We start from the raw sequence: 56,169 nt of genomic DNA on the forward strand, positions 1-56,169 counted from the left end.
AAGGGCACGCTCTACTCGGGCATTCCGGCATTTCTGGTTCTGTGGGCGCAGATGCCCAAGTATCGCTGGCTGGGCCGCATCGTGGGTCTGCCGGGCATCAGACAGATCGCCGCGCTGCTCTATGACTACATTCTCGCGCCGCTGATCTATCGCTGGCATCTTCACCGATTGCGCAAATCGCGGGCCGTTGGGGAGCGCTGAAATATGCTCGATTTCCAGCCGAGGCGCGCCATTTGAAGCTTGGGGCGGGAACGGAGTGCAAGTGTGCCAAGAAACGACGACGATAGCGGTGCTGCGGTGCCGAGGGGCCGGGCGCGGCGGCTGTTTCAATTCGGCAGCATCGCCTCGGGCATCGCGGGCGGTGTCGCGGTGGGCGGCATGCGCGCGTTGGCGACGGGCAGGCGGCCGGATATGTCGCAACTGTTGCTGACACCGGCCAATACGGCACGGCTGACCGGCGGGCTGTCGCATCTGCGCGGCGCCGCGCTGAAACTCGGGCAGATGCTTTCGATGGACACCGGGCTGGTTCTGCCAGATGAGCTGACGGAAATCCTGAGCCGGATGCGCGACGATGCCCGCCACATGCCTCCGAAACAGCTTCAGACCACGCTGAACGGTGAGTGGGGCGAGGGGTGGTATGGCCGCTTTGCCCGGTTTGATGTGCGCCCCTTTGCGGCGGCCTCGATCGGCCAGGTCCACCGCGCGACCACAAAAGACGGGCGTGATCTGGCGATCAAGGTGCAATATCCCGGCGTGCGCGCCAGTATCGACAGCGATGTGGACAATATGGCCACGCTCTTGCGCGTGCCGGGGATATTGCCGCGCGGCATGGATGTGGCGCCCCTGATGGCCGAGGCCAAGCGCCAGTTGCACGCCGAGGCCGATTACCTTGCCGAGGCGCAGCATCTTGCGCGGTTTGGTCGCCTGCTTGCCGGATCCGAAATCTTCGTTCTGCCCGAACTGCACGAGGCGCTTTGCACGCCTCAGGTTCTGGCGATGACCTATGTGCCGGGCGCGCCGCTGGAGAGCCTCGTCGATGCGCCGCAGTCCGTGCGCGACAAGGTGGCCGCCGCATTGATCGACCTCGTGCTGCGCGAGCTTTTCGTTTTTGGCGCAATGCAGACGGACCCCAATCTGGCGAACTACCGCTATGGCGCCGAAACGGGGCGCATCGTGCTGCTGGATTTTGGTGCGGTGCAGCCAATCGCCCCGGAATTGGCCAGCGATTTCCGGGCTCTCGCACGGGTCGCCCTGACAGGCGGCCCGGACGAAACGCGCGCGGCCATGCTACGCATCGGCTATTTCGGCCCCGATACCGCGCCGCATCACCGCGACCTGATCCAGTCGATGTTCGAGGCGGCGATGGCGCCACTGCGGCAGGATACGCCGTTTGATTTCGGCACCAGCGATCTCTTGGAACAGCTGCGAAAAATGGGCCTCGCCATTGGCGATGATCGCGAGCTGAGCCATGTGCCGCCCGCCGCAACGCTCTTTTTGCATCGCAAGATCGGGGGCATGTATCTGATGGCGGCCAAACTGCGCGCACGCGTCGCGCTGCGCCCAATGATCGAGGCATATTGCACCACGGACGCAGCCTGAGAATAACCTTGAGATTACCTGCGAAATTTTGACATAGGACATTGTGCCAGACCTTTCTGCATGGCCATATTGCGCCATGGATATTCTGAGCATGGATGCACGCGCCCAATCTGCGGCGCTTGAGCGGGGGGATCTGTCGGCGCTTGAGCTGATGGATGCCACCTTGGAGCGGATCGATGCGGTCAATCCGCAGGTGAATGCGATTGTCAGCTTGCGCGATGCAGGCCGCTTGCGGGAGGAGGCGCGCGCTGCCGATGCGGCGCCGCGCAGCGGTTGGCTGCATGGCATGCCCATTGCGATCAAGGATCTGGCGAATGCGGCGGGTCTGCCCACCTCGATGGGATCACCGCTTTTTGCGGGGCAGATCGCACAGGCCGACGACATCATGGTCGCGCGCCTGCGCGCGGCGGGCGCGATCATCATTGGCAAGACCAACACGCCCGAGTTCGGTCTGGGGTCGCACACGTTCAACCCGGTGCATGGGGCAACGCGCAACCCCTACGATCTGGAGCGCTCGGCCGGAGGATCGTCTGGCGGTGCGGCGGCGGCGCTGGCAACGGGGATGCTGACGGTCGCGGATGGCTCGGACATGATGGGCAGCCTGCGCAACCCGGCCGGGTGGAACAATGTCTTTGGCATGCGTCCCACCTGGGGGACCGTGCCGGGTGAACCAGCGGGCGACATGTTCCTGCATCAGCTGTCCACGGCGGGCCCGATGGCGCGCAGCCCTGCGGATATGGCGGCGCTTCTCGATACGATGACGGGCCGGGATCCGCGCCAACCGCTCAGCATCGAAGGGGCCAAGACACTGGTCGGGATCGACGAGGCGCCGGACGGGCTGCGAATCGGCTGGCTGGGCGATTGGGGTGGTGCGCTGCCTTACGAGGACGGGATCACCGAGATCTCCGAGGCGGCACTGGCCCAGATGGCAGATCTGGGCCACCGGATCGAGACGCTGCCCGCACCGTTCGATGCCGAAATGATCTGGCGCTCATGGTGCGATCTGCGCTCGTTCGCGGTCGTGGGAAATCTGGGCCCCATCTACCTTCAGGAGGACAAGCGCCCCTATCTGAAGCCCGCGGCCCTTTGGGAAATCGAGCGCGGTCTGGTCATGCAGGCCTGTGATGTGCAGCGCGCGAGCGAGGAGCGCTCGCAATGGTTCCGCCGCGCGAGCGCGCTCTTCGAGAGCTTCGATGTGCTGGTGCTGCCCTCAGCGCAGCTTTGGCCCTTCGACGTTAGCTGGACCTATCCGGAGAAGGTCGCCGGGCGCGATATGGACACCTATCACCGCTGGATGCAGGTGGTCGTTCCCGCGGGGCTGATCGGTCTGCCGGTGGTCAACGTGCCGATCGGCTTTGGCGCGCAGGGGCTGCCTGCGGGCCTTCAGTTGATCGGGCCGCGTGGCAGCGATGCGGCGCTCTTGCGGCTGGCGCAGCAATGGCATGGCGCGACGGGCTGGTCACATCGCCGCCCGCCGCCCATCGCGGAGGGCTGAGATTTGGCGACCGCGATCGAGCGCGCGCACGGGGTGCCGCCCTTGCGCAGCCCGTCGCCGGCGCTGCTGCGCGCCGCGCTGGCCGCTGGCTGGCAGGATTTTCGCGCCGCGCCTGCCTTTGGCCTGATCGTCTCGGCTTTGTGCCTTGCGGCAGGGTGGGGGATGACCGCCCTCACGGTCTGGGCGGGGCATACGTTCTGGCTGGTGCTGGGGGTGTTCGGCTTTCCGCTTGTGGCACCTTTCGCGGCCTTGGGTACCTATGAGGTATCGCGCCTCCTCGGTCTGGGTGAGAGGCCATCGGTGGGCCGCGTCCTTCATGCCCTCTGGCATGAGCGCGGACGCCACCTGCCGATGCTCTGCGCGCTGATGATGGTGATGCTGCTCTTCTGGTTCTTTCTGGGTCACATGATTTTTGCGCTTTTCCTCGGCCTCAAGCCGATGACGAACATCATGACTTCGGGTGAGGTTTTCCTGAGCGTGGACGGCCTGATGATGCTGGCCTTCGGTTCGGCCATCGGGGCGGGGTTTGCGCTGTTTCTTTACTCCATCTGCGTGCTCGGCCTGCCTTTGCTGCTGGACCGCGAGGTGGATTGCATCACCGCAACGGCGCGCAGCACCCAGATGGTTCTGGCCCATCCTTGGGTCATGCTGGGCTGGGCCGCGTTCATCGCAATCGTGCTGGTGCTTGCGATGATCCCTGCGTTTTTCGGACTTCTGGTGGCGCTGCCGTGGCTGGGCCACGCGTCCTGGCACATCTATGCGGGATTGAAGGCAGACTGAGCAGACCGAGCGCCGCGCGCGCAGATCTGCGCGCGCGGCAATGGCCAGAAAAATCCGGGCCTCAAAGGTCGAGCGCCTCCATGACTTTCGGCTCGATGACGCGGGTGCCGGGCAGGGCGGCGATCAGCGTCTCGGCCGACTGCTCCAGCGCGTCGAACGTGCGGTAGTGGCAGGGAATCACCGTCTTGAAATCAAAGAACGTCTTGGCCGCATAGGCGGCGCGGCGCATGTCCATGGTGAAATGGCCGCCCGCGCAGAGGATGCCGATCTCGGGCGCGTGCAGATCCTGAAACACCTTCATGTCAGCCATCACGTCGGTATCACCGCTGACGTAGATGGTGCGCCCCTCGGCCTCGATCATGAAGCCGCATTCGCTGCCCGGCACATGGGGGCCATCCTTGCCGGCAAAGCTGCTGGAATGGGTCGCATGGACCATGGTGACGCGCACGCCCCCCAGATCGACGGTGCCGCCCTTGTTGAAGCCGATGGTTGCAATGCCTTAATGCTCTTCCCAATAGCCCATCAGGTCAAACTGGCCGACGACGGGCACGTCCAGCTTGCGCGCCAGATCGAGCGTGTCGCTCGCGTGGTCGAAATGGGCATGGGTCAGCAGGATATGGGTTGCGCCTTCGGTCGCGGCCTTGTGATGCTCTTCGGGCAGCATCGGATTGCCGTTCAGCCATGGGTCGATCAGCAGGACCTGCCCGGCCCATTCGATCCGAAAAGAACTGTGTCCGAGCCAGATGATTTTCATGTCTATTCTCCTAAGTTACCCAGCATCAGTGTAGCTGCGCAGTGCGCGGAGGAAAGCAGGAAAGGGAGGCAACCGGGGTGGACTGGACGCGCCAGATCGACGGCTATTGCGAGCGGATGGGCACGGGCCTCTGGGCCGAGCCGGTGAATGCGGCGACGAACCTTGCTTTTCTGCTGGCGGCGGTGGTGATGGCGCGCCGTCTGCATGTTGCGGGGCGCGAGGGCGCGGATCTGCGGCTGGCGTGGCTGCTTGTGCTGTGTTTGGCCATGATCGGTATCGGCAGCCTGCTGTTCCATACGGCGGCGCAGGTTTGGGCCGCACTGCTGGATGTCGTGCCCATCGGTGCCTTTACGCTGGTGTATCTCTATGCAGCGCATCGCGCATTTTTCGGCTGGGGCCGGGCGGTGTCGCTTCTTGGGGCACTTGCGTTCATCCCCTTCGCGATGGCCGTCTCGGCGCTTTTCGCGCCGCTGATCGGCGGATCGGCTGCTTATGCTGCGCTGCCGCTGGCGATCTTTGGCTATGGGGCCGCCCTGAGCGCCCGCGCACCGCGCACGGCGTCGGGGCTGGTGGCGGGGGGCGTGCTACTGAGTCTGTCGATCACGGCGCGCGCGCTCGACGCGCCGCTCTGTGGGGTGTGGCCGCTTGGCACCCATTTCCTGTGGCACCTGCTCAATGCGCTGATGCTCGCGTGGATGATCGAGGTTTACACCCGCCACATGCTTGCACGCGAGGGCGCCGGGCGCTAAACGCAAAGCCAAGAAACGAGCGGAGTTTGCGCCATGTCCATCGACCTTGAAACCGCCGCCCGCGTGGCCAAGCTGGCGCGCATCCGCGTCGAAGAGGACGCGCTGCCTGCCTTGGCGGATGAGTTCAACACCATCCTCGGCTTTATCGAGCAACTGGGCGAGGTCGACGTGGACGGCGTCGAGCCGATGGTCTCGGTCACGCCCATGCGCCTGCCGCGCCGTGCCGATGAGGTCACGGACGGCAACCAGCAAGCCAAGGTTCTGTCGAATGCGCCCGATGCGCGCGAGGGCTTCTTTGCCGTGCCGAAGGTGGTGGAATGATGACCGATCTCAATGCTCTGACGATTGCCGATGCCCGTGACGCCCTGCGCAGGGGTGATGTGACCAGCGCCGAGCTGACCGAGGCATGCCTGACCGCGATTGAGGGCGCGGGCGCACTCAATGCGTTCGTGCATGACACGCCCCAGCAGGCGCGGGATATGGCCGCCGCCGCCGATACGCGCCTCAAGGCGGGTGATGCCCCCGCGATGTGCGGCATCCCGCTGGGTATCAAGGATCTTTTCTGCACGCGCGGGGTGCCCAGCCAGGCGGGCAGTGGCATCCTCAAGGGGTTCACGCCCGAATACGAATCGACCGTCACGCAGAACCTTTGGGATGCGGGTGCGGTCATGCTGGGCAAGCTGAACATGGATGAATTCGCCATGGGCTCGTCCAATGAGACAAGCGTCTATGGCGGGGCCGTGAACCCGTGGCGCCGCGGGAATGAGGACACACCGTTGACGCCCGGCGGCTCCTCCGGCGGATCGGCAGCGGCCGTGGCCGCCGATCTGTGCCTTGGCGCGACGGGCACCGACACGGGCGGCTCGATCCGCCAGCCTGCGGCATTTACCGGCATCACCGGCATCAAGCCCACCTATGGGCGGTGCTCGCGCTGGGGCGTCGTCGCCTTCGCCTCAAGCCTTGATCAGGCGGGGCCGATGACCAAGACGGTGCGAGACTCGGCCATCATGCTGAGCGCGATGTGCAGCCATGACCCCAAGGACAGCACCAGCGCCGACTTGCCGGTGCCCGATTTCGAGGCGATGCTGACCGGTAACATCAAGGGCAAGGTGATCGGCATTCCGCGCGAATACCGCATGGAGGGCATGCCCGCCGAGATTGAAACCCTCTGGGCGGAGGGCCGTGCCATGCTCGAGGATGCGGGCGCCGAGCTGCGCGACATCTCGTTGCCGCATACCAAATACGCGCTGCCCGCCTATTACGTCATTGCGCCCGCTGAGGCGTCGTCGAACCTCGCGCGCTATGACGGGGTGCGCTATGGCCACCGGGCCAAGCTGGCCCCCGGCGACGGCATCACCGAGATGTATGAGAAAACCCGCGCCGAAGGCTTTGGTGCCGAGGTGCAGCGCCGCGTGATGGTCGGCACCTACGTGCTGAGCGCGGGCTTTTATGACGCCTATTACAACCGCGCCCGCAAGGTGCGCACGCTGATCAAGCGCGATTTTGAGCAGGTGTTCGAGGCTGGTGTCGATGCGATTCTGACCCCGGCCACACCCAGCGCCGCGTTTGGTCTGGGCGAGATGGCCAATGCCGACCCGGTGCAGATGTATCTCAACGATGTTTTTACCGTAACGGTGAACCTTGCGGGCCTTCCGGGCGTTTCCGTACCAGCCGGGCAGGATGCAAACGGCCTGCCGCTGGGCCTGCAACTGATCGGGCGCCCGTGGGAGGAAGGCGATCTGCTGAATTGCGCCTACGCGCTCGAACGGTCTGCCGGATTTGTGGCAAAGCCCGGCAAATGGTGGTAACCCCCGGCTGGCGGCTGTCCGCCGCCCAATAACGAGGCGAATGTGAACATGCGACTTCCCTTTATCATGGCGGCCCTTACGGCGCTTGCCGCATGCGGCACATCCATCCCCGAAAGCGGGCCTGACAACGGTGCTGGCGTCGGTTTTGGGGATTATTCGGAATATCAGGCGCGCCGCGATGCCGAACTTGCGGGAGGTGCATTGACGGCACCCGACCCGGTTTCGGCCAGTCCGCTTGATGGCACCGGCGGCGCCATGAGCGCCGACAGTGATGACAGCGACGATATTGCCGCGCAGACGCGCGCCGCGCTGGGTACGGGGCCGAGCGATCTTTCGGCCAATTCGGGCAGCACCGGCGATCTGGCGACGCCGGGCAACCCTTCCGCGCCGATCACCAATAGCGCCGGTATTTCCGTCGAGAACAACTTCGACGAAGTCAGCTCACGGCGCACGATCGAGGATGACGCCGCACGTGTGGCCGCGCAGAGCCAGCAATATCAGCTCGCGACGGTCCAGGCCTTGCCCAGCCGTACAGGCAGCGAGGGCCCTAACATCGTTGCCTATGCGATCAGCACCACTCATGCGCCTGGAAAACAGCTCTATCGCCGGGTCGGGTTGAACAAGCAGTCCAAGTTCGAGCGTAATTGCGCGGTTTATTCCGGCCCGGATCTGGCGCAGATTGATTTTCTGGCGCGTGGCGGCCCCGAGCGGGATCGCCTTGGCCTTGACCCCGACGGCGATGGTTTTGCCTGCGCATGGGATCCGCGCCCCTTCCGGCGTGCAGCCGGCGGCTGATCCTGCCGGTGACGGGGGGTGTCGCGCGGACCGTGACGGGCGAGGGCGGGGCCGAGTGGCACCCATCTCCGAACTTCGGGGACCGGCGCGGCGGATTGCGCCCCGAGATCCTGCTGATCCATTTTACAAAGATGCGCAGCGCTGAGGAGGCGCTGGAGCGGCTGTGCGACGCCTCAGCCGAGGTGTCGTGCCACTACCTCATCGCCGAGGATGGGCGCCTGTGGCAGATGGTGGATGAGGTTGCGCGTGCCTGGCATGCAGGGCGAGGCAGTTGGCGCGGCAAGGCCGACGTCAATTCACGCTCGATCGGGATTGAACTGGCCAGCCGTGGCACACACCCCTTTGCCGAGCCGCAGATGCGCGCGCTCGAAGGGCTGATGGGCGGCATCATGGGCCGCTGGGAGATCTTGCCCGAAAATGTCATCGGGCATTCGGACATCGCGCCTGACCGCAAGGATGATCCCGGTCCGCACTTCGACTGGCGACGATTGGCCTTGCAGGGCTTGGCCGTCTGGCCGGATGCTGAGCCTGAGCCGGATGGAGCCGCATCGTCTGAGGTATTTCGCAGACTGGCCTCAAAGGTGGGCTATGGCGCCGAGTTTTCAGATGCCGATGTGCTGGCGGCCTTGCGCCTGCGCTGGCGTCCGTGGGCGCGCGGGCCGCTGTCGGCGCGCGATATATCCGTGCTGGCCGACATCGCTGCGCGCTTTGGCGTTGACCGGGGGGACGCGGACGCTTAGGTGCAGCACTGCGCGGAGGGCCGGATGGCCGCTTTGGCAGGTGCGAGCCTGCCGGGGAGGAAAGTCCGGACTCCACAAGACAACGGTGCCGGGTAACGCCCGGCCGGGGTAACCCGAGGGAAAGCGCCACAGAAAACAGACCGCGTTCGACACGTCGGGCGTAAGGGTGAAACGGTGGGGTAAGAGCCCACCGCGGGGCTGGCAACAGCGCCGGCACGGCAAGCCCCACCGGGAGCAATGCCAAATAGGGACCGCGCGCGGGGCAGGTCGGCCATGCCGATACCGCCCGCAGGCACGTCTTGGCCCGGCGGTCCGGGTTGGCAGCCAAAGGGGCGGTGGCGACACCGTCTTTAGATGAATGGTCATCCAGGGGTGGGCTTAGGCCCGCTCTGGACAGAATCCGGCTTACAGGCCCTCCGCGCAATTTGGCCTCGGACTTGGCGACATGAATGGCGCATTCGGGGCTGGTTTTCGGTCCCGTCCGATGGTCCGGGTCGCGCTGGACAGGATTTGGGGGTTTGCCCAAGAAAAAACCGGGGCAGCGCCCTGCCTATCTGCCCTTATGCGGTTGACTCGGCGGCCCGGGAGGGTAAAAGGCAGGAAATTGAATTACCGGCAGCCGGGCTGCCCGGCGCAGGAGATGACAAATGGCGAAGCCGACCACAATCAAGATCCGCCTGAATTCGACCGCGGGCACGGGCCACTTCTATGTGACCAAGAAAAACGCCCGCACGATGACGGAAAAGATGGCGATCAAGAAGTATGATCCCGTCGTGCGCAAGCACGTCGAGTACAAGGAAGGCAAGATCAAGTAAGATCTGCCCCACCTTTTGAAGTTGTAGAAACCGCGCTGGCCTCAGCGCGGTTTTTTCGTTGTGGCGTGGATGCTTTGGTTGAGTTGCGATCTGGCCGGGCGCACAGCATCTGTGCGCAGGGATACAATTGTTTGGCAGGTGGCCGGTGCTTAGCTTGTCAAAGCGGGGCAGACCGGCCTCGCGCAATCAGGAGAGTTACCATGTCCGGGGTTCATCAAGGCATAAAGGGCGCGCATGTCGGGCACGCACATCTCAAGGTGTCCGATTTGGAGCGATCTGTCGCGTTCTACCGCGATATCATCGGCATGCATGTGACCGCGCGCTTCGGCGACAAGGCTGCGTTCATGTCTTTTGATGGATATCACCATCACCTGGGGCTGAATGTCTGGCATAGCGCAGGTGCCACACCACCGCCGCATGGGCACACAGGGCTTTTCCACGTGGCCTTCGTGCTGCCGGATCGCAAGGCGTTGGGGCAGGCGATAGCGCGCGTCAGGGCGGCGGGCCATGTCTTGAGCGGCGCAGCCGATCATGGGGTCAGTGAGGCGGTTTATCTTGATGACCCTGATGGCAACGGCATCGAGCTTTATCGGGACCGGCCAGAGACGGAATGGCCGCGCAGCCCCGATGGATCGTTGGTGATGACAAACCGGCCGCTGGACATCGATGCGCTGCTGGCGGAGTAGAATACGGGGAAGCTGACCTGCTGGCGCCAAGACTGACGCCTGACCATGAAAAAGGCCGCCCCTTTCAGGGCGGCCTTGTCATTGGTTCATGTGGCGAAGCTTATTCGCGGTTGCCCATCAATTGCAGCAGGAACATGAACATGTTGATGAAGTCGAGGTAGAGGCGCAGCGCGCCCATGATTGCCGACTTGCCCATCCATTCGCTGTCGCCATGGTGGGCATGCTCCAGATACTCATTCTTGATCGACTGCGTGTCGTATGCGGTCAGACCCGCAAAGATCAGCAGGCCGATGATCGAGATCGCGAACATTATCGCCGGCGAGCCGAGGAAGATGTTGATGATCGACGCCACGATCAGGCCAATCACGCCCATGATCAGGAAGCTGCCCCAAGCGGAGATATCTTTCTTGGTGGTGTAGCCCCAGAGCGACAGACCCGCAAAAGCGATCGACGTCGTCAGGAACACCTGAGCAATCGAGAAGTCGGTGAAGACGACGAAAATGTAGCTGATCGACACGCCCATCACGGCCGCGAACGCGTAGAAGAAAAGCTGCGCGGCGGCTGCCGACAGCTTGTTGATGACGGCACCAAAGGCGAAGACCATGATCAGCGGTGCAAACATGACGATCCAGCGCGTGATGCCGGTAAAGAGTGTCTCCATCATGTAGGCGTTGTTGCCCACCGCCCATGCGGTCAGGAATGTCAGCAGCATGCCCACGGACATGGTGCCATACACTTTATTCATATGGGCGCGCAGGCCCTCGTCGATCGCGGCTGTGCGGGTTCCGCCCGCTGTCCGGATCGTATCAAATTCAGCCATCTAAGCCTCCGTGTTCCAAGCTGGACCCCGATTTTGGGGCTTTGCAAACAATATCGGTTGTTGGGGGGGGCTTTTCAAGGTTTTTCGGTCAGGGACTTGGCGAAGAATTTAGGCGGATTGCCGCACCTTGAAGCTGTGGCAATCCCTTTCCATGCAGGTTTGCCTCTCAGCCGCAGCGCAGGGCGCGCCAGGCGCGGGGCATGTCCCAAAACGCGCGACGGGATTCTGCGCGTGCCTCGGCGGCGGTCAGGCCGATATCAGCCAGCGCAGTATCGTCCAGGGACGCCAACGCGCGGCGCGAGCGGTAAAGGGCGATGACAGTCGCGAGGCGCGGCGCGTGCCGGACGGGGGTGGTGCGGGTGTGAGTGAGGGCTGTCATTATTCTACTCCTTTGTGTCCTGTGATGAATTGGCGGTGAATCATTTCGTCTGTTGATGTGTCTGCCTGATTATGATCAATATTGAAAATGAATGTTTTTGCTGCTGAGCATCAAGGATGGTGATGAATGAGAAATCTTGACATGACGACGCTGCGCTCTTTCGTTGCGGTCGCCGATCAGGGCGGCGTGACGCGCGCAGCGCAGGTGCTGAACCTCACGCAATCGGCCGTCTCGATGCAGCTCAAGCGGCTGGAGGATCTGCTGGGTCTGGGCTTGCTCGACCGCACGGGCCGGGGCATTGCGCTGACCCCATCGGGCGAGCAGATGCTGGGCTATGCGCGCCGCCTCGTCGCGCTGAATGACGAGGTGGTGGGCCGTCTGACCGATCAGGTCTGGGAGGGCGAGGTGACGTTTGGCGTGCCCCATGACATCATCCATCCGGTGATTCCCCGCGTGCTCAAGCAGTTCAATGCCGCCTTTCCTCGCGTCCGGGTGCATCTGAGCTCGCTTTATTCGAGCCTTTTGATGGAGTCCCACGGCAAGGGCGAAATCGACCTCATCCTTACGACCGAGACGGGATTGGGGAAGGGCGGCGAGACGCTGGCCGAAGTGCCGCTGCGGTTCTACGGCGCGCCCGGCGGCACCGCGTGGAAGCAGCGGCCCCTCAGGATCGCCAATTGCCGCAACTGCCTGTTTCGGCCCAATGCGATCCGCCTGCTGGATGACGCGCTGATCCCGTGGGAGAGCGCGATCGATTCCAACTCCGACGGCGCCATCGAGGCCACGGTCAGCGCCGATCTGGCCGTGACGACAATGCTGGAGGGGACCGCGCCGCATCTGCTTGAGGCGGTGCCGCAAAATGCGGGACTGCCGGATCTGGGATTGCAGCGGATCAATATGTATGGCGCGACCGCGCCCCGCAACGAGCTGGTGGCGCAGCTTGCCAACGTGGTGCGGCAGGGCTTTGGCGCGCCCGCGCTGGCGGCTGTGTCCTGAGCGCGCCGGATCGGCCCGGATCTGGCCGGATCACGCTGGAGCGTCAGGCCATTGTGACAACGACTTTGCCGGTGGATTTGCGGGCGCGCAGCAGCTCCAGCGCTTCGGCGGCGCGGTCCAGCGGATAGGTGTGATGGGCCTTCGGGTCGATTCGCCCTTCGGCGGCCCATTTTAGCAGCGTGGCCAGTGATCCGGTCAGGATTTCCGGTGCAAAGGTGAGGTAGCCACCCCAATAGAGGCCCATCACGGTCAGATTCTTGACCAGCAGGTGGTTGGCCGGGATTTGCGGCACCTTGCCGCTGGCGAATCCAATGGTGAGGATACGCGCCTCAGGGCGGCAGGCGCGAAAGGCCGCCTTGAACTGATCGCCGCCGACCGGGTCATAGACGACATCGACGCCGCCCAGGTCCTTGCAGATGGTGCGGATGTCATCGGTGTCGCTGTCGATCAGGTGATCGGCCCCGGCGGCCCGCGCCGCCTCCAGCTTGGCCGCGCCGCGCGCGCAGGCGATCACACGCGCGCCCATTGCGTGGCCGATTTCGACCGCCGTCAGGCCCACGCCGCCCGCCGCGCCCAGCACCAGAAGCGTCTCGCCCGGCTTGAGCTGCGCGCGGTGCGCCAGCGCCAGATGCGAGGTGCCATAGGCGATCTGGAATGCGGCAGCGGCCTCATGCGTCATCGTATCCGGCAGTGCCACAGCGCGCGTGGCATCAAAGCAGCCATACTCGGCAAGCCCGCCCTGACCGCCATAGACGGCCACCCGCATGCCGGGGGCAAAGGCATCCACGCCGTCCCCAAGCGCATCGACGATCCCCGAAACCTCCATCCCGAGTGTGAACGGCAGGGCAGGCGTGTCCTGATACTTGCCCTGCATCATCAGAAGATCAGCGAAATTGAGGCCGCAGGCGTGGATGCGCACCCCGATCTGGCCGGGGCCGGGCCGGGGCCGCTCCAGCGTTTCGAGCGCGGGGGGCGTATCGAACGATGTGACGCGATGTGCGCGCATGGTCATGTCGTGGTTTCCTTGCAATGCAGCCCGTGTCGCGGTTCAAGTTATCTGCGTCGCGTCGATCTAGCGGATCGCGGCTGGACGTGTCAATTTGCGCGGCCATGCGATCATGGTTCGGGAGAGGCGCGCGCTCGCGCTCTAATTGATTAAAATTTGATCAAACATCCTAGCGCGTATTAATTTTCTTGTGTATTGGTCGCGGAGTGTTAATCTTTGTCCATTATCAAATGCCGGATAATGCTTGGGTTGACGAGCGCTTTCAGCGGCATAACTGCGCGAAAATGGTCTAGTTGGTGTCCGGGCATTTACTGGTCATCCCGTTGTCAAAGGATTTCAAAGATGCCCCATCTCGTTGACGTTCATGTTGGAAAGCGGATCAGGCACCGCCGCTGGCTGGTCGGTATGACACAGCAGCAGCTTGCCGAAAGCGTTGGAATCAAGTTCCAGCAGATCCAGAAGTATGAAACCGGCGCAAACCGTGTCAGCGCGTCGCGCCTGTGGGATATCGCCGCGGCGATGGAAGTGGACGTTGCGTTCTTCTTTGAGGGCGTCGAGGCGGGTCAGTCTGCAGATGCAGCGCAGACACCGTCGCGCAACACGCCTGCGGATCTTCTTGGCGACAAGGAAGCGCTGGATCTTGTGCGCTCCTACTATGCGATCCCGGAAAACCAGAGGCGGCGTCTGTTCGATCTGGCACGCGTGCTCAGCGACGTCGCCTGATCAGGTTGCCTGCGTAATTGCGTGACGTGATTGCAATGGGCTGCATTGCTATCTCATTTCTTTTGAAGGCTCGGCCCGGTTTGCATGGCAGGCCGGCCTTGTGGCACGCGGCGCTTGCGCCTAGTCCTGCACGTCAGAGGCGGCGGCAACCGGGACGGCAATTCAATGCGAGACAAGCATGACATCGAAGGCATCATCAGCGCGGCGCATGCAGCGGCCGATGTTGCCCGCAGCGCAATCCTGCCTCACTTCAGGCTCGACAGCCTTGGGACGCAGGACAAGCATGTGCCCGGTGCCAGGAGCGAGGGTGCCTTTGACCCCGTAACCGTCGCGGACCGCGCCGCCGAGCTGGCAATGCGCGATGTTCTGGCGCAGATGCGCCCTGCGGACGCCATCCTCGGAGAGGAGTTCGGACCCCGCGCCGGGACAAGTGACCTGACCTGGGTTCTGGATCCGATTGATGGCACGCGCGGCTTCATCTCGGGAACGCCCACTTGGGGCGTCCTGATCGGGGTGACGGATGCAAATGGTCCGATCTATGGCCTGATTGACCAGCCTTACACAGCCGAGCGGTTCGAGGGCGGATTGGGCCGTGCCGGGATGCGCGGCCCGATGGGCGCGCGCGACTTGCGGGCGCGCCCGGCGCGCCCCTTGGCCGAGGCGACCGTGATGACGACTTTTCCCGCTGTCGGCACGCCGGAGGAGGGCGCGGCCTTCGCCCGCATCGCGGAAGCGGCCCGCATGGTGCGCTATGGCTATGATTGCTACGCCTATGCGCTCCTGGCTCTTGGCCAGATCGATCTCGTGATCGAGGCGGGGCTCAATTCATATGACATCTGCGCACCGATTGCCGTCATCGAGGCTGCGGGCGGGATCGTGACCGACTGGCAAGGCGGCCCGGCCCATGACGGGGGACGCGTTGTCGCCGCCGCCAGCGCTCAGCAGCATGAGGCGGCGCTGGAAATCCTCTCGCAGGTCCTGTGACAAGGAGGGGGATATTGCGCATTGTGGCCGTGCCTTCACTAGGGCTGGCGAACTTCCGCCCAGACGGTTAACGTCGCGCCCAGATCCACGCCTCACTCGGAGCCGCCCCCGATGGTCCATATCCCACCCATGCGCCTCGTCCTGTCTGCCTGCGTATTCTTTGCCTGTCTGTGCCTGCTTGCGGCGGTTCCGTCGCCCGCCCGTAGTGGCGAGGACATGGGTGCCGCGGCGCAGGCCACCGTGGCCGACATTCGACAGCGTCATGGTCTGGCGCCGTTGACCGTCAGTCCCGCCCTGACACGCGCCGCCGATGCCCATGCGCAGGATATGCAGCGCAACGGATTTTTCAGCCATACCGGCTCGGACGGGTCGGGGGTCGGGGACCGCGCGCGCGCCGCTGGATACGGCTTTTGCTTCATTGCCGAGAATATTGCCAAGGGGCAGGCCAACCTCGATCATGTGATGGAGGGCTGGATGGGCTCGACAGGCCACCGCCGCAACATCCTCAGTGAGGGCGCGCGTGAGTTCGCCCTCGTGCGGGATGAGGATGCCATCTGGGTCATGGTCGTGGGCCGGCCCGGCTGCTGACATGGCGACCGCGCGTCTGTCCTAGCGATTCCCGCCACACATTTTCCATCCATGGGGGATCTCAACGGGCATTCAGTGCATCGGCAATGCGACCTGAGGCCTGGCCAAACACCGCCCTTCACGGCAGCGCTGTCATTGTTTTCCCTGCGGCGCTTGGCTAAAGCTTCGCAGGCGATCCGCGGCGATCCGACCCCAAGCGATCCGACCCCAGGCGACCAAGCGAGAGGCCCAAATGAGCGAGCATGATCAGACCCCGGATGCCCCCCTCGCCGACGAAGAGCGCGGCGATGACGCCTATGAGTTGAAGCCCGATGTCGCGGCGCGCATCATCCACGCCGTTGACAACGAGGACCGCACCCAGCTGATCGCCGAGATGGAGCCGCTGCACCCGGCCGACATCGCCGACCTTCTCGAGCAGGTCAATGCGTTCGACCGGCGCCGCATCATCGAGCTTTATGGCGACGAGTTCGACGGCGATATCCTGTCCGAACTTGACATGTCGATCCGCGAGGAGGTGCTGAACTACCTCAGCCCCGAAGTCCTCGCCGATGCGGTGCGCGAGCTTGACAGCGATGATGTCGTGGACCTCGTCGAGGACCTGGAGGACGATCAGCAGAACGCGATCCTTGAGGTGCTCGAGGACAGCGACCGTGTGGCGGTGCGCCAGTCCCTGACCTATCCCGAATACTCCGCAGGCCGTCTGATGCAGCGCGAGGTCGTGATGGCGCCCGAGCACTGGAATGTCGGCGAAGCCATTGATTTCATGCGGGATCAGACCGATCTGCCAGAGCAATTCTATCACATCATCCTGGTCGATCCCAAGCTGCACCCCGTCGGCAATGTGACCTTGGGCAAGCTGATGTCCTCGCGCCGCGAAGTCATGCTGCAAAGTCTGGTCGAGGAGACGTTCCACGTCATCCCGGTGACGCAATACGAGGGCGATGTCGCCTATGCGTTCAACCAGTATCACCTGATTTCGGCGCCCGTCGTCGACGAGAACGAACGCCTCGTCGGTGTCATCACCATCGACGACGCGATGGCCGTTCTGGACGAGGAGCACGAGGAAGACATCCTGCGCCTCGCCGGTGTCGGCGAAGGCGGGCTGAACGACAACTTCATCGATACGACGCGCCAGCGCTTTCCGTGGCTCGCAGTCAATCTGGTGACGGCGATTCTGGCGTCACTGGTGATTGCTCAGTTCGAGGCGACGATATCGCAATTCGTGGCGCTGGCGGTTCTCATGCCCATCGTGGCGTCGATGGGCGGCAATGCGGGCACGCAGAGCCTGACCGTCTCGGTGCGCGCGATTGCGACGCGCGATCTGACCGGCTCGAACGTCTGGCGCGTGATCCGGCGCGAGGTGACGGTGGGCCTCATCAACGGGGTGATCTTTGCCGTTGTCATGGGGGTGATCGGCGTCGTCTGGTTCGGCTCGCCCGCGCTGGGCTATGTCATCGGCGCGGCCATGGTCATCAACCTCGTGATCGCGGGGTTGGCAGGGACCGGCATCCCGGTGCTGTTGGAAAAGGCGGGCGTTGATCCGGCGCTGGCCTCGGGCGCGTTCGTGACAACTGTTACCGATGTCGTCGGCTTTCTGGCGTTCCTCGGTCTTGCGGCTCTGTTCCTGCTATGAGCGATCTGGCCGAGATCAAGGACGCCGCCCGCCGCGCCGCTTTTGCCCGGCGCAAGGCCGCGCATGAGGCGCGACCGCCTGCGCCTGCGGGGCATCTGTCCGAAGTATTGGCAGGATACCGGGGCGCGCCGCTTTCGGGCTACATGCCGATCCGGACCGAGATTGATCCGCTCCCCGCGATGGAGGAGGCGGCGGCGCATGGCCCGGTCTGCCTGCCGGTCATCATGGGTGCGGGTCTGCCGCTGCGCTTTTCGCGCTGGACGCCGGGCTGCGCACTAAAAACCGGGCCGTTCGGGGCGCGTATCCCCGAAGTGGATGACTTCATCACGCCGCAAATCATGATTGTCCCGCTTGTTGCCTTCGATCGACGGGGCGGGCGGCTGGGCTATGGCGGGGGCTTTTACGACCGCACGCTCGAAGGGTTGCGCACGCAAGGCCCGGTATTGGCCATCGGCTATGCCTATTCGGCGCAGGAGGCCGGGGATTTGCCGCTGGAGCCGACGGATCAACCGCTCGACATGATTGTGACCGAGGCGGAGATCATCGAGCTGTCAAACGGCTGAGTCCGGTTGGTGCGCGGCGCAGGCCGCACGCACCAAGTGGCGCTGTCCACCCCCTAGAGCCTGCTAGAATATCCTGAAGAGCATCCAAATACCCATGCCCAGCATCATGATGTTTTCCGTCAGCGAGATGAACCCGAGCGGCACATTGCTGTTGCCGCCGACGCAGGCACATTTCAACTCGCGCTTGTCGACGTAGACTGCCTTGATGACCGACACGGCCCCGATGCCGCCGATGATGATCGCCACAGGCGCCGCGAGCCATAGCAGCGCCGAGGCCGTCATGGCGATCCCGGCGAAGGCCTCGCCGTACGGATAGACCTTGCCGTAGGGCACCCAGCGCTTGGCGAGCAGGTCGTAATTCAGGAACATGGTCGAGAAACTCTCGATATCCTGCAACTTTTGCACCGCCAGAAAGCACATGGATATGGCGATGAACCATTGGAAGGCCTGAAGCGTCAGGATGGTCTCGAATGCATACCACGACAGGCCCAAGGCCATCAGAAACGCCACCGAGAAAATCGCGATGACGGGCCGGTAGGACGTATCCGATTGCTCGTCCTTTGGCTTGTCGAGGCCGAAATGGATGCGCAACTCCTCGTATCCGCCGATCCGTTCGCCCCCGATGAAGGTCTGGGGCGTTGTGCTGACGTCATGCTCTTGCATAAAGGCATCGGTTTCTTCGCGGGTCTTCAGGTGGTGATCTTCGATCTCATACCCGTTCTTTTCCAGCAGATGCTTGGACTTCAAACCGTAAGGGCAGGTGTGATCGGGCATCATCATGCGATAGAGCTTTGCGGTTTTGGTGCTGTCTTCGCTGGGCATCTCAGGCTCCTTCATTTGCCGTCAATTTCAGGTGTCGCGGCGGGCCCGCCTTCGAGATCGGCAATCAGCGCCTTCATCTCTGCGATCTCGAGGCGCTGCGCCTCAATGATGTCGTCTGCCAGTTTGCGCACGCGCGGGTCCGAGATATCCGCCCGCTCGCTGGTCAGGATCGCGATGGAGTGATGCGGGATCATGGCGCGCATCCATGACGTATCGGCGACCGTCGCCTGGCTGCGCACCAGAAAAAGCGACAGGGCAAAGACGAGGGCGCTGCCGGCGAATATGGCGATATTCGCCGTGCGATTGCGATACATGCCCAGCATGAAGCTCAGCATGATGATCGCCATCGCAGCCCCCATGTAGAGCGCCATGTAGCTGCGCGTTTCGCTGAAAAACACATGATCGAGCGCGTAGGTGTTAAGATACATCAAACCAAACATCACCACGGTGGATGTGGCGATCATGGCGAAAAAGCGCCAGTAGGACATGAATATACCCTCCAGAATACCTGCTATACCGGCTCAACTCGGTTCCAGCGCTGGAGGGTTCCGTACTCAGGTCGGGAACTTTTCCAGCTTGTCGAGGATCGGGCAATCGGGGCGCCCGTCACCGGCACATTCACGCACCAGATGCGAAAGCGTATCGCGGATGGCCTGCAAGTCCGCGATCTTGCTCTCGATCTGCGACAGATGCTCTTGGGCGATTGCGCGCACATCGGCGCTGGCGCGGTCCTGATCGTCCCAAAGCGCCAGCAGGTTGCGGCAATCCTCGATGGTAAAGCCAAGCGCCCGAGAGCGCCCGATAAAGGCCAGCTTGTGCACATCGCTATCGCGAAAGCTGCGATACCCGTTGGTGTCGCGCAGCGGTGTGATCAGGCCGATATCCTCATAATAACGGATCGTCTTCGGGGGGAGCCCCGCCATTTTTGACACTTCGCCGATGTTCATGGCATCTCTCCTGCTATGCGTTGGCGGGAACCGCCCCAAGGCCCGAGGCGCGGGCGGGCGTAGCCTTGGCCACCGGCGTCGACAGCTTGCGCAGGCGCAGGGCATTTGTCAGCACAAAGATGCTCGACAGAGCCATCGCACCCGCCGCCAGAGCCGGCGAAAGCATGAGGCCGGACAGCGGATAGAATACACCTGCGGCCACCGGAATGAGCAGCGCATTATAGGCGAAGGCCCAAAAAAGGTTCTGGCGAATGTTGCGCATGGTCTTGCGGCTGACGTGCAGGGCATTGACCGCGCCCTTCAGATCCCCCGACATCAGCACCACATCCGCCGCCTCGATGGCCACATCCGTGCCCGTCCCGATGGCAATGCCGACATCTGCGGCAGCCAGCGCCGGAGCATCGTTGATCCCGTCACCGACGAAGGCAACCTTCTTGCCGCCGGCCTTCAGCTTGTCGATGGCCTCCAGCTTGCCCTCGGGCAGAACCTCGGCAACGACGGTGTCAATGCCCAGCTGGGCCGCGATGGCGCTGGCGGTGCTGCGGTTGTCGCCAGTGATCATCGCCACCTCAAGGCCCATATTCTTGAGCGCGGTGATGGCCTCCGGCGTGGTGCGTTTGATCGGGTCCGACACGGCGATGACTGCGGCAAGCTGCCCGTCAATGGCCGCATAGAGCGGTGTCTTGCCCGCGCGGCCCAGTTCATCGGCAACACCCTGAACGTCGCTCAGCGAGATCCCATTGCGGCTCATCAGGCGGTCAGCACCGATCAGAACGCGGCGGCCCTCCACCGTGGCCTCGATCCCGTAACCGGTAAGGGCCTCAAACGTATCGACAGGTGCCAGCGCCGCCCCCGCACGCTCGGCATGACGGACAATCGCGGCCGAGATGGGGTGTTCGGATTTTGCCTCGGCCGAGGCGGCGAGCCTCACCACGTCATCCTCGTCGAAGTCGCCCACAACGGTCATATCTGTCAGTTCCGGGCGCCCCTCGGTCAGTGTTCCGGTCTTGTCCAGCGCCACGACATCGACATCGCTGAGCGTCTGGAGTGCGTCGCCCTGCCGAAAGAGCACGCCAAGCTCTGCGGCGCGGCCCGTGCCGACCATGATCGAGGTCGGCGTCGCAAGGCCCATCGCACAAGGGCAAGAGATGATCAGCACCGCAACAGAGGCGACAAGCGCGAAGCTCAGCGCAGGGGCAGGGCCCACCAGCAGCCACGTCAGGAAGGTCAGCGCGGCGACGCCCATCACGACGGGGACAAACCACAGCGTGATCCGGTTCACCAGATCCGCAATCGGCAGCTTGGCCCCTTGGGCCGCCTCGACCATGCGGATGATCTGGGCCAGCATCGTGTCGGACCCCACCTTGGTCGCCCGGAAACTCAGCGCGCCCGTGCCGTTGATCGTGCCGCCGACGACAGTGCTCTCTGGGCTCTTTTGCACCGGCACCGGCTCACCCGTAATCATGCTCTCATCGACGTATGAGGCGCCTTGGGCGACGATGCCGTCCACCGCGATCTTTTCGCCCGGACGCACCTGCACGATGTCGCCCGTCACGATGTCCTCCACGGCAATTTCGACAATCTGGCCGTCGCGCTCCACGCGGGCGGATTTCGCACCAAGGCCGACCAGCTTGGCAATCGCCTGACCGGTGCGCCCCTTGGCGCGTAATTCAAGGAACCTGCCCAGCAGGATCAGCGTCACGATCACGGCCGCAGCCTCATAATAAACCACGCGCGTCCCTTGGGGCAGCAATGATGGCGCGAAAACTGCGACAGTGGAAAAGGCCCAGGCCGCTGCAGATCCCAGCGCCACGAGTGAATTCATGTCCGGCGCGCCCCTGAACAGCGCAGGAAAGCCCTTGAGGTAGAACTGACGTCCCGGCACGGCCATGACGAGCGTGGTCAGGACGAACTGGATCATCCAGCTGACCTCCATGCCCAGCGCGGTCATCACCCAGTCATGCATGGCCGGAATCGCGTGGCTGCCCATTTCCAGAACGAAAACCGGCGCCGTCAGGACCGCAGCAAGGAGCGTCATGCGGCCAAGATGTGCGGCCTCCCGCGTCTTGCGATCATCGGCGTCGCCTGCATGACCATGGTCCGAGATCAGGCTTGCGGGATAACCGGCATCCGTTGACGCCTGCGCGATTGCGCTGGCGGACCCGCCCAGAGCCTCGACGGTGGCCTCTTCCGTGGCGAGGTTCACCGAGGCGCTGACCACGCCCGGAGCCGATGCCAGCGCCTGCTCGGCACGGCGCACGCAGGAGGCGCATGACATGTTCGCAATCGAAAACCGATAGGTTTGCGTCTCGGCCGGATATCCCGCCTCCTGCAAGGCCTTGATCAAAGGCGGGGCCGAAAATGTCTCATCGACGGTGATGGTTGCCATCTCCGACGCCAGGTTGACCTGAGCGCTCTGAACGCCGGTCACCCCCAACAGGGCCTTTTCTGCCCGTGCTGCACAGGATGCGCAGTTCAGCTTGCGCACGCCGAATGTGATTGTCTGATGGCCGGACATATTCATACCTATCTTTGCGTTGAGTGCTACATGGTCCTTCCAGTAGATGGAAGGTCAAGGGCCGCCGCCGTCATTTTGTGATGCGCGCGCCGGCGCGCGATCGCGCCGCCCCTCGGCCTTGCTCCCTTCAGTCTTTCATTGTTCCAAAAATACTCAATTCCGCCATCAATGCCCCCGCGCAGGACGCGCCATCATGTGCCCTTGCGCGCGCCCGTGCCGCGTTCTAACACTTGGCGAATGAAATTACTTTTTCTCGGCGATGTTATGGGGCGCGGCGGACGCCGGGCAATTGCGGACATGCTGCCGCGGCTCAAGGCCGATTGGGGCCTCGATTTTGTGGTGGTCAACGGCGAGAACGCGACAGGGGGCATGGGCCTGAGCGGCGAACATGCCAAGGGCATCCTCGATGCGGGCGCCGATTGCGTCACCTTGGGCGATCACGCCTTCGATCAAAAGGACATGCTGCGCGCCATCGAGAGCGAGCCGCGCATCATTCGCCCGCTCAACTTTGCCAAGGGTGCGCCCGGTCGGGGGCACCGCGTCTTTACCGATGCGCGCGGGCGCAAGGTGCTGGTGGCGCAGGTTCTGGGCCAGGTTTTCATGAAACGCGCCTTTGACGATCCGTTCTCGGCTCTGGATACCTGCCTACGCGCGCATGTGCTGGGCGGGGCGGTGCAGGCAGCGATCATCGACATTCACTGCGAGGCAACCAGCGAGAAAATGGGCGTCGGTCATTTTTGCGACGGGCGCGCGTCGCTGGTCGTCGGCACGCATACGCATGTGCCCACAGCCGATGCGCAGGTGCTGCCGCGCGGCACTGCCTTTCTGAGCGACGCGGGCATGTGCGGCGACTACAACAGCGTTATCGGCATGGACAAGGAAGAGCCGCTGCGCCGCTTTGTCACCGGCATGCCCAAAGGCCGTTTTTCGCCCGCGATGGACGAGGTCACGCTTTCGGGCATTTATGTTGAGACGGACGACCGCACCGGGCGGGCGACCCGGATCGAAATGGTGCGCCAAGGCGGACGTCTCGTTCAGGCCGGGCCGTGAGCCGGCTCGATCTGGGCCCCTATGCCGTCTTGATGGTCATGGGGGCAGGATGGGGGCTGAGTGTGCCCCTGTCCAAGATCGCCGTCAGCACCGGGCATCTGCCCCTTGGCCTCATCTTCTGGCAGGAGGTGGTCATCGTGGCGCTCTTGGGCGCGATCTGTGCGATGCGTGGAAAGCGGCTTGAACTGGGCAGACAATACTGGCGGCTCTACGTCATAATCGCCTCATGCGGCGTGGTCCTGCCCGATATCTTCTTCTACCTCGCGGCCGCAAAGCTGCCGGGCGGGATCATGGCCATCGTGATCGCAAGCGTGCCGCTCTTTTCGTTGCCCATCGCGCTTGCGCTGCGCAACGAGATGTTTTCGTGGCGGCGCCTCTTGGGGCTCAGCTTTGGCATCACGGGTATCCTGCTTTTGATCGGGCCCGAGGCCAGCCTGCCCGAGAGGGCGATGGCGGCGTTTATTCCATTGGCGTTGTTGGCGCCGCTTCTTTACGCGACCGAGGGGAACCTCGTGGCAAAATGGGGCACCCAAGGTCTGGATCCGATGCAGGTGATCCTGGGCGCGTCGCTCTTGGGGATGGGGGTCACGGCGCCCTTGGCGCTGGTGACGGGGCAGTGGATCAACCCGTTGGCCAGCTTTGGCGTGCCGGAACTGGCGCTGGTGGCATCGGCGGCGCTGCACGGGCTTGTCTACGCGGTCTATGTCTGGCTGGTCGGGCGCGCGGGATCGGTTTTCGCCGCGCAAACCAGCTATCTGGTGACCGGCTTTGGTGTGCTGTGGTCGATCCTGCTCTTGCAGGAGCGCTATGCCATCTGGGTCTGGCTGGCGCTGGGCATCATGATGATCGGCATCGCGCTGGTCCAGCCGCGGGCGCGCACATCGCCGCTTGCGCCGGTGCGGCCTATGGATGAAAATGCCCCACGGGCATAACGGGCGGGCCAATTGGTGATCGAATACTTCGACGTATCGCAAACGGTGCAAGCCTTGATGACGCTGGGCGTCGTGGCTGTGATGTTCGTCTTTTTCATCCGCGAGGTCTATCCGACCGAGGTGGTGGCCCTCGCGGGGGCGGCCGCGATGCTGGTTCTGGGCCTTTTGCCCTATGACGCGGGGCTCGCGGTTTTGTCCAATCCCGCGCCTTGGACGATTGCCGTCATGTTCATCATCATGGGCGCGCTGGTGCGCACTGGCGCGCTTGAGGCGTTTACGTCGCTGGCGGACCGCCATGCGCGCACCAATCCCAAGCTGGCGGTGGTCATGATGCTGGGATTGGTCATCGCCGGTTCGGCGGTAATGAACAATACGCCCGTGGTGGTCGTGATGATTCCCGTCTTTGTCCAACTGGCGCGCACGATGAAGATCCCGGCATCGCGCCTGCTGATCCCGCTCAGCTATGCGGCCATCCTCGGGGGCACGCTGACACTGATCGGCACCTCGACCAACCTTTTGGTCGACGGTGTGGCGCGCGCGCGCGGTCTGGAGGCTTTCGGGATTTTCGAAATCACCCCGCTCGCCATTGTGCTGTGCATATGGGGCATGGTCTATCTGCGCTTTATCGGGCCGTTGCTGCTGCCGCACCGCGACAGCATGGCCGACATGCTGTCGGACCGCAGCCAGATGAAATTCTTTACCGAGGCGGTGATCCCGCCCGAGAGCAACCTGATCGGCCGCGAGGTCACGGGTGTGCAACTCTTCAAGCGCGAGGGCGTGCGACTGATCGACGTGGTGCGCGGTGATCAATCCCTGCGCCGTGACCTGAGCGGTGTGGTGCTGGAGGTCGGGGACAGGGTCGTCCTGCGCACCCAGATGACCGAGCTTTTGAGCCTGCAAAACGACAAGAGCCTCAAGCGCGTCGATCAGGTATCGGCGGTCGAGACATCGACGGTCGAGGTGCTGATTACGCCCGGTTGCAAGATGGTGGGGCGCAGCCTGGGATCGTTGCGGCTGCGGCGGCGCTATGGTGTCTATCCGCTGGCCGTTCACCGCCGGAACCAGAATATCGGCCGTCAGTTGGACAACCTGATCGTCAAGGTGGGCGATACCCTGCTGCTGGAAGGCGCGCCGGAGGATATCAAGCGGCTGTCGAGCGAGATGGACATGGTCGATGTCTCGCAGCCCTCGGCGCGGGCGTATCGGCGCGGTCATGCGCCTATCGCCATTGCGGCGCTGATCGCCATCGTGGGACTGGCGGGCCTCGGGGTGGCGCCCATCCTCGCGCTGGCGGTGGTGGCGGTGGCCGCCGTGCTGATCGCGCGCTGCATTGATGCGGATGAGGCGTTTTCATTTGTGGATGGCCGGCTTCTGGCGCTTATCTTTTCCATGCTGGCGATCGGCGCCGCACTGGAGGAAAGCGGCGCTGTCGCGCTGATCGTGGGCGCGATCGCGCCGGCGCTGACGCTGTTGCCGGGTGTTTTGGTGATTTACTCGGTGTTTCTCCTGACCTCGGTTCTGACCGAGATGGTCAGCAACAACGCGGTGGCGGTCGTCGTCACCCCCATCGCCATAGGGCTTGGCGAGGCGATGGGCATAGATCCGCGCCCTCTGGTGGTTGCGGTGATGGTGGCCGCATCTGCCAGTTTCGCAACGCCCATCGGATACCAGACCAACACGCTGGTCTATGGCCCCGGCGGATACCGCTTTACCGATTTTCTGCGCATCGGCGTACCCTTGAACCTCAGTATCGGCATGTTGTCCTCGGCGCTTATCCCGCTGATCTGGCCTCTCTAGGGCGCGTGCGGCCCCGGCTTGCGCAGGGGGGGCGGGCTGTCTTATAGAGGCGCGGAACTTACATCACCCGTTTTCAGAGGTATTCCATGGCCGGCCATTCCAAATGGGCAAACATCCAGCATCGCAAGGGACGGCAGGACGCCGCACGCTCCAAGCTGTTCTCGAAGCTGAGCAAGGAAATCACCGTCGCCGCCAAGATGGGCGACCCCGACCCCGAGAAGAACCCGCGCCTGCGCATGGCCGTCAAGGAGGCCAAGACGCAATCGGTGCCCAAGGACGTGATCGACCGCGCGATCAAGAAAAGTCAGGCGGGCGACAGCGAGGATTACGAGGAAATCCGCTATGAGGGGTACGGCCCCAATGGTGTCGCCGTCATCGTCGAGGCGATGACCGACAACCGCAACAGGACGGCAAGCACGGTGCGCAGCACGTTCACCAAGAATGGTGGCAATCTGGGCGAGACGGGCAGCGTCGGCTTTATGTTCGAGCGCAAGGGCGAGATCGTCTATGGCGCAGAGGCAGGCGATGCCGACAGCGTCATGATGGCCGCGATCGAGGCAGGCGCCGAGGACGTCGAGAGCAGCGAAGAGGGCCATACCATCTGGTGCGCCGATACGGACCTCAATGAGGTGTCCTCCGCGCTCGAGGCCGAGCTGGGCGAGAGCGAGGCAACGCGTCTGGCATGGCGCCCGGTCACCACGACCGAGATGGACCTCGAGGCGATGCAGAAGCTGATGAAGCTTGTCGACGCGCTGGAGGATGACGACGACGTGCAGCGTGTCACAACCAATTTCGAAGCCTCCGACGAGGTCATGTCGCAACTCTGAGGCGCACCAGGTGCCGCGCGCGGGCCGGGTTGGGCGTGCGCGCGGCGCCGTTTTTTACTTCTTTTGTCATCTGCGCGTCATGCGCTCCTGCGATCCTATCCCCAGATGTGCTACGAAAGGCAGGCTTGCCGTTCGCTGCGCACGATATATAGTCATCGGGACAGATCAGCTCGGGTGGGGACGGTCAGACAATGCAAGGTAATTTCAGAACAGAGTTCGTGCGTGAACCAGCCGCGCTGCGCCAGCATCCCGCGCTGGTACTGAACGCCGATTATCGGCCCCTCAGTTATTATCCGCTGTCGCTCTGGACATGGCAGGACGCGGTAAAGGCGGTCTGGCTGGATCGGGTGGATATCGTGGCCGAATATGACCACGTCGTTCATTCGCCCAGTATGAGGATAAGGATCCCGTCGGTGATCGTCCTCAAGGACTTTGTCAAACCCCAGAAGCGCGTGGCATTCACGCGCTTCAATCTTTTTCTGAGGGATGAATTCTGCTGTCAGTATTGCGGCGCGCGGGGGGATCTGACCTTTGATCATGTGGTGCCGCGGGCCAGCGGCGGGCGCACCAGTTGGCAAAATGTGGTGGCGGCCTGTTCGCGCTGCAATCTGGCCAAAGGCTCGAAAAGCCTTGCGCGCTCGGGGATGAGCCTGCGCAAGCCGCCGCGCGCGCCCGGCGCAGAAGAGCTGCGCAACCTTGGCCGCAAGTTTCCGCCGGGCCATTTGCACGATAGCTGGATCGATTTCCTGTATTGGGATGCCGAGCTGGAAGCCTGACCGCCGCGTCCGGGGCAAGGTGCGGCTTCGAGGTATTTGTTACCAAATAAAAGCAGCGGAGCGGTGTGCCTAGCTGCAGACTTGGGCCGCGCGGTTGCCGTAGTCTGAATAGGCCTTCCAGAACCGCTCGTCTGACGCGCTCTTGGATTGGCGTGTGTCTTGCGCGGATTGCGGATCGCTATAGAATCTCACGGCGCGAGCTTGGTCCGAGCGGCTTAGGGTCTGGTCCGCGACCGCCTGAATACAGCCGCACAGCAGGGATGAGCGCGCCCTGCGGTCAGAGGCAAGGCAGGCCGAGTTGATCGGCCCGGTAGCGGTGGGCGCATAGACCGGAGCAGGAGAGCGCACATTGCCGCCCCGGTTCTCGAACCGGTTCGAGCCGCCGCAAGCCGAAAGGCCGAGTATCACAGCGGCGATCAAAAGGTTTCTCATCTATCTGCCTCGTGTTTTCTGGAGTCTGGCTCTTCGGGACGGCGGCCACTGGGTGATTATGTGCCCGATCCGGGGGCGGTTTTCAATTCGGAAGATCGCGCGCGATGGAGCAATCTCCGCGCGGGCGTGGGGCATGACGCCGATCGGCGCGGACGCCCTGCGATCCAGCTTGACCAGACAGGCAATCCCATACATATCCCATTGCATGACAGACCTTGCACATATCCGCAATTTTTCCATCGTGGCGCACATCGACCACGGCAAATCCACGCTGGCCGACCGCCTGATCCAGCAGACCAACACGGTCGCGGAACGGGACATGAAAGAGCAGATGCTCGACAGCATGGATATCGAGCGTGAGCGCGGTATCACCATCAAGGCGCAGACGGTGCGCATCAACTACACCGCGCTGAATGGCGAGGAGTATATCCTCAACCTGATCGACACGCCCGGCCACGTCGATTTCGCCTATGAGGTCAGCCGCTCGATGCGGGCGGTCGAGGGTTCGCTTCTGGTCGTGGACAGCACGCAAGGCGTCGAGGCGCAGACGCTGGCCAATGTCTATCACGCCATTGACGCCAATCACGAGATCGTGCCGGTCCTGAACAAGATCGACCTGCCAGCCACCGATTGCGAGCGCGTGGCCGAACAGATCGAGGATGTGATCGGCATCGACGCATCGAATGCGATCCGTGTCAGTGCCAAGACCGGTGAGGGCATCATCGAGACGCTAGAGGCGATCATCACGCATCTGCCCCCGCCCACGGGGGATGCGACCGCGCCGCTGAAGGCGATGCTGGTCGACAGCTGGTATGACCCTTATCTTGGGGTCGTCGTGCTGGTGCGCATCATGGACGGCGTTCTGAAAAAGGGCGACAGGGTGCGCATGATGCAAAACGGCAGCGTGCATCAGGTCGAGCGGATTGGCGTCTTTCGCCCCGCGATGACGGTGCAGGACAGGCTGGAGCCGGGCGAAATCGGCTTTATCACCGCATCGATCAAACAGGTGCGCGACACCAAGGTGGGCGACACGATCACCCATGACAAGGCGCCTTGCGCGACGGCCTTGCCCGGCTTCAAGCCGTCGGTACCGGTGGTGTTCTGCGGGCTCTTTCCGGTGGATTCCTCCGAGTTCGAGGATCTGCGCAACGCCATCGAGAAACTGGCGCTGAACGATGCCAGTTTTACCTACGAGATGGAGACGTCGGCGGCGCTTGGCTTTGGCTTTCGCTGCGGTTTCCTGGGGCTGCTGCATCTCGAGGTGATCCGCGACCGGATCGACCGCGAATATGGCATTGACCTCATCACGACGGCCCCGTCGGTGATCTATAACGTCTTCATGAAGGACGGGACCGAGTTTCCGCTGCACAATCCGGCCGACATGCCCGATCTGAGCACTGTGGACCACGTCGAAGAGCCACGGATCAAGGCGACCATTCTGGTGCCGGACGAGTTTCTGGGCGACGTGCTGAAGCTGTGCCAGGATCGGCGCGGCATCCAGCAGGACCTGACCTATGCCGGAGCGCGGGCGATGGTGGTTTATGACCTGCCGCTGAACGAGGTGGTCTTTGACTTCTACGACCGGCTGAAATCGGTCACCAAGGGCTACGCCAGCTTTGACTATCAGATCATCGGCTATCGCACCGATAACCTTGTGAAAATGTCGATTCTGGTCAATGACGAGCCGGTGGATGCGCTATCGATGATGGTTCACCGTGACCGCGCCGAGATGCGCGGGCGCGCCATGGTCGAGAAGCTGAAGGATCTTATCCCCCGGCATATGTTCAAGATCCCGATTCAGGCTGCCATCGGCGGCAAGGTGATCGCACGCGAGACGCTATCGGCGATGCGCAAGGACGTGACGGCCAAATGCTATGGCGGCGATGCCACCCGCAAGAAGAAGCTTCTGGAAAAGCAGAAGGCAGGTAAAAAGAAGATGCGCCAGTTCGGCAAGGTGGACATTCCGCAAGAGGCGTTCATCTCGGCCCTCAAGATGGATAGCTGACGCGGCGCGCGGGGGGCGAAGCAGTCGGTCTGCCCCAGACGTCTGCTCAGGGGCTTTGCTCTATCGATCAGGTGAGAATCATCTCTGATCTCACGCTGCGGTGAATAGTTGACTCCCGCCATTCGCCGGGTGCACTTACAAGGCCGTGCGCCACAGGGGCGAAGTGACAAAAGTCGATACGTTCCTGCACCTCGACACTGGATGCCAACCGGTAAGCCGTCAAACCCTGCGCGATGCCGCGCCACGCGAATGTGGCGCGCCGGTACCGCCGCGCGCCGGGCCAGTCCCGCGTGAGAACGACGGCGGCCACAAAACCGGGCAGGCACGCTAGGGCGATCACCTTGGGTGCCGGGTCGCCCGTTGCTCTGGCGCAGGCGGCCGCAAGCGCATTTATCCGATCATCCAAGCCATCCTGCGCATCTCCTGTCTTTGCGGTGACGAAATAGTAATGCATCGAATCATTCGTGTTCTGGGTCATGCCGCCAAGGTGACAGCCAAGTCCTAACCATCGGTTTAGCCATCCGGAAATTTGCAGAACGCAAGACGGGCAGCCGCTATTGGCCGCCCGTCCGTGATCCCGCATTTGCGCCGGAGCTTACTGCTCGGAGCTTACTCCTCGGCTGCATTCTCGATTGCTTCACCTGTGTTCTCGACGTCTTGGCCGGCGCCAGCGACGGTATTGCAGGCAGCAAGACCCGTGACGGCAATCAAGGCAAGAATGAATTTGGGCATGGTAATTCTCCGGTTATGTTATTTGATTGCAAACGCAGAACGCGGCGTTTCGGTTCCCGCAGGGCCTGGATATGACTTGGATCAAAGCACGGACAGCTACGCGCGCTTAGGGTGCCGCTGAACACATATCTATGCGCAAGGAGACCTGTCATGTGGTTGCTCGCAAGCTTTCTGAATATCATCATTGGCACGACGCTGGCCGGCATCGGCGTCATCATCGCCTTGGTCGCGGGCTATGACGGCATGACCGGGGTTTTTACCGGTGCTGTGGTCGGTTTCATCATCAGCCTTCCGGTGACCTGGCTGATCGCCCGTCAGATCATGTCGATGAGGGGCGGCCAAACAAATTGACAGGGTTGGGGCCTTGTATACCATGATCGCTATGTGAAATGTGCCGCAGCACAACATGGCGGCCCGCAGATATGAGGGACATGATGCGAAACCTGACCAAATCCAAACTTGGCATTGCGGCAGGTGCCGCGCTCACCCTGCTGTCGGCAGCCCCGGCTTTGGCTGTAGAGGCCAAGATTTACGCCTATCCGTCACATGAGAATTACTGCTCGGCAGGTCTTCAGCCGGTCACGACGTCGGGAGAGATTTCCTGCGGCGTGCCAAATCAGCATCAGACGTACCAGCAGGTCATGAAGCATCCGGCGCAACGTGTGCACCACCGGCACGCTGACTACAGCGCGCGCCCTGCTTGCCGGGAAGGCGAAAAGGGCTGCTCCTGAGCGATGAACCTCACGGCAGTGCAGCGCCGGGGCGGACAGTTAAGTTAGATCGGGCGCAGTGAGGACTGCGCCCTTTTGCGTGGCGAGGCACTTTCCATCAGGCGCTGTCACCTCGTAATGATTGCCGCCGGGCACGGAACACCCGATTGAGCACCCGGACGTGAAAACCGCCCCCGCCGAGCGAGGCAGGAGCGGTTTTCGAACAATGGTTCTCAGATCAGGCTGCGGTTTGAACGGGCGGAGGTCAGTCCCTCTTGGGCTCGGCTGACTTGTTGGGTGTTGGCGCAGATCCGGATGTCGGCGCAGGGTCGGCCGCTTTGCCCTTGGGGTTCAGGGGGTCGTCCTGACGCTGAACCGAACCCTCGAAATGAGCACCGGATTCGATGGCGATGGTCTTGTGGATCACGTCACCCTCGACGCGGGCCGTTGAGGCCAGACGCACCTTGAGGCCGCGCACGCGGCCAACGATGCGGCCATTGATGACAACATCATCAGCAATGACTTCGCCCTTGATGGTCGCCGTCTCGCCGATGGTCAAAAGGTGCGCGCGGATGTCGCCCTCAACCGTGCCTTCGACCTGGATGTCGCCCGTTGTCTTCATGTTTCCGGTCACATGCAGGTCCGAAGACAGTATGGACGTGGGCGGCTTGGCCTTGGGCGCGGCTGCCTTGTAATCGCCAGAGTGCGCTGCGGGTTTGGGCGCGTCCTGCGGCTTGTCATGGCCTGCCGACTTGGCCGGATCGGCCTTTTGCGGGCTAGGGTCGTTGATTTTGCTTTTAGAAAACATCTCTCGCAGCCTTGATATATGTCATTGGATTGACGGCATCGCCGTTAACGCGAACCTCATAGTGTAGATGGGTGCCGGTCGACCGTCCAGAGTTTCCCATATCACCAATATGGTCTCCACGCGATACCCTTTGGCCTTTTGTCACCCGGATTTTTGATTGATGCGCATAGCGCGTCTCAACGCCGAAGGCATGCTTGATCTTGACCAGCCGGCCATATCCTGACTGCCATCCTGCATGGGTGACGACGCCATCTGCCGTGGCGTAGATGGGCATGCCGGTTGGTCCGGCCATGTCCGTGCCCGCATGTAAACGGCCCCAACGCTTGCCAAAGCCCGAGGTGTAGCGAAACGCGCCCTTGAGGGGCAGGGCGAATGGCGCCTTCTCGGCAGCGATTCGGTAAAGGTTCAGACGATCCATCTGGTTGAGGATGCCGTTGGCGCGTTCGGCATCCGGTGACGGCTGTTCGCTGCGGGTCGAAAAGCTGAGCGGCATGAGCGGGCCGCCCTGGCCGGAATACCCCTTGCGGACGGTGTCGAGCATGGTCTCGGTATTCATGCCCGCGGCGCTAAACATCTTGTCCAGCGGCTCGACCGAGATGGTCATCGCGTCCTCGAGCTGGCGGAAAATCTGGTCGTTCTGGTCCTGCATCAGCCGGATCTGCTGCTGCATCTCGTCCGCCTGCAGAAGGGCGTCCTGTGCGTCGGCGCTGATCTGGTCACGCTCGGCGGCGGTATCGGCCAGCGCGGCGGTCAGAAAATCGACCGGGCTTGCGCCTGCATCCTCGTCCTCGGCGAGAGGGCCGGCGCTGCCGGAATTCTCGAGCTGTGCGGTCAGCGTCTCGCTCTGGCCGCGGGCTGCGTCACGTTCTTGCATTGTGCGGCGCAGGGTTGCCTGGATCACGCCGATGCCGGTCTCCATCTCGCGGCGGCGCGTTTCGGAGGCGAGAAGCTCGGACTGCATCACCGAGATCTGCTCGAGCGCGGTATTGAACCGTTCCTGGGCCTCGCGGGCCTCGGCCGCGCGCTTGTCCCGTTCGCTGCTCAACTCGTTGAGGCGTTGTTCGTAGGTGCGCTGGTCGCGCTTGGCCTGCTCGCGAAAGTTGCCGGACCCGATGCTGTCCATAAGCAGGATGGCGGTGGCGATGATGGCCCAACCGACAATCAGCGTCGCGCCCGAGAAGGCAATCAGCTGTGTCGCGGGCCGAAGCCGCATGAAGCGTGTGTCGGTGTCGGACCGCAGGAAAACCCTGCGCTCTGGAAAATGTCGCTCAAGAAAAGCGTGCGTTGCGATTGCGATACGTGTGCGCAAATGTCCCGTCCCCAATTGTCCCGATCCGTTCCGTCCCTCGCGCGCATCATTGAGTGGTCGTGCAGCGCCTTGGGCACGTGATTAGACAGCGCGGTCCGATGGGGCAACTCTTTTGCGCCCTTATATGATCAAATGAGGGCAAAGGCGCTATAAACGGCAGATTATTGCCGATCTGCAAAGAGTTGAGCGGGGTTCTGCAAGTAATCCCTGCGCCGAGATGACGCAGTTGGTTGCAAAAAGGGCCCGAGGCGTCGCTGCCGCGCCCGCCCGGAGCTGCGGCTGGTTTGTCGTGCGATTTCGGGTATTTTCGGCGGTGGCAAGGCGAAACCCCACTCGGTAAAGGCTCTTCTCAGCAAGGCTTTCGTCGGCGGGCATATCGGCTGACAGGAGGCCAGATGACAGACTATCCGATCATCGCGCTCTGGGCGCATCCACGCTCGATGTCGACGGCGACCGAGCGCATCATGCGCGAGCGCGGCGACCTCGACTGCGCGCATGAGCCGTTCATGTATGACTATTATGTGCATCGCCGCGCCCGGTGCATGCCGAATTTCGAGGTCCAGCCGGATCATCCCGTGGCCTATGCGGATATTCGCGCCATGCTGCTCAAACGGGCCGAGGCGGGGCCGGTGTTCTTCAAGGACATGGCCTATTACGTGACGCCCTACCTTGATGAGGACAGGGGCTTTCGCGATCGGCTGCGCCATGCCTTTCTGGTGCGCGATCCGCGCGCGGCGATTGCGTCCTATCATCGGCTCGATCCGGGGCTGACCAAGGAGGAGGTCGGCATCGCGGCGCAATGGCAGCTCTACCAGCACCTCGAGGCAGCAGGGTGCGCGCCCGCGGTGCTGCGGGCCGAGGACATCCGGGCTGATCCGCACGGCATGATGCACGCTTTCTGGCACGCCGTGGGATTGCCGGATGCGCCACATGCGCTGGACTGGGCCGGACCGCCGCCGGACGATTGGGAGCAGGTGGGCTCGTGGCACGAGGCGGCCAGCACCTCGGAGGGCATTCGCCCGATGCCCCCCGATCACGCGGCGCGTGCCGCCTCCAAATTCGAGACGGCCGCCGCCGGTGCGCCGCATTTGCACGACTATCTGGCCGCCCATCTGCCCGCTTACGAGGCGCTCGCGGCGCGGGCGCTGAAACCGGCGCCGCCCGCCGTCTGAGACGGCTGGATTACAGCGCGCGCACGGCCTCCAGCACCTCTTCGGCGTGGCCAGGCACCTTGACCTTGGGCCAGACGCGCGCGATGCGCCCGTCCGCGCCGATCAGGAACGTGCTGCGCTCGATCCCGAGAAAGGTCTTGCCGTACATCTTTTTCTCGGTCCAGACGCCGTAGTCCTCGCAGGTTGTGCCATGCTCGTCGGAGGCCAGCATCACCTTGAGGTCGTGCTTGTCCGCGAATTTCTCGTGCTTGGCGACGCTGTCCTTGGATATGCCGATGACCTTGGCGCCAGCCGCCTCGAACTCGGGCAAAAGACTGGTAAAGGCGATCGCCTCATTCGTGCAGCCGGGCGTGTCGTCGCGCGGGTAAAAGAAGAGCACGACAGGCGCACCGGCCAATGCGGTAAGCTGAATTTCGCCGCCGCCGCCCAAAGGGAGCGTGAAATCGGGGGCTTTGTCTGAAACATCGGGCATGTGTGATCCTTGGGTCTGACTGAGTTGTTGATATATTAGCGTTGCGCAAGCGATATGCAAAAGGCACGGCGCGATGCGCACCCGCCCAAGGATGAAATGAGCCAGCCAGACCCTGAAACCCCTTCTGAGCGGCAGGATGCGCCCGGCGCAACGCAGGCCGCGCGCCCTGCGGGCCGCCGTCGCCGTAGGCGGGGGCGCAAGGCCGGGCTTTGGTCCTTGCTCAGCGTGGCGGTTCTGGCGTTGGCCTGCGCGCTTTTCGTGCTGTCCTACCTTGGCACCCCGGTCGTGCTGCCCGACTGGCTGCGCACGCGCATCACCGAGCGGATCAACACGACGACCGGTGATTTGAACGTCGAGCTGGGCGAGATGGTTGTCGTCGTCGAGCAGGGCTGGACACCGCGCCTGGCGCTGAGGGATGTGACCTTGCGCGGGCCGGACCGGCGCGTCCTTGCCTCGCTGGCCGAACTTGGCGGAACCGTGGCGCTGCGTCCGCTGTTTCGCGGAGAGGTGCAGCCATCGCGGATCCGCCTGTCGGGCCTTCAGGTCAACCTGCGCCGCAATGATGCGGGCGGCGTGGGGGTGCAACTGGGCGGTGCGGCGATGCCGCGCGCCGCCGATGCGCCCGCGCCGCCGCGCGATGCAAGCGCGCTGATCGCGCAGATCGACCAGGCGCTGACGCGCCCGGCGATGGCATCGCTGCGCAGCATTCAGGCCGACAACATGACGCTACGCTATGAGGATGCGCGCACGGGCCGCGCCTGGACGATCGACGGCGGCAGTGTGGCCGCGACCCGTGAAGGCGCCAGCCTGCGCATGCGCGGCGACTTTACGGTGCTGGGGGCGCGATCCTATCCCAGTACGCTGGAGATGAGCTTTTCCAGCCGGATCGGCAGCAGCGCGGCGCAACTCGGCCTGAACTTCTCGGATCTGCCCGCCGGGGATCTGGCCATGCAATCGCCTGCGCTGACATGGCTGGATGCACTCGATGCGCCGATCTCGGGGGCTTTGCGCGCGCGGCTCGACGCGGACGGGCAGCTTGGCCCGCTCAATGCCAGCTTGCAGATCGGCAAGGGTGCGCTGCGCCCCACGGCGGGCACGGCCCCGATCGCCTTCGACGCGGTCAGCAGCTACTTCACCTATGATCCGGTGGCGCAGACCATCGCCTTCGAATCCTTTTCTATCGAGAGCAAATGGGTCACGGCGCGGGCCGAGGGTATCGCGCATATGATCGGCGGGCAGAGCGGCTGGCCGGACGAGCTTCAGGCGCAATTGCGTCTGAGCGACATCACCGCCGACCCTGCCGAACTTTATGACGCGCCCGTGGAACTGGATGGCGTAACGCTCGACATGCGGCTGCGGCTTGCGCCGTTTCGTCTGACCCTTGGGCAGCTCAGCCTGTCGGATCAGGGGCGTCATCTGGTGCTGAATGGCGATCTGCGCGGGGACGAGTCGGGATGGGATCTGGCGCTCGACGGGCGCATGGACAGCATCGACAAGGTGCGCCTGATGGAGCTGTGGCCCGAGGAAGCGGTGCCCAACACGCGCACCTGGGTGGCCGACAACATCACCGAGGCGCAGCTGAGCAATGTTCAACTGGCCGTCCGCTCACCGCCCAAGAACCGGGCGGATGTGTTCCTTGGTTTTGATTTCGATGGCATGAACGCCCGTTTCATGAAGCAGATGCCGCCTATTCAGGAGATGGCCGGCAAGGCGCAGCTCATGGATGGCCGCTTTGCCATAGCCGCCGACAGCGGCTGGATCGAGGCAGGAACGGGCGGACGCATCGACATTTCGGGCACCAGCTTCGCCGTTCCGGATGTCAACGTGAAGGAGGCCCCGGCCGAGGTCCATGTGCGCACCCAAAGCAGCATTACCGCCGCGCTGGCATTGATGGACAATGAGCCTTTTGAATTCCTGAGCAAGCAAGGACGTCCCGTCACGCTGGCCGATGGCACCGCAAGCGTCGAGGCGCGTCTGGGCTTCCCGCTCAAGAAGGAGTTGAAGACGCGCGATGTCGCTTATGACGTGACCGGCGATCTGAGGGATTTGGACAGCGATGTGCTGGTTCCGGGCCGCACGCTGAGTGCCGAGGCGATGACGCTGAGCCTGAACGATGACGGGCTTCGGGTCGCGGGAGATGGCCGGTTTGGCGGGGTGCCGTTCAGCGGGGCCTATACTGCGGCGTTGGGGCCGGACGCGTCTGGCAGCAGGGTCGAGGGCACCGTGACCTTCGATCAGGCCCTTGCCAATGAATTCGGCATCGACCTGCCGCCCGGCAGCCTGACGGGCAGTGCAGAGGTGGCGGTGACTGTCGATATGGCGCCGCGAGACGCCGAGGCAGATGGTGCAGGCAGCACGGGGCGCTTTGCGCTGACATCGGATCTGGCGGGGCTTGGCGTGTCGCTGCCGCAATTGAACTGGAGCCTGCCGCAAAGCGCGCGCGGGCGCCTCGAGGTGCGCGGCCAGTTGGGCCCGCCGCTTCAGATTGATGCGCTGACGCTGGATGCGCCGGGGCTTCAGGCGGATGGCCGGGTCAGCCTGAATAGTGCGGGCCAACTTGAGCGAGCTACCTTCTCGCGCGTGGCGCTCGGTGGCTGGCTGAACGCGCCGGTGACGCTGATCGGGCGGGGCCAGGGCGCCGCGCCTGGGGTCGAGGTGACAGGCGGCGAGGTCGATCTGAGGCGCGCGGACCTCTCGGGGATGGGCGCCACGGCGCGGGGCGGCCCGGTTTCCCTGTCACTGTCCCGCCTGATCCTGTCCGACGGCATCAGCATCGGCGCCTTCCGCGCCGAGTTGAATACGGCGACGGGAATCGACGGCACATTCTCGGGCCGCATCAACGGCGGCGCGGCCATTCGTGGGCAGGTCGTGCCACAGAACGGGCGCAGTGCGTTTCGCGTGGTGACCGATGATGCGGGCGGCGTCCTTGGTTCGGCTGGCCTCTTGAAGCAGGCGCGTGGCGGTGAGATGGAGTTGATCTTGATCCCGGCCGGCGCCCCCGGCACCTATGAGGGGCAGTTGAACGGCGGGGATATCTGGCTGACCGATGCGCCGGCGCTTGCCGAACTGCTGAGCGCGCTTAGCGTCGTGGGTCTCTTGGAACAGATGTCGGGCAACGGGATCCATTTCAGTGATGTTGATGCGCGGTTTCGCCTTGGCCCGGACCGCCTTGATCTTTACTCCAGCAGCGCGGTGGGCGCGTCGATGGGGATCTCGATGGACGGGTATTATTTTCTGGCGGACAAGCGGATGGACATGCAGGGTGTCGTCTCGCCGCTATATATCGTGAACGCCATCGGCGGGCTGTTTACCCGGCAGGGCGAGGGGCTGGTAGGGGTCAATTACACGCTCAAGGGTGCCGCAGCTGCGCCGCGCGTGTCGGTCAATCCTCTGTCGCTGTTGACACCGGGCATGTTCCGCGAGATTTTCCGCCGCCAGGCGCCTCAGCCGCCCGCCGCTGCGCCGCCCGGCGCGTCGCAATCCACCCAAGGCCCGCAAGAGGCCGAGCCGCCCGCTGAACCCCGGCAAGGCCCGGAGCGCGCCCCGCAGGGGCGCGGCGGCATCAACAGCCGGTAGCTTCTGCCTCGGCCCCAACAACAAGGCCGCGCGATGCAGCTCAGCGATTTTGATTACGACCTGCCCGAAGACCTGATTGCCGTGCGCCCCGTGCGTCCGCGCAGCGCCGCGCGCCTGCTGGTGGCGCAGGGGTCGGAACTGACCGACGCGCATGTGGGCGATCTGCCGGACTGGCTCTGCCGCGGTGACCGTCTCGTCCTGAACGATACGCGGGTCATTCCCGCGCGCCTGTCGGGCGTGCGGCGCCGCGCGGGCGCCGAGGGGCTGACCGAAGCGCGCATCGAGGTGACATTGCTTCAGCCCCGTGCCGATGGCTCCTGGAGCGCGCTGGTCAAACCGCTCAAGAAGCTGCGCGAGGGTGAGGTCGTCACCTTTTCGGACCAGCTGAGCGCGGCCCTGATCGCCAAGGAGGACGGGCAGGGCGTGATGGAATTCAACCTGACCGGCGATGATTTCGATGCGGCGCTGGCGGATGCAGGTGCGATGCCCCTGCCACCTTATATCGCCGCGCGCCGGGCCGCTGATGCCGCCGATGCCGAGGATTACCAGACCGTCTGGGCGCGCCATGCCGGCGCCGTCGCGGCGCCGACCGCGTCCTTGCATTTCGACGCACCGCTGCTCGACGCGTTGCGAGCGCGCGGCGTCGCCTTCACACATGTGACCCTTCATGTGGGCGCGGGCACCTTTCTGCCCGTCAAGGTCGAGGATGTGACCACCCACAAGATGCACGCCGAATGGGGCGAGGTCACTGCCGAGGCTGCCGCCGAGATTGCGGCGACAAAGGCCTCGGGTGGGCGCGTCATCCCCGTCGGCACCACCGCGTTGCGCTTGATCGAAAGCGCGGCAAGGGGGACCGGGGCCATCGCGCCATGGCAGGGCGAGACCGACATCTTCATCTATCCGGGCTTTGAATTTCATGTCACGGACGCGCTGATGACGAATTTTCATCTGCCCAAATCGACGCTGATGATGCTGGTTTCGGCGCTGATGGGCCAGGACAGGGTGCGGCAGATCTATGCCCACGCCGTCGACCGCCGGTACAGGTTTTTCTCCTACGGGGATGCATCACTGTTGATCCCGCGCTGAAACGCTGCCAAGGGCAGCGAGGACGGTGTGCGGCATCGAGTCGCGAGTGACGCAGACATCAAGCGCGGTTGCGGGGCAGATTGACCCGATCAGCCCCGCGGGAGGCACGATATGTTCAAGGTTCTGACGGGCGCATGGGCGCTTCTCTTCGGAATGATGCTCTTGCAGGTGGGCAACGGCATGCAAGGCACGCTGTTGGGCATCCGGGGCGAGATCGAGGGGTTTTCGACCTTTGCCATGTCGCTGGTGATGTCGGGCTATTTCGTTGGATTCCTCTTTGGCTCGCGCGTCGCGCCCGAGATGATCCGGCGTGTGGGCCACGTGCGGGTCTATGCGGCGCTGGGCTCGCTGATCTCGTCGATCATGCTGCTTTATCCGACATGGACGGACCCGTGGGCCTGGGGTGCGGCGCGCATCCTGATCGGCTTCTGCTTTTCGGGGGTCTATGTCACCGCCGAGTCGTGGCTGAACAATTCGGCCAGCAACGAGAACCGCGGCAAGGCCCTGTCGCTTTACATGATCGTGCAGATGATCGGCATCGTGTCGGCACAGGGTCTGATGATCGTGGCCGATCCGGGTGGCTTCATCCTCTTCATCATCCCATCGGTGCTGATCTCGATCTCCTTTGCGCCGGTGCTCTTGTCGGTCAGCCCGACACCTGCCTTCGAGTCCACCAAGCCGATGACCCTCTTGCAGATCTATCAGACCTCCCCCTTGGGCTGCGTGGGCATGTTCCTTTTGGGCGGTGTCTTTTCGGCGCAATTCGGCATGGGCGCGGTATATGGTGGTAAGGCGGGCCTGAGCGTTGTGGAAATCTCGGCGTTTGTTTCGGCCTTCTATATCGGTGCGATGCTGATCCAATATCCGCTGGGCTGGCTGTCGGACAAGATGGACCGCCGCCTGCTGATCATGGTGGCCAGCGCGGGCGTTGCGGTGGGTGCGGTCGCGGCGATGATCTTTGGCGGCTATTTCCCGATGCTTCTGGGCGCGGCGTTCATCGTGGGCGGGCTGTCTAACCCGCTCTATTCGCTGTTGATCGCCTACACCAACGACTTCTTGCAGCATGAGGACATGCCCGCCGCCGCAAGTGGCCTTGTCTTTATCAACGGTCTTGGCGCGGTTGCCGGTCCTGTCACGACCGGCTGGATGATGTCGGTCATGGGGCCGGGTGGATTTTTTCTCTATATTGCGATCCTTGGCGCCATGGTGGCGCTTTATGCCGGCTATCGGATGACACAGCGCGCAAGCATCCCCGTGGTCGACCCGGTCGAGGGCTATACGCCGGTCATGCCGTCCTCCTCGCCATTGGCCGTGACCTACGCGCAGGAATACGCGGTGGACGTCGCGCAAGAGGCCGAAGAAGAGGAGGCCGCACGCAATGACGCAGCGTGAGCGGAATGTTGCGTTTGAAGGAATACTTTACTGTTCATATTCGAAAATATGACGATAACGTAACATGAAGATGGATCAGGCATAAAAGGAGCTGACCTCACGTGACGGCACCAGAGGATGTTTTGAAGTTCTGGCTCGACGATGTCGGTCCCAAGGGTTGGTATGATCCGAGCGAGGGGCTGGACGCCGAGATCCGCGACCGCTTCGAGGGGGCGTGGAAAAGCGCGCGCAACGGCACCTATGGCCTGTGGCTGACCTATCCGACGGGCACGCTGGCCTACATCATTCTCATGGACCAGTTTCCGCGCAACATGTTCCGTGACACCGGGCAGGCCTTTGCAACCGACCGCTATGGCGTTGCCGCGGCCAAGGCCGCGATCGGACGCAAATGGGATGTCGCGATAGACGAGCCTGCGCGCCAGTTCTTTTACGTGCCGATGATGCACTCCGAGAACCTGTGCGATCAGGAGCGCTGCATCCGCCTGATCCACGAGCGGATGCCCGAAACAGGGCAGGCCCAGCTGCTCCATGCACGGGCGCACCGCGACGTGATCCGCCAGTTCGGGCGCTTCCCTTACCGTAATGAGGCGCTGGGGCGCAAATCCACACCTGCCGAAATCGCCTATCTCGAGGCTGGGGCTTATGGACATACTCTGCGGCAGCTCCAGCAAAAGGACGCTGCCTGATAACCGCGCCCATGCCATGGCGCGCCTGTCTGTAGGGACATCTACGGCCTCTGAACTCGCCAGCACATTTACGCCGCGTCCGGACCAGCCGGGGGCGGCGTTTTCGCGCGCGCAGATGCGTTGTGCCGGCGCACCGGGTGGTTTAGCATTGAACTAAATTCAGAATCCGGAGAAGCACATGGCCCCCAAATCCTTTGACCTGATCGTGATCGGCGCCGGTCCCGGCGGCTATGTCGCTGCCATTCGGGGTGCACAGCTGGGATTGTCCGTAGCCATCATCGAGCGTGAGAACATGGGCGGCATCTGCCTCAACTGGGGCTGCATCCCCACCAAGGCGATGTTGCGCAGCTCGGAAGTGTTTCACCTGATGCACCGCGCCAAGGAGTTCGGGCTGAAGGTCGAGAAGGTCGATTACGATCTGGACGCAGTCGTCAAACGGTCGCGCGGGGTGGCCAAGCAGCTGTCGGATGGCATCGGCCATCTGATGAAGAAGAACAAGATTACCGTCTTTCGCGGCGTGGCAAGCATGCCGGCCAAGGGCAAGGTCGCCGTCAAGATGGACAAGGGCGACGATGAGGAACTGACATCCAAGAACATCGTGCTGGCCACCGGGGCGCGGGCGCGCGAGTTGCCCGGCCTTGAGGCGGATGGCGATCTGGTCTGGACATATCGGGACGCGTTGCAGCCTGTGCGCATGCCCAAAAAGCTCTTGGTCATCGGATCTGGTGCCATCGGCATCGAATTTGCCAGCTTTTACAACACGCTGGGCGCCGATACGACCGTGGTCGAGGTCATGGATCGCATCCTTCCCGTTGAAGATGCCGAAATCTCGAAATTCGCCAAAAAGCAGTTCGAGAAGCAAGGGATGAAGATCCTCGAGAAAACCTCGGTCAAGAAGTTGGACCGCGCCAAGGGCAAGGTGACCGCCCATATCGAGGCGAACGGCAAGGTCGAGAAGCAGGACTTCGACACCGTGATTTCCGCTGTCGGTATTGTCGGCAATACCGAAGACCTTGGGTTGGAGGAGTTGGGCGTCAAGATCGACCGCACCCATGTGCTGACGGATGAATTCTGCCGCACCGGCGTCGATGGCCTTTACGCGATTGGCGATATCGCGGGCGCGCCGTGGCTCGCGCACAAGGCCAGCCACGAGGGGGTCATGGTAGCCGAGTTGATCGCGGGCAAGCATCCGCATCCGGTCAAGGCAACAAGTATCGCGGGCTGCACCTACTCCAACCCGCAGGTCGCAAGCGTCGGCTATACCGAGGCCAAGGCCAAGGAGCTGGGCCACGATATCAAGGTCGGACGCTTCCCGTTTATTGGCAACGGCAAGGCAATTGCGCTGGGCGAGTCCGAGGGCATGGTCAAGACGATCTTTGACGCCAAGACCGGCGAGCTTCTTGGCGCGCATATGATCGGCGCGGAAGTGACCGAGCTGATCCAGGGCTATGTTGTCGGCCGCCAGCTGGAGACGACCGAAGAAGATCTGATGAACGCCGTCTTCCCGCATCCAACCTTGAGCGAAATGATGCATGAGAGCGTTCTGGACGCCTACGACCGCGTCATCCACATGTAGGGCTGTCTCTTGCCGTCGCTGAACCGCATCGTCATGCAGCGGACCTCGCGCGAGTGGCTTGAGGCGCTGCCTCTGGCGGCGATGGATGCCGCCGAGATATCGGGCAAGCATGGACGGCGCTACGATTTCCAAAGCTACACGCGCTTTCGCCATCCCCAGTATGACGTTTGCGAGGGCCCGTTTCTTAGTGAGGACGGGCTGGTGCAGAAATTCGATATCATTCTGGCAAATCAGGTGTGGGAGCATCTGGACCGTCCCTATGCCGCCACCCGCAACGTCCTTCGCATGCTGCGGATCGGGGGGTATTTCTGGCTTGCCGTGCCGTTTTTTGTCCGCTTTCATGCCGCGCCACATGATTGCTCGCGCTGGTCGGCGCGCGGCCTTGGGAACCTTCTGATCGAGGCGGGCTTTGATGCTGGGCATATCAAGACGGGCCAATGGGGCAATCGGCAGGCGGCGGCGCGCAATCTTGAGGATAAATGGCCGCCTGATTACGATCCCGCGACCGACGATTTGACAAATGATCCCGACCATCCGATCTGCGCCTGGGCGCTGGCGCAGAAAGTCTGACTGCGCGTTCGGGCTGCGTTCTCTATCCGTTCGCAAATCAGGGTTGGAAGCGCGCCATGCATACACTATCTGTATGGCGTCAACCTTGGGGGCATCATGGCCGAGCTAAAGAATATCGAAGTCCGCGGTGCGCGCGAGCATAACCTCAAGAACATTGACGTGGATATTCCCCGCGACCAACTGGTTGTGATCACGGGTCTTTCTGGTTCGGGCAAATCCAGCCTCGCCTTTGATACGATCTATGCCGAAGGGCAGCGGCGCTATGTCGAATCGCTGAGCGCCTATGCGCGCCAGTTCCTCGACATGATGCAAAAGCCCGATGTCGATCATATCAGCGGGCTGTCACCGGCCATCAGCATCGAGCAAAAGACGACATCCAAGAACCCGCGTTCGACCGTGGGCACCGTGACCGAGATTTATGACTATCTTCGGCTTCTCTTTGCCCGCGCCGGCACGCCCTATTCGCCGGCCACCGGCAAGCCGATCGAGGCGCAGCAGGTGCAGGACATGGTGGATCGCATCATGGGCATGGAGGAAGGCACGCGCGCCTATCTCCTTGCACCCATCGTGCGCGACCGCAAAGGGGAATATCGCAAGGAATTTATTGAGCTGCGCAAGAACGGATTTCAGCGCGTCAAGGTGAACGGTGAGTTCTATGAGTTGGACGAGCCGCCGACGCTGGACAAGAAGTTCCGCCACGATATCGACGTCGTGGTCGATCGTCTGGTGGTCAAGGATGGCCTGGAGACGCGGCTGGCCGACAGCCTGCGCACCGCGCTGGATCTGGCCGATGGCATTGCCGTGCTGGAAACCGCGCCGGCCGAGGGCGAGCCCGAGCGCATGACGTTCTCCGAGAAATTCGCCTGCCCTGTCAGTGGTTTCACCATCCCCGAGATCGAGCCGCGCCTCTTTTCGTTCAACGCGCCTTTCGGGGCCTGCCCGGTGTGCGACGGCCTCGGTGTTGAGCTCTTCTTTGACGAGCGACTGATTGTGCCCGATCAGAACCTCAAGATCTTCGATGGCGCGCTGGCGCCATGGCGCAAGGGCAAAAGCCCCTATTTTCTGCAGACGATCGAGGCGATTGCCAAGCACTACGAATTCGACGTGAAGACCAAGTGGAAGGATCTGCCCGCTCATGTGCAACAGGTTTTCCTGCATGGCTCGGGCGAGGATGAGATCGCGTTTCGCTATGACGAGGGGGGGCGTGTCTACAACGTCAGCCGCGTGTTCGAAGGGGTGATTCCCAACATGGAGCGCCGTTATCGCGAAACAGACAGCTCCTGGGTGCGCGAGGAATTCGAGCGCTATCAGAACAATCGCCCTTGCGGCGCCTGCGACGGCTATCGCCTGCGTGAAGAGGCACTGGCGGTCAAGATCGGGGGCTTGCACGTGGGACAGGTCGTTCAGATGTCGATCCGCGAGGCGCTGGATTGGGTGACCGACGTGCCCGAAACGCTCAGCAATCAAAAGCAGGAGATCGCCCGCGCCATCTTCAAGGAGATCCGCGAGCGGCTGGGATTTTTGAACAACGTGGGCCTCGAATATCTGACACTCAGCCGGAATGCGGGCACCTTGTCGGGTGGCGAATCGCAGCGCATCCGCCTTGCCAGCCAGATCGGCAGTGGCCTGACCGGCGTTCTCTACGTGCTGGACGAGCCCAGCATCGGCCTGCACCAGCGCGACAATGACCGTCTGTTGCAAACACTGAAAAACCTGCGCGATCAGGGCAATACCGTGATCGTGGTCGAACATGACGAAGAGGCGATCCGCGAGGCCGACTATGTCTTTGACATCGGCCCCGGCGCGGGCGTTCACGGCGGGCAGGTGGTCAGCCACGGTATCCCCTCGGCGGTCGCCGCCGATCCCAATTCGATCACCGGCCAGTATCTTTCGGGCGTGCGCGAGATTGCCGTCCCGGCCAAGCGGCGCAAAGGCAATGGCAAGAAACTGAAGGTGGTCAAGGCGACTGGCAACAACCTGAAAGACGTCACGGCCGAGTTCCCCTTGGGAAAATTCGTCTGCGTGTCGGGTGTGTCGGGCGGCGGTAAATCGACGCTGACCATCGAGACGCTTTTCAAGACGGCGTCGATGCAGCTGAATGGCGCGCGCCAGACGCCCGCACCCTGCGAGACGATCAAGGGGCTCGAACATCTGGACAAGGTGATCGACATTGATCAGCGTCCCATCGGGCGCACGCCTCGGTCGAATCCTGCAACCTACACCGGCGCCTTTACCCCGATCCGTGACTGGTTTGCCAATCTGCCCGAATCCAAGGCACGCGGTTACAAGCCGGGGCGGTTTTCCTTCAACGTCAAGGGCGGGCGCTGTGAGGCCTGTCAGGGGGACGGCGTCATCAAGATCGAGATGCACTTCCTGCCCGATGTCTATGTGGAATGCGAGACGTGCAAGGGAGCGCGCTACAATCGCGAAACCTTGGAAATCCGCTTCAAAGGCAAGAGCATAGCAGACGTTCTTGATATGACGGTTGAAGACGCTCAGGAGTTTTTCAAGGCGGTGCCGAGCATCCGGGAGAAGATGGACGCGCTGGTGCGCGTCGGGCTGGGCTATATCAAGGTGGGCCAGCAGGCGACGACCTTATCGGGCGGTGAGGCGCAGCGCGTCAAACTGTCCAAGGAGTTGGCCAAGCGCAGCACGGGCCGCACGCTTTATATTCTGGATGAACCGACCACGGGCCTGCATTTCGAGGATGTTAAAAAGCTGCTCGAGGTGCTGCACGAGCTGGTCGACAGCGGCAATACCGTCGTGGTGATCGAGCATAACCTCGATGTCATCAAGACAGCCGACTGGATCATCGACATCGGCCCCGAGGGAGGGGATGGTGGCGGCGAAGTGGTGGCCGTCGGCACGCCTGAGAAGGTGGCGGAGGAACCGCGCAGTCATACCGGTCATTACCTCGGGCCGATGCTCCGCCCGCGAAAGGTGGCGGCGGAGTAGCTGCAAAAGGGCGGGGACGGCGTATCGGGCCGGATTGCTACGCTCGCCAGTCTGCCATCGCTTACCCGTGCCTTTCGTCGCGAACCACGCCTTGGCCGTTGCCAGATCGGCAGGTCGTCCAAGGACATAGCCCTGCGCCAACGGCACCCCAAGCGCTTGAAGTGTCACCAACTCGGCCTCGGGTTAATCCCGGCGGCGATGATGGCCGCGTCGATCTCGACCGCAAAGCGCACCAGCGCCGCGCTGAGCGAGAGGCGTTGATCGATAGATATGTGTGTGGGGGAGGGCAATTCCGTCAGGGCCCTCAGTGATCATTATACCTGAGCTTTGAAAAATGGTGCCTCAGCGTAAACCCGGAGTGATGAGCAAATCCTTGCGCTGCCTCAAATATCTCGCGCGACTTCGTTCGCCTGTCGATGTGGTGCGCCTGGCAGGGATCAGGTTGCCTCTGGCGCAGGCGTGCGCGGCTTGACCTTTGTGTCGCCCAGAAAATGTCCCAGGGCGCGCATCCCTTCGACCTCATCGCAGATGATCTTGATCACGATCAATATGGGCACCGCCACGACCATCCCGACGACCGACCAGATATAGGCAAAGAATGCGACGACCAGAAAGAGGATGGGCGTGTTGAGCTGCATCCGGCGCGAAATCGCGAGCGGTGTCACGATCTGCCCCTCGATGGAGGTCAGTGTCATGTAGGTGACGAGGACGCCGGCCGCCTGCCAGCCCGTGCCAAGTGACACAAAGGCAACAAGCGCCGCAACAAGCGCCCCCGCAACGGCCCCGAGAAACGGCACGAAGTTCAGCGCAAAGCCCATGACACCAAGGGCGATGGCATTTGGCACACCCCAGAGGTACATCGCCACACCGATCGAGACGCCAAGCCCCGCGTTGATGATGGCGATGCCGCCCAAGTACCGGCCCAGCCGATCTTCGATCGTCTTTATGATTTCGACCGCATGGCGCTTGTCCGTCAGCTTGGGCAGGCTTTCGACGGTGCGGCGGGCAAAAAAATCGCCCGATCCGATGAGGAAAAAGGTGAGGAATATCGAGAAAACCACCTGACTCATGACCTTGGGGGCCATGCTCAGGATGGTGACGGAGGTCGATCTGTCGGATACGACTTCGACTTCCATGGTCCGCTTCCCCTTGCTGTCTTCCACCGCGTCGTCCAGGGCCTGGGCGGCCTCGTTGACCTTTGCCAGCGCACCTCCGCCCTCGCCAAGCTTGGTCTGCACCTCGCCAACGAGACGCGGCATATCGTCGATCAGATTGGCGACGGGCGCGGCAAACCATGCGATGGCGATGCCAACGCCGACGATCAGAAACGAGGTGAACAGCGCGGCAATAGCCATGCTGGGCATGCCCAGTTTCTCAAGCGCGCGCCGGGGGCGACTGAACACGAAATACGACAGGATGGCGGCAGTGACTGGAACCAGAAAATCCGCCGCAGCCACGAGGGCTGCCACGAACGCGATGATGAACATACCGCAAAGTGGCACGTATATGCGTTTCTGCGCTGTCACTTGATGGTGCCCCCCGCCTGGGCGCGCCCACTACGCTCCAGAACAGATACAACGCCGGTTCGCGCCGATAGGTTCCTCTTTGCGCGCCTGCGGCATGGGCCGCAGAGGCACAAAGTGGGTGCAAAGCGGGGCTAGCCGCGCCCGCGGGCGGCAAGGCGGGGCAACATGGCGCTGAAATCGCGGCCTCGGCCGTCCTCGTCCTCGACGAATTGCGCATAGAGCGCGCGCGCCGCCGTTCCCAGCGGGGTGTCGGCATCGACCGTCTCGGCGGCTTGCTGGGCAAGGGTCAGATCCTTGAGCATCAGCTCGGCGGCAAAGCCGGGGGTGTAATCGTTGTCCGCAGGGCTTTTGGGACCGACACCTGGCGCGGGGCAGTAAGCGTTCATCGACCAGCTGTAGCCCGAGGAGGTGCTGACCACGTCGAACATCGCCTGACGGTCAAGGCCCAGCTTGTCGGCCAGCGCAAAGGCCTCGCAGGTGACGACCATGGTCGCGCCGAGGATCATGTTGTTGCAGATCTTGGCGGCCTGGCCGTTGCCCGAGGGGCCGCAATGCACGGCCTTTTGCCCCATGATGTCGAAGAGGGGCCTTGCGGTGGCAAAGCCCGCCTCATCGCCGCCCACCATGAACGTCAGCGTGCCGCCCGCTGCGCCGCCAATCCCGCCCGAGACGGGGGCGTCCAAGGCCGACAGGCCGGCATGCTGGGCGTCTTCGGCAACGGCGCGGGCGCTGGCCACATCGACGGTCGAGCAATCGAGAAAGACGGCTCCGCGTGTCATCACCGGGATGATCTGGGCGGCAACGCTCCGCAGGATGTCGCCATTCGGCAGCATGGTCAGAACGACTTCGGCGCCGGTGGCGGCCTCCTCGGCGCTGGCGGCGGCGACCACGCCCTCTGCATTGACGCCCGCCGGGTCGAAACCGGTCACATCATGGCCGGCCGCCGCCAGATTGGCCGCCATCGGCCCGCCCATATTGCCCAGCCCGATAAATCCGATCTTCATGTCATGCCCTCTTGAATGGTTGTCGTTGGCGACAGAATAGACCTTTCGTGCAAGCAGGGGCAATGGAGGGCAGGGGGCGGAATGCGTCCAAGGTTACATGATGCGGAAAACGGATGTCTCGCGCGCTCTATAGCCCATCGTGGAACTCTTCGATCAGGTTTGCCACGACCGCACGCAGGGCCCCTTCGCGGTCTTCTCCGCTGGTGGCCGCCGCCTCGAAGACGCGGCGCTGGCGGTCGGCGCTGGTGCCTTGCGCCGCGATGATGCGCGCGCGCTCCACCTCGCTGGCGGAGCCGAAATGCGCGGCATCCTCGGCAAGAAGCTCGACCAGTTCGTCCACCAGCATCTGCATGGGGACAATCTCGCCACGGCCGAAATCAATCAGCCCCTCGCGCACGCCATAGCGCTGCGCGCGCCAGCGGTTCTCGGATATGAGGAAGGTCTCGTAGATGCGCCAGCGCTGGTTCTTGATCGACAGCCGCCACAGCATCCGCGCGAGCGCCTGTGTCAGTGCGGCCAGCGTCAGGGCATCCTCCATACGGGGCTGAACATCGCAGATCCGCGTCTCGATCGTCGGGAATTTCGACGACGGGCGCAAATCCCACCAGATCTTGGAGGCATCCTCGATCACGCCCAGATCCGTGAGCGCGCCCGTCGCACGCTCGTATTCGCCAAAGCTGCTCATGCGGGGCGGCAGGCCGGTGCGGGGCAGGTTGTCAAAGACCGTCAGGCGGTAGCTGTCGAGGCCGGTATCGTGGCCCTGCCAGAAGGGTGAGGAGCAGCTGAGCGCCAGAAGATGCGGCAAGAAGTAGCTGAGCTGGTTCATGAGGTCGATGCGCCGGTCAGGTTCGTCCACAGCGACATGCACATGCATCCCGCAGATCAGCATGCGTCGCACGACACCGGCAAGGTCGTTCGACAGGCTGTTGTAGCGCTCCTTGTCCGTGTGCGTCTGCTCGCGCCAGCGCGAGAAGGGATGACAAGCGGCCGCAATGGGCGCGAGGCCGAACCTGTCCGCCTCGCGCGCTATGCACCCGCGCAAGCGGCGCAGGTCGTCGCGGGCTTCTGCAATGGTGGCGCAGACCTTGGTTCCGATCTCGATCTGGCAGTTGAGGAATTCCGGGCTGACCTGATCCTCAAGCTCGGCACGACACGCCTCCATCAGCGCATCAGGCGCCTCGGTCAGCGCCATGGTCTCCTTGCTGACGAGGAGGTATTCCTCCTCGATGCCGATGGTGAAATCGGGCTCGTCCAGTGCCATGCGCGCCTCCTGCTCAGGGGGCCAGCAAAGCGTAGGTTCGCCGCGGTGCCAAGGAAATTCGGAGTTTACCCGGCCAAATGCCGCCGGAACGGCGTTTGGCGCCCGGAGGTCTGTCCGGGCGCCAATTCAATATCAATCCGCAAGCTTGAAGTGGAACTCGCCACCTTCCTTGATGCCCGAGGGCCAGCGCGACGTGACGGTCTTGGTCTTGGTGTAGAACTTGAACGCGTCGGGGCCGTATTGGTTGAGATCGCCGAAGGCTGATTTCTTCCAACCGCCAAAGGTATAATGCGCCAGCGGCACGGGGATGGGGAAGTTGATGCCGACCATGCCGACTTGGACGCGGTTCGCGAAATCGCGCGCCGCATCGCCATCGCGGGTAAAGATCGCGGTGCCGTTGCCCATCTCGTGGTCGGACGCCAGTTTCAGCGCCTCTTCATACGATCCTGCGCGGATCGTGGTCAGGACGGGGCCGAAGATCTCCTGCTGGTAGATATCCATGTCGGGCGTCACCTTGTCGAAGAGGTGCGGCCCGATAAAGAAGCCGTCTTCATACCCTTGCAGGCTGAAGCCACGGCCATCGACGACCAGTTCGGCGCCTTGATCGATTCCCGACTGCACCATGCCCTCGATCCGCTTTTTCGCCTCGGCGGTCACGACGGGGCCGTAATCCATCTCGGTGTCGGATGTGTAGGGGCCGACTTTGAGCTTTTCGATGCGCGGCACCAGCTTTTCGATGAGGCGGTCGGCGGTTTCCTCGCCCACGGGCACCGCGACCGAGATCGCCATGCAGCGCTCGCCCGCCGCGCCATAGCCAGAGCCGATCAGCGCGTCGGCGGCCTGGTCGAGGTCGGCGTCGGGCATGATGATCATGTGGTTCTTGGCACCGCCAAAGCACTGCGCGCGCTTGCCGTTCGTGCAGGCGCGCCCGTAGATATACTGCGCGATGGGCGTCGAGCCGACAAAGCCGACAGCCTGGATCGTGTCGTTGTCGAGGATCGCGTCGACCGATTCCTTGTCACCGTTGACGACCTGGCAGATGCCATCGGGCAGGCCCGCCTCGGTCCAGAGTTCGGCCAAAAGGAGCGGGCAGGAGGGGTCGCGCTCGCTCGGCTTGATGATGACGGCGTTGCCTGCGGCAATCGCGGGGCCCATTTTCCACATCGGAATCATGGCCGGAAAGTTGAATGGCGTGATGCCCGCAACCACACCCAGCGCCTGACGCATCGAATAGATGTCGATGCCCGTCGAGGCATTGCCGGAATACTCGCCCTTGAGGAAATGCGGCGCGCCGATGCAGAATTCGATCACCTCCATGCCGCGCTGCACATCGCCCTTGGCGTCGGGGATGGTCTTGCCATGCTCGCGGCTGATGGCCTCGGCCAGCTTGTCCATGTCGCGGTTGATGAGGCGCACGAACTCCATGAAGATGCGGGCACGTTTCTGTGGATTGACCGCTTCCCACTCTTTCTGCGCCTTGGCGGCGTCGGCAACAGCCTGATTGAGCTCGTCCACGCTGGCGAGCGGTGTCTTGGCCTGCACTTCGCCAGTAGCGGGGTTGTAGACGTCGGCAAAACGGCCAGACGTGCCTTTGACATGCTTGCCATTGATGTAATGCGTCAGTTCGGTGGTCATGAGAGCCTCCCTATTTCGGTTGAGCGCAGCATAGGCTTGCAGAATTGAGGCGAACAGGGGCAATGTTTCAAAGATGATTTGCGTTTATGCAAAGGTATCGGATGTGGAGGGTTGGCAGTGCAGCCGCAGTGGGACGATCTCAAGATATTTCTGGCCGTTGCACGCCACGAAAGCCTGTCGGCGGCGGGCCGCGTGCTCAAGATCGACCCGGCCACCGTCGGACGCCGCATCGCCCGGCTGGAGGAGGCGCTGCGCGCGCCGCTCTTTGCCAAATCGCCGCAGGGATATGCGCTGACGAACGAGGGCCAGCGCCTGATGGTGCACGCGGCGCGGGCCGAGCAGGAGATGACGGCCGCCTTCGAGGATCTGTCTGGCCATGGCGCGCAGCTGAGCGGGCAGATCAGGCTGGGCTCGCCCGATGGGTCGGCCAATTTCCTGCTGCCGCAGGTCTGCGCGCAGATCGTCGAGCAGAACCCCGACCTTGAAGTGCAGATCGTCGCATTGCCGCGCGTCTTCAACCTGTCGCGCCGCGAGGCGGATATGGCGATTGCCGTCAGCGCGCCCACCGCCGGGCGCCTGACCGTGCAGAAGGTGACGGATTATCGCCTCAGCCTTGTTGCGTCGCGCAATTATCTGCGCAGTGCCGCGCCCATCACGTCGCTGGACGACCTGCGCCATCACCGCATCGTTGGCTACATTCAGGACATGATATTCGACAAGGAACTGGATTACATGGCCGAGCTGGGCCTGCCGCCCGCGCAACTGGCCAGTAACTCCGTCTCGGTCCAGTTCAACTGGATCCGGCAGGGGGCGGGCATCGGCATGATGCACGACTTTTCGATTCCGTTCGGGCGCGGCATGGTGCGCGTGCTGCCAGATGAGATCAGCCTCTCGCGCAGTTTCTATCTGATCCGGCACGTTGATGATCGCCGCCTCGACAGGCTCAACCGCTTTGCCGAGGCGTTGGCATCGGGTATGCGCCGCGAGGTTGCGCGCCTTGAGGCGCAGCAGTGACGCATGCTTGACAGATGGCGCGGCGCCTTTACGCTGGGTAAGCCGGCAACTGGCCGGGCGGCAAAGCAGGAGGTGCCATCATGCTGGTTTCACAAATCCTCAAGGCCAAGGGGGACGCTGTCTTTACCGCGCCGCCGCAGACCTTGGTTTCGGAGGCCGTCAAAACGCTGGCGGCCAAGGGAATCGGCGTGGTCGTCATTACCTCCGATGAAACGACAGTGGTCGGCATCCTGTCCGAGCGTGACATCGTGCGCGCCCTTGCCGCGCGGGGGGCAGAGTGTCTGTCGATCAAGGTCGAGGACCTGATGACGAGCGATCCCTTCTGCGCGAGCCTCTCGGACACGGGCGAGCACGTGCTGGGCCAGATGACCGAGCGTCGGTTTCGTCACATGCCGGTGGTGCAGGATGGCAAGCTGGTGGGCATCGTCACGCAGGGCGACGTGGTCAAGGCACGGCTGGACGAGCTGGCGATGGAGAATGCGTCGATGCAGGGCATGCTGATGGGGCACTGACGCGGCCCCCGGCATACGCGCGTCAACATCGACCCAGAGGCTTTCCAGTTGCGGGCTTGCATTCCAGTGCTCCGTCGTGCTGATTACCTGAAAATTTGCAGACGGAGCCTCAGCAATGCGCATCGGCCTCTATCCCGGCACATTCGATCCGATCACGCTGGGCCATATCGACATCATCCGCCGCGCCAGCACGCTGGTCGACCGCCTCGTCATCGGTGTTGCGATCAATCGTGACAAGGGCCCTCTGTTTTCGCTCAAAGAGCGTGTTGCCATGATCGAGGGGGCGGCCGCCCGGCTCGATGTGACGGGCGGTGGACAGATCGTGGTGCATCCGTTTGAAAATCTGCTGATAGATTGTGCGCGCGACGTGGGCGCACAAGTGATCGTGCGGGGGCTGCGGGCGGTCGCGGATTTCGAGTATGAATTTCAGATGGTCGGCATGAACCGCGCGCTCGATGCGTCGATCGAAACGGTGTTCCTGATGGCCGATACCGGGCATCAGGCCATCGCGTCCAAGCTGGTCAAGGAAATCGCCCGGCTGAGCGGGGATGTGTCCAAATTCGTCACACCCGATGTGAACGCGGCGCTGGTCAGCAAGTTTCGGTGAAACCTAGCGCCAGAAGGCCATCCATTCGATCAACTCGCCCAGCTTGCCACCAAGGAAGATGAGCCCCTCCATGCCCTGAAGGTAATAATCCAGGGCAAGGCCGAGAACGATCAGCAGAAATAGCCAGAGCGCGATGCGGTCGGTCATGTCATGGCCCTCCCGGTATGCTCTGCGGCCCGCCCGCATTGGTATAGCGGGGGGCCGCATCTGGCAATATGATCCGCGTCGCAGACTTGGATCAGCCCAGTCGCCCCATCAGCGCCGCGACATCGGCCATGCGGCAGCTGAAGCCCCATTCGTTGTCATACCACGCCAGCACACGAACCAGCTTGCCGCCGACGACCTTGGTCTGCTCGGGCGCAAAGATGCTGCTTTCTTCGGTATGGTTGAAGTCGATGCTGACCTTGGGGGCAGGGTCGTAGGCAAGGATGCCCTTCATCGCGCCTGCCGCTGCCTCGGCGACGATGGCGTTGACGTCCTCTTCGGTCACGGATCTGGAGGCCATGAACGTCAGGTCCACCGCCGAGACGTTGGGTGTGGGCACGCGGATGGCCGAGCCGTCGAGACGGCCCTTGAGCGCGGGCAGCACCTCGGACAGTGCCTTGGCCGCGCCGGTCGACGTCGGTATCATCGACATCGCTGCGGCGCGGGCGCGGTAGAGATCCTTGTGACGGCGGTCGAGCGTGGGCTGATCGCCGGTATAGGCGTGGATCGTCGTCATGATCCCGCTCTCGATGCCGATGCCCTCATGCAGAACCTTGGCAAGCGGGGCGAGGCAATTGGTGGTGCAGGAGCCATTGGAAATCATGCGCTCGCCGGCCAGCAGTTCCCCATCGTTGACGCCCATCACCACGGTGCGGTCCACATTCTTGCCGGGCGCAGATAGCAGAACCTTGCCCGCGCCGCGCTCGAGGTGCTTTTTGGCTTTTTCGCCATCGTTGAAATTGCCGGTGCATTCCAGCACGACATCGCAACCGTCCCAGTCGAGCTCGTCCATCTCGTAGGTCGAGAACATCTGGATCGCGCCGCGCCCCAGGTCCATCGTGCCATCGCCCGTCGTCACCGTGCCCGGAAAGCGGCCATGCACGCTGTCGAAGCGGATCAGGTGCGCCGCCGTCTCAAGCGGGCCCGTCGCGTTCAGCTTGACCACCTTGATATCCTCGCGGCCCGTCTCGGAGATGTGGGCGAGGGTGGCGCGGCCGATGCGGCCAAATCCGTTGATGCCGACAGTGATGGTCATGGGAAGGGCTCCTTGGCGGTTTTCGGGTGACTTGGGCGCGATATACTGGCCGCGGCGACGTGCCGAAAGACCAAAACGTGCCGGTTTGAGCGTGTTAGCGCTATATCGAAGGATGGGGCTTGCGCCCGGTGCGCGTGTCTCTAGGTTTGCGGCCTTGATGAACGGAGAGTTGAATGAGCGGACTTCTTGCCCTGTTGGACGACGTCGCGGCCATTGCCAAGGTGGCGGCGGCCTCGGTTGATGATGTCGTCGGGCAGGCCGCCAAGGCGGGGGCCAAGGCCGCTGGCGCGGCTATCGACGATGCCGC

Annotated in this window: 56 protein-coding genes, 1 other RNA gene and 1 pseudogene (2 of these 58 running past the window's edge); 38 read left to right on the forward strand and 20 right to left on the reverse strand. The window is 63.0% G+C overall.

All coding sequences use genetic code 11. The features are described from left to right. From V8352_RS08695 to V8352_RS08710, 4 genes are all read left to right on the forward strand, one after another. Positions 1-201 carry the 3' portion of a thiol-disulfide oxidoreductase DCC family protein gene (locus V8352_RS08695; protein WP_336423889.1) on the forward strand. The gene continues 192 nt to the left of window position 1, outside the view, so the window shows 201 of its 393 coding nt (coding positions 193-393); the start codon falls outside the window, past its left edge; its stop codon occupies positions 199-201. A 63-nt stretch (positions 202-264) separates the two neighbouring features. Next, complete coding sequence (locus tag V8352_RS08700) at positions 265-1,599, forward strand: ABC1 kinase family protein (RefSeq protein WP_336423890.1); 1,335 nt, start codon at positions 265-267, stop codon at positions 1,597-1,599. Positions 1,600-1,675: 76 nt separating this feature from the next. After that, complete coding sequence (locus V8352_RS08705; RefSeq protein WP_336423891.1) at positions 1,676-3,094, forward strand: amidase; 1,419 nt, start codon at positions 1,676-1,678, stop codon at positions 3,092-3,094. Between the two features lie 3 nt (positions 3,095-3,097). Further along, positions 3,098-3,874 (forward strand): DUF2189 domain-containing protein, encoded by a 777-nt coding sequence (locus V8352_RS08710; RefSeq protein WP_336423892.1) that lies wholly within the window; start codon positions 3,098-3,100, stop codon positions 3,872-3,874. A 61-nt stretch (positions 3,875-3,935) separates the two neighbouring features. Here V8352_RS08710 and V8352_RS08715 read toward each other — a convergent pair. Next, positions 3,936-4,628: pseudogene (locus V8352_RS08715) on the reverse strand (metal-dependent hydrolase). Positions 4,629-4,705: 77 nt separating this feature from the next. Here V8352_RS08715 and V8352_RS08720 point away from each other — a divergent pair. The 8 genes from V8352_RS08720 to V8352_RS08755 all read left to right on the forward strand — a co-directional run bounded on the left by V8352_RS08720 (position 4,706) and on the right by V8352_RS08755 (position 10,221). Beyond that, positions 4,706-5,377 carry a ceramidase domain-containing protein gene (locus V8352_RS08720; protein WP_336423893.1) on the forward strand — a complete coding sequence of 224 codons (672 nt, stop codon included), beginning with the start codon at positions 4,706-4,708 and terminating at the stop codon, positions 5,375-5,377. A gap of 33 nt (positions 5,378-5,410) precedes the next feature. Then, positions 5,411-5,698 (forward strand): Asp-tRNA(Asn)/Glu-tRNA(Gln) amidotransferase subunit GatC, encoded by a 288-nt coding sequence (gene gatC / locus V8352_RS08725; protein WP_336423894.1) that lies wholly within the window; start codon positions 5,411-5,413, stop codon positions 5,696-5,698. Beyond that, entirely contained in the window at positions 5,698-7,185 is a 1,488-nt protein-coding gene (gene gatA, locus V8352_RS08730) for an Asp-tRNA(Asn)/Glu-tRNA(Gln) amidotransferase subunit GatA (protein WP_336423895.1), read from the forward strand. Before gatC ends, gatA begins: the two co-directional genes overlap by 1 nt. Positions 7,186-7,233: 48 nt before the next feature. Then, entirely contained in the window at positions 7,234-7,980 is a 747-nt protein-coding gene (locus V8352_RS08735; protein ID WP_336423896.1) for a hypothetical protein, read from the forward strand. Further along, on the forward strand, positions 7,941-8,720 hold the full coding sequence (locus V8352_RS08740; RefSeq protein WP_336423897.1) for an N-acetylmuramoyl-L-alanine amidase: 780 nt from the start codon (positions 7,941-7,943) through the stop codon (positions 8,718-8,720). Before V8352_RS08735 ends, V8352_RS08740 begins: the two co-directional genes overlap by 40 nt. A gap of 12 nt (positions 8,721-8,732) precedes the next feature. Then, positions 8,733-9,144: RNase P RNA component class A (gene rnpB, locus V8352_RS08745), an RNA gene on the forward strand. Positions 9,145-9,367: 223 nt separating this feature from the next. Further along, on the forward strand, positions 9,368-9,535 hold the full coding sequence (gene rpmG / locus V8352_RS08750; RefSeq protein ID WP_007204264.1) for a 50S ribosomal protein L33: 168 nt from the start codon (positions 9,368-9,370) through the stop codon (positions 9,533-9,535). A 200-nt stretch (positions 9,536-9,735) separates the two neighbouring features. Continuing rightward, positions 9,736-10,221, forward strand: coding sequence for a VOC family protein (locus V8352_RS08755; protein WP_336423898.1), 486 nt, complete (start codon positions 9,736-9,738; stop codon positions 10,219-10,221). A 100-nt stretch (positions 10,222-10,321) separates the two neighbouring features. Here the strand turns inward: V8352_RS08755 and V8352_RS08760 are convergent, their stop codons facing one another. Both V8352_RS08760 and V8352_RS08765 read right to left on the reverse strand, forming a co-directional pair. Further along, positions 10,322-11,041 carry a Bax inhibitor-1/YccA family protein gene (locus V8352_RS08760; protein WP_336423899.1) on the reverse strand — a complete coding sequence of 240 codons (720 nt, stop codon included), beginning with the start codon at positions 11,039-11,041 and terminating at the stop codon, positions 10,322-10,324. A 166-nt stretch (positions 11,042-11,207) separates the two neighbouring features. Next, on the reverse strand, positions 11,208-11,420 hold the full coding sequence (locus tag V8352_RS08765) for a DUF1127 domain-containing protein (protein ID WP_336423900.1): 213 nt from the start codon (positions 11,418-11,420) through the stop codon (positions 11,208-11,210). 126 nt (positions 11,421-11,546) lie between these two features. Here V8352_RS08765 and V8352_RS08770 point away from each other — a divergent pair, with 126 nt between their 5' ends. Beyond that, positions 11,547-12,416: a LysR family transcriptional regulator gene (locus V8352_RS08770; protein WP_336423901.1), complete on the forward strand. Its 870-nt coding sequence runs from the start codon at positions 11,547-11,549 to the stop codon at positions 12,414-12,416. Between the two features lie 43 nt (positions 12,417-12,459). On the opposite strand, the gene V8352_RS08775 is transcribed toward V8352_RS08770, so the two are convergent. After that, a complete protein-coding gene (locus V8352_RS08775; protein ID WP_336423957.1) occupies positions 12,460-13,422 on the reverse strand; it encodes an NADPH:quinone oxidoreductase family protein in 963 nt (320 codons plus the stop codon). 342 nt (positions 13,423-13,764) lie between these two features. On the opposite strand from V8352_RS08775, the gene V8352_RS08780 reads away from it, so the two are divergent. From V8352_RS08780 to V8352_RS08800, 5 genes are all read left to right on the forward strand, one after another. Beyond that, positions 13,765-14,145 carry a helix-turn-helix domain-containing protein gene (locus V8352_RS08780; protein ID WP_336423902.1) on the forward strand — a complete coding sequence of 127 codons (381 nt, stop codon included), beginning with the start codon at positions 13,765-13,767 and terminating at the stop codon, positions 14,143-14,145. Between the two features lie 165 nt (positions 14,146-14,310). Then, a complete protein-coding gene (locus V8352_RS08785) occupies positions 14,311-15,129 on the forward strand; it encodes an inositol monophosphatase family protein (protein WP_336423903.1) in 819 nt (272 codons plus the stop codon). A 111-nt stretch (positions 15,130-15,240) separates the two neighbouring features. Further along, on the forward strand, positions 15,241-15,717 hold the full coding sequence (locus V8352_RS08790; protein WP_336423904.1) for a CAP domain-containing protein: 477 nt from the start codon (positions 15,241-15,243) through the stop codon (positions 15,715-15,717). Positions 15,718-15,949: 232 nt separating this feature from the next. Beyond that, complete coding sequence (gene mgtE / locus V8352_RS08795) at positions 15,950-17,350, forward strand: magnesium transporter (protein ID WP_336423905.1); 1,401 nt, start codon at positions 15,950-15,952, stop codon at positions 17,348-17,350. Then, positions 17,347-17,913, forward strand: a complete 567-nt coding sequence (locus V8352_RS08800; RefSeq protein WP_336423906.1) for a 5-formyltetrahydrofolate cyclo-ligase — start codon at positions 17,347-17,349, stop codon at positions 17,911-17,913. Before mgtE ends, V8352_RS08800 begins: the two co-directional genes overlap by 4 nt. A gap of 63 nt (positions 17,914-17,976) precedes the next feature. Here the strand turns inward: V8352_RS08800 and V8352_RS08805 are convergent, their stop codons facing one another. From V8352_RS08805 to V8352_RS08820, 4 genes are all read right to left on the reverse strand, one after another. Beyond that, complete coding sequence (locus tag V8352_RS08805; protein ID WP_336423907.1) at positions 17,977-18,735, reverse strand: MauE/DoxX family redox-associated membrane protein; 759 nt, start codon at positions 18,733-18,735, stop codon at positions 17,977-17,979. Between the two features lie 11 nt (positions 18,736-18,746). After that, on the reverse strand, positions 18,747-19,223 hold the full coding sequence (locus V8352_RS08810) for a DUF305 domain-containing protein (RefSeq protein WP_336423908.1): 477 nt from the start codon (positions 19,221-19,223) through the stop codon (positions 18,747-18,749). A gap of 66 nt (positions 19,224-19,289) precedes the next feature. Continuing rightward, on the reverse strand, positions 19,290-19,682 hold the full coding sequence (cueR, locus tag V8352_RS08815) for a Cu(I)-responsive transcriptional regulator (RefSeq protein WP_336423909.1): 393 nt from the start codon (positions 19,680-19,682) through the stop codon (positions 19,290-19,292). A gap of 13 nt (positions 19,683-19,695) precedes the next feature. Continuing rightward, the gene (locus V8352_RS08820) at positions 19,696-22,200 is read right to left on the reverse strand and encodes a heavy metal translocating P-type ATPase (RefSeq protein WP_336423958.1); all 2,505 of its coding nucleotides are present in this window, start codon (positions 22,198-22,200) and stop codon (positions 19,696-19,698) included. Between the two features lie 237 nt (positions 22,201-22,437). Between V8352_RS08820 and V8352_RS08825 the strand changes: the two genes are divergently transcribed. The 5 genes from V8352_RS08825 to V8352_RS08845 all read left to right on the forward strand — a co-directional run bounded on the left by V8352_RS08825 (position 22,438) and on the right by V8352_RS08845 (position 27,582). Then, on the forward strand, positions 22,438-23,250 hold the full coding sequence (locus V8352_RS08825; protein WP_336423910.1) for a TIGR00282 family metallophosphoesterase: 813 nt from the start codon (positions 22,438-22,440) through the stop codon (positions 23,248-23,250). Further along, positions 23,247-24,182 carry a DMT family transporter gene (locus V8352_RS08830; RefSeq protein WP_336423911.1) on the forward strand — a complete coding sequence of 312 codons (936 nt, stop codon included), beginning with the start codon at positions 23,247-23,249 and terminating at the stop codon, positions 24,180-24,182. The genes V8352_RS08825 and V8352_RS08830 overlap by 4 nt, the downstream gene beginning before the upstream one ends. Positions 24,183-24,239: 57 nt before the next feature. Continuing rightward, complete coding sequence (locus V8352_RS08835; protein WP_442970994.1) at positions 24,240-25,979, forward strand: SLC13 family permease; 1,740 nt, start codon at positions 24,240-24,242, stop codon at positions 25,977-25,979. An 86-nt stretch (positions 25,980-26,065) separates the two neighbouring features. Continuing rightward, positions 26,066-26,806, forward strand: a complete 741-nt coding sequence (locus V8352_RS08840; RefSeq protein ID WP_336423912.1) for a YebC/PmpR family DNA-binding transcriptional regulator — start codon at positions 26,066-26,068, stop codon at positions 26,804-26,806. A gap of 191 nt (positions 26,807-26,997) precedes the next feature. Then, positions 26,998-27,582 carry an HNH endonuclease gene (locus V8352_RS08845; protein ID WP_336423913.1) on the forward strand — a complete coding sequence of 195 codons (585 nt, stop codon included), beginning with the start codon at positions 26,998-27,000 and terminating at the stop codon, positions 27,580-27,582. A gap of 69 nt (positions 27,583-27,651) precedes the next feature. Here V8352_RS08845 and V8352_RS08850 read toward each other — a convergent pair whose 3' ends face one another. Continuing rightward, positions 27,652-28,014: a hypothetical protein gene (locus V8352_RS08850; RefSeq protein ID WP_336423914.1), complete on the reverse strand. Its 363-nt coding sequence runs from the start codon at positions 28,012-28,014 to the stop codon at positions 27,652-27,654. Positions 28,015-28,219: 205 nt separating this feature from the next. On the opposite strand from V8352_RS08850, the gene lepA reads away from it, so the two are divergent. Continuing rightward, positions 28,220-30,019, forward strand: coding sequence for a translation elongation factor 4 (gene lepA / locus V8352_RS08855; RefSeq protein WP_336423915.1), 1,800 nt, complete (start codon positions 28,220-28,222; stop codon positions 30,017-30,019). Positions 30,020-30,086: 67 nt separating this feature from the next. Here the strand turns inward: lepA and V8352_RS08860 are convergent, their stop codons facing one another. After that, entirely contained in the window at positions 30,087-30,497 is a 411-nt protein-coding gene (locus V8352_RS08860) for a hypothetical protein (RefSeq protein ID WP_336423916.1), read from the reverse strand. A gap of 131 nt (positions 30,498-30,628) precedes the next feature. Further along, a complete protein-coding gene (locus tag V8352_RS08865) occupies positions 30,629-30,751 on the reverse strand; it encodes an entericidin A/B family lipoprotein (RefSeq protein ID WP_336423917.1) in 123 nt (40 codons plus the stop codon). Positions 30,752-30,901: 150 nt separating this feature from the next. Between V8352_RS08865 and V8352_RS08870 the strand changes: the two genes are divergently transcribed. Then, on the forward strand, positions 30,902-31,102 hold the full coding sequence (locus V8352_RS08870; protein ID WP_336423918.1) for a CTP synthetase: 201 nt from the start codon (positions 30,902-30,904) through the stop codon (positions 31,100-31,102). 83 nt (positions 31,103-31,185) lie between these two features. After that, positions 31,186-31,482, forward strand: coding sequence for a hypothetical protein (locus tag V8352_RS08875; RefSeq protein ID WP_336423919.1), 297 nt, complete (start codon positions 31,186-31,188; stop codon positions 31,480-31,482). A gap of 244 nt (positions 31,483-31,726) precedes the next feature. Here the strand turns inward: V8352_RS08875 and V8352_RS08880 are convergent, their stop codons facing one another. Both V8352_RS08880 and V8352_RS08885 read right to left on the reverse strand, forming a co-directional pair. Continuing rightward, positions 31,727-32,269, reverse strand: a complete 543-nt coding sequence (locus V8352_RS08880; RefSeq protein WP_336423920.1) for a bactofilin family protein — start codon at positions 32,267-32,269, stop codon at positions 31,727-31,729. Then, positions 32,259-33,578, reverse strand: coding sequence for a M23 family metallopeptidase (locus V8352_RS08885; protein ID WP_336423921.1), 1,320 nt, complete (start codon positions 33,576-33,578; stop codon positions 32,259-32,261). The genes V8352_RS08880 and V8352_RS08885 overlap by 11 nt, the downstream gene beginning before the upstream one ends. Before the next feature lie 395 nt (positions 33,579-33,973). Between V8352_RS08885 and V8352_RS08890 the strand changes: the two genes are divergently transcribed. Further along, positions 33,974-34,750, forward strand: coding sequence for a hypothetical protein (locus tag V8352_RS08890; protein ID WP_336423922.1), 777 nt, complete (start codon positions 33,974-33,976; stop codon positions 34,748-34,750). 10 nt (positions 34,751-34,760) lie between these two features. Here V8352_RS08890 and V8352_RS08895 read toward each other — a convergent pair whose 3' ends face one another. After that, a complete protein-coding gene (locus V8352_RS08895; protein ID WP_336423923.1) occupies positions 34,761-35,222 on the reverse strand; it encodes a peroxiredoxin in 462 nt (153 codons plus the stop codon). A gap of 54 nt (positions 35,223-35,276) precedes the next feature. On the opposite strand from V8352_RS08895, the gene V8352_RS08900 reads away from it, so the two are divergent. The 7 genes from V8352_RS08900 to uvrA all read left to right on the forward strand — a co-directional run bounded on the left by V8352_RS08900 (position 35,277) and on the right by uvrA (position 47,063). After that, positions 35,277-38,798, forward strand: a complete 3,522-nt coding sequence (locus V8352_RS08900; RefSeq protein WP_336423924.1) for a YhdP family protein — start codon at positions 35,277-35,279, stop codon at positions 38,796-38,798. A 33-nt stretch (positions 38,799-38,831) separates the two neighbouring features. After that, complete coding sequence (gene queA / locus V8352_RS08905) at positions 38,832-39,884, forward strand: tRNA preQ1(34) S-adenosylmethionine ribosyltransferase-isomerase QueA (RefSeq protein WP_336423925.1); 1,053 nt, start codon at positions 38,832-38,834, stop codon at positions 39,882-39,884. A gap of 111 nt (positions 39,885-39,995) precedes the next feature. After that, positions 39,996-41,276 carry an MFS transporter gene (locus V8352_RS08910; protein ID WP_336423926.1) on the forward strand — a complete coding sequence of 427 codons (1,281 nt, stop codon included), beginning with the start codon at positions 39,996-39,998 and terminating at the stop codon, positions 41,274-41,276. A 101-nt stretch (positions 41,277-41,377) separates the two neighbouring features. After that, on the forward strand, positions 41,378-41,962 hold the full coding sequence (locus tag V8352_RS08915; RefSeq protein ID WP_336423927.1) for a DUF924 family protein: 585 nt from the start codon (positions 41,378-41,380) through the stop codon (positions 41,960-41,962). A 178-nt stretch (positions 41,963-42,140) separates the two neighbouring features. Then, positions 42,141-43,538, forward strand: a complete 1,398-nt coding sequence (gene lpdA / locus V8352_RS08920) for a dihydrolipoyl dehydrogenase (RefSeq protein WP_336423928.1) — start codon at positions 42,141-42,143, stop codon at positions 43,536-43,538. Between the two features lie 9 nt (positions 43,539-43,547). Then, positions 43,548-44,108 (forward strand): methyltransferase domain-containing protein, encoded by a 561-nt coding sequence (locus tag V8352_RS08925; RefSeq protein WP_336423929.1) that lies wholly within the window; start codon positions 43,548-43,550, stop codon positions 44,106-44,108. Between the two features lie 96 nt (positions 44,109-44,204). Further along, positions 44,205-47,063 carry an excinuclease ABC subunit UvrA gene (uvrA, locus tag V8352_RS08930; protein ID WP_336423930.1) on the forward strand — a complete coding sequence of 953 codons (2,859 nt, stop codon included), beginning with the start codon at positions 44,205-44,207 and terminating at the stop codon, positions 47,061-47,063. A gap of 437 nt (positions 47,064-47,500) precedes the next feature. Here uvrA and V8352_RS08935 read toward each other — a convergent pair whose 3' ends face one another. The 4 genes from V8352_RS08935 to V8352_RS08950 all read right to left on the reverse strand — a co-directional run bounded on the left by V8352_RS08935 (position 47,501) and on the right by V8352_RS08950 (position 52,489). Then, on the reverse strand, positions 47,501-48,550 hold the full coding sequence (locus V8352_RS08935; RefSeq protein ID WP_336423931.1) for an AI-2E family transporter: 1,050 nt from the start codon (positions 48,548-48,550) through the stop codon (positions 47,501-47,503). A 170-nt stretch (positions 48,551-48,720) separates the two neighbouring features. Further along, a complete protein-coding gene (mmsB, locus tag V8352_RS08940) occupies positions 48,721-49,593 on the reverse strand; it encodes a 3-hydroxyisobutyrate dehydrogenase (protein WP_336423932.1) in 873 nt (290 codons plus the stop codon). Between the two features lie 127 nt (positions 49,594-49,720). Then, on the reverse strand, positions 49,721-50,854 hold the full coding sequence (locus V8352_RS08945; RefSeq protein WP_336423933.1) for a carboxylate-amine ligase: 1,134 nt from the start codon (positions 50,852-50,854) through the stop codon (positions 49,721-49,723). A 132-nt stretch (positions 50,855-50,986) separates the two neighbouring features. Then, complete coding sequence (locus V8352_RS08950) at positions 50,987-52,489, reverse strand: CoA-acylating methylmalonate-semialdehyde dehydrogenase (protein WP_336423934.1); 1,503 nt, start codon at positions 52,487-52,489, stop codon at positions 50,987-50,989. A gap of 117 nt (positions 52,490-52,606) precedes the next feature. On the opposite strand from V8352_RS08950, the gene V8352_RS08955 reads away from it, so the two are divergent. The 3 genes from V8352_RS08955 to coaD all read left to right on the forward strand — a co-directional run bounded on the left by V8352_RS08955 (position 52,607) and on the right by coaD (position 54,622). Further along, positions 52,607-53,503, forward strand: a complete 897-nt coding sequence (locus V8352_RS08955) for a LysR family transcriptional regulator (RefSeq protein ID WP_336423935.1) — start codon at positions 52,607-52,609, stop codon at positions 53,501-53,503. Between the two features lie 80 nt (positions 53,504-53,583). Further along, positions 53,584-54,015: a CBS domain-containing protein gene (locus V8352_RS08960; protein ID WP_336423936.1), complete on the forward strand. Its 432-nt coding sequence runs from the start codon at positions 53,584-53,586 to the stop codon at positions 54,013-54,015. Positions 54,016-54,130: 115 nt separating this feature from the next. Next, entirely contained in the window at positions 54,131-54,622 is a 492-nt protein-coding gene (gene coaD / locus V8352_RS08965) for a pantetheine-phosphate adenylyltransferase (RefSeq protein ID WP_336423937.1), read from the forward strand. A 3-nt stretch (positions 54,623-54,625) separates the two neighbouring features. On the opposite strand, the gene V8352_RS08970 is transcribed toward coaD, so the two are convergent. Further along, positions 54,626-54,769 carry a hypothetical protein gene (locus tag V8352_RS08970; RefSeq protein ID WP_336423938.1) on the reverse strand — a complete coding sequence of 48 codons (144 nt, stop codon included), beginning with the start codon at positions 54,767-54,769 and terminating at the stop codon, positions 54,626-54,628. A 91-nt stretch (positions 54,770-54,860) separates the two neighbouring features. Then, complete coding sequence (gap, locus tag V8352_RS08975) at positions 54,861-55,862, reverse strand: type I glyceraldehyde-3-phosphate dehydrogenase (protein WP_336423939.1); 1,002 nt, start codon at positions 55,860-55,862, stop codon at positions 54,861-54,863. Between the two features lie 173 nt (positions 55,863-56,035). Between gap and V8352_RS08980 the strand changes: the two genes are divergently transcribed. Then, on the forward strand, positions 56,036-56,169 hold the beginning of the coding sequence (locus V8352_RS08980; protein WP_336423940.1) for a DUF808 domain-containing protein. Its footprint extends 835 nt past the window's final position; only the first 134 of its 969 coding nucleotides appear in the window; its start codon is at positions 56,036-56,038; its stop codon lies off the right edge, out of view.

Origin of the sequence: Roseovarius sp. D0-M9, assembly GCF_037083805.1 — a bacterium.
In the GTDB taxonomy this organism is placed as follows: domain Bacteria; phylum Pseudomonadota; class Alphaproteobacteria; order Rhodobacterales; family Rhodobacteraceae; genus Roseovarius.

What these genes read in the sequence shown, in the direction of transcription:
- V8352_RS08705 (WP_336423891.1), top strand. Translation starts at nt 1,676, where the DNA reads ATGGATATTCTGAGCATGGATGCACGCGCCCAATCTGCGGCGCTTGAG.
- gatC (WP_336423894.1), top strand. Translation starts at nt 5,411, where the DNA reads ATGTCCATCGACCTTGAAACCGCCGCCCGCGTGGCCAAGCTGGCGCGC.
- gatA (WP_336423895.1), top strand. Translation starts at nt 5,698, where the DNA reads ATGACCGATCTCAATGCTCTGACGATTGCCGATGCCCGTGACGCCCTG.
- V8352_RS08735 (WP_336423896.1), top strand. Translation starts at nt 7,234, where the DNA reads ATGCGACTTCCCTTTATCATGGCGGCCCTTACGGCGCTTGCCGCATGC.
- V8352_RS08740 (WP_336423897.1), top strand. Translation starts at nt 7,941, where the DNA reads ATGGGATCCGCGCCCCTTCCGGCGTGCAGCCGGCGGCTGATCCTGCCG.
- rpmG (WP_007204264.1), top strand. Translation starts at nt 9,368, where the DNA reads ATGGCGAAGCCGACCACAATCAAGATCCGCCTGAATTCGACCGCGGGC.
- V8352_RS08755 (WP_336423898.1), top strand. Translation starts at nt 9,736, where the DNA reads ATGTCCGGGGTTCATCAAGGCATAAAGGGCGCGCATGTCGGGCACGCA.
- V8352_RS08760 (WP_336423899.1), bottom strand. Translation starts at nt 11,041, where the DNA reads ATGGCTGAATTTGATACGATCCGGACAGCGGGCGGAACCCGCACAGCC.
- V8352_RS08765 (WP_336423900.1), bottom strand. Translation starts at nt 11,420, where the DNA reads ATGACAGCCCTCACTCACACCCGCACCACCCCCGTCCGGCACGCGCCG.
- V8352_RS08770 (WP_336423901.1), top strand. Translation starts at nt 11,547, where the DNA reads ATGAGAAATCTTGACATGACGACGCTGCGCTCTTTCGTTGCGGTCGCC.
- V8352_RS08775 (WP_336423957.1), bottom strand. Translation starts at nt 13,422, where the DNA reads ATGCGCGCACATCGCGTCACATCGTTCGATACGCCCCCCGCGCTCGAA.
- V8352_RS08780 (WP_336423902.1), top strand. Translation starts at nt 13,765, where the DNA reads ATGCCCCATCTCGTTGACGTTCATGTTGGAAAGCGGATCAGGCACCGC.
- V8352_RS08785 (WP_336423903.1), top strand. Translation starts at nt 14,311, where the DNA reads ATGCGAGACAAGCATGACATCGAAGGCATCATCAGCGCGGCGCATGCA.
- V8352_RS08790 (WP_336423904.1), top strand. Translation starts at nt 15,241, where the DNA reads ATGGTCCATATCCCACCCATGCGCCTCGTCCTGTCTGCCTGCGTATTC.
- mgtE (WP_336423905.1), top strand. Translation starts at nt 15,950, where the DNA reads ATGAGCGAGCATGATCAGACCCCGGATGCCCCCCTCGCCGACGAAGAG.
- V8352_RS08800 (WP_336423906.1), top strand. Translation starts at nt 17,347, where the DNA reads ATGAGCGATCTGGCCGAGATCAAGGACGCCGCCCGCCGCGCCGCTTTT.
- V8352_RS08805 (WP_336423907.1), bottom strand. Translation starts at nt 18,735, where the DNA reads ATGCCCAGCGAAGACAGCACCAAAACCGCAAAGCTCTATCGCATGATG.
- V8352_RS08810 (WP_336423908.1), bottom strand. Translation starts at nt 19,223, where the DNA reads ATGTCCTACTGGCGCTTTTTCGCCATGATCGCCACATCCACCGTGGTG.
- cueR (WP_336423909.1), bottom strand. Translation starts at nt 19,682, where the DNA reads ATGAACATCGGCGAAGTGTCAAAAATGGCGGGGCTCCCCCCGAAGACG.
- V8352_RS08820 (WP_336423958.1), bottom strand. Translation starts at nt 22,200, where the DNA reads ATGTCCGGCCATCAGACAATCACATTCGGCGTGCGCAAGCTGAACTGC.
- V8352_RS08825 (WP_336423910.1), top strand. Translation starts at nt 22,438, where the DNA reads ATGAAATTACTTTTTCTCGGCGATGTTATGGGGCGCGGCGGACGCCGG.
- V8352_RS08835 (WP_442970994.1), top strand. Translation starts at nt 24,240, where the DNA reads ATGACGCTGGGCGTCGTGGCTGTGATGTTCGTCTTTTTCATCCGCGAG.
- V8352_RS08840 (WP_336423912.1), top strand. Translation starts at nt 26,066, where the DNA reads ATGGCCGGCCATTCCAAATGGGCAAACATCCAGCATCGCAAGGGACGG.
- V8352_RS08845 (WP_336423913.1), top strand. Translation starts at nt 26,998, where the DNA reads ATGCAAGGTAATTTCAGAACAGAGTTCGTGCGTGAACCAGCCGCGCTG.
- V8352_RS08850 (WP_336423914.1), bottom strand. Translation starts at nt 28,014, where the DNA reads ATGAGAAACCTTTTGATCGCCGCTGTGATACTCGGCCTTTCGGCTTGC.
- lepA (WP_336423915.1), top strand. Translation starts at nt 28,220, where the DNA reads ATGACAGACCTTGCACATATCCGCAATTTTTCCATCGTGGCGCACATC.
- V8352_RS08860 (WP_336423916.1), bottom strand. Translation starts at nt 30,497, where the DNA reads ATGACCCAGAACACGAATGATTCGATGCATTACTATTTCGTCACCGCA.
- V8352_RS08865 (WP_336423917.1), bottom strand. Translation starts at nt 30,751, where the DNA reads ATGCCCAAATTCATTCTTGCCTTGATTGCCGTCACGGGTCTTGCTGCC.
- V8352_RS08870 (WP_336423918.1), top strand. Translation starts at nt 30,902, where the DNA reads ATGTGGTTGCTCGCAAGCTTTCTGAATATCATCATTGGCACGACGCTG.
- V8352_RS08875 (WP_336423919.1), top strand. Translation starts at nt 31,186, where the DNA reads ATGCGAAACCTGACCAAATCCAAACTTGGCATTGCGGCAGGTGCCGCG.
- V8352_RS08880 (WP_336423920.1), bottom strand. Translation starts at nt 32,269, where the DNA reads ATGTTTTCTAAAAGCAAAATCAACGACCCTAGCCCGCAAAAGGCCGAT.
- V8352_RS08890 (WP_336423922.1), top strand. Translation starts at nt 33,974, where the DNA reads ATGACAGACTATCCGATCATCGCGCTCTGGGCGCATCCACGCTCGATG.
- V8352_RS08895 (WP_336423923.1), bottom strand. Translation starts at nt 35,222, where the DNA reads ATGCCCGATGTTTCAGACAAAGCCCCCGATTTCACGCTCCCTTTGGGC.
- V8352_RS08900 (WP_336423924.1), top strand. Translation starts at nt 35,277, where the DNA reads ATGCAAAAGGCACGGCGCGATGCGCACCCGCCCAAGGATGAAATGAGC.
- queA (WP_336423925.1), top strand. Translation starts at nt 38,832, where the DNA reads ATGCAGCTCAGCGATTTTGATTACGACCTGCCCGAAGACCTGATTGCC.
- V8352_RS08910 (WP_336423926.1), top strand. Translation starts at nt 39,996, where the DNA reads ATGTTCAAGGTTCTGACGGGCGCATGGGCGCTTCTCTTCGGAATGATG.
- lpdA (WP_336423928.1), top strand. Translation starts at nt 42,141, where the DNA reads ATGGCCCCCAAATCCTTTGACCTGATCGTGATCGGCGCCGGTCCCGGC.
- uvrA (WP_336423930.1), top strand. Translation starts at nt 44,205, where the DNA reads ATGGCCGAGCTAAAGAATATCGAAGTCCGCGGTGCGCGCGAGCATAAC.
- V8352_RS08935 (WP_336423931.1), bottom strand. Translation starts at nt 48,550, where the DNA reads ATGTTCATCATCGCGTTCGTGGCAGCCCTCGTGGCTGCGGCGGATTTT.
- mmsB (WP_336423932.1), bottom strand. Translation starts at nt 49,593, where the DNA reads ATGAAGATCGGATTTATCGGGCTGGGCAATATGGGCGGGCCGATGGCG.
- V8352_RS08945 (WP_336423933.1), bottom strand. Translation starts at nt 50,854, where the DNA reads ATGGCACTGGACGAGCCCGATTTCACCATCGGCATCGAGGAGGAATAC.
- V8352_RS08950 (WP_336423934.1), bottom strand. Translation starts at nt 52,489, where the DNA reads ATGACCACCGAACTGACGCATTACATCAATGGCAAGCATGTCAAAGGC.
- V8352_RS08960 (WP_336423936.1), top strand. Translation starts at nt 53,584, where the DNA reads ATGCTGGTTTCACAAATCCTCAAGGCCAAGGGGGACGCTGTCTTTACC.
- coaD (WP_336423937.1), top strand. Translation starts at nt 54,131, where the DNA reads ATGCGCATCGGCCTCTATCCCGGCACATTCGATCCGATCACGCTGGGC.
- V8352_RS08970 (WP_336423938.1), bottom strand. Translation starts at nt 54,769, where the DNA reads ATGACCGACCGCATCGCGCTCTGGCTATTTCTGCTGATCGTTCTCGGC.
- gap (WP_336423939.1), bottom strand. Translation starts at nt 55,862, where the DNA reads ATGACCATCACTGTCGGCATCAACGGATTTGGCCGCATCGGCCGCGCC.